Consider the following 57,671-nt stretch of genomic DNA (forward strand, 5'->3'; position numbering starts at 1 on the left):
GCATACGTACGGAAAGAAACTCGCAAATCTTTCACTTCAAGCAAATTGTCTTTGGTGCTCATCATTATTCACCCCTTCTTACTTGCGCATTTTTGGATCCAGCGCATCACGAAGCCCATCGCCGAGCAAATTGAAGCTTAACAAAATTAAGCTGAAAATGATTGTCGGGAAAATGAGGCGATGCGGATATAACCGAATATAGTTGGCGCCGTCAGACAACAAGTTACCCAGTGATGCCAGCGGCGGCTTTACGCCAAGACCGATAAAGCTTAAGAATGCTTCAGTAAAAATCGCTGATGGAACAACGAAAGTAATTTGTACGATGATGATCCCAAGTGCATTCGGAATCAAGCTGCGCAAAATGATTCTCATTGGCGATGCGCCAAGTGTGCGAGAAGCAAGTACGAATTCTTGTTCTTTGAGCGTCAGCATTTGACCGCGTACCAAACGAGCCATAGGAACCCAACCCGTTATTGCCATCGCCAAAATAATAGATGAAATACCTGAACCAATAACCATGATAAGCAGGATCGCAATCAGCAAGAATGGAATCGCATAAACGATTTCAATCGCACGCTGCATCACTTCATCCACTTTCCCGCCGTAATATGCGGAAATACCACCATAGATAACACCGACAACTAAGTCAATCAACGCGGCCACAATCCCGATGAATAACGAGATTCGAGTTCCCCACCATACACGTGTCCACACATCACGGCCAAAGTCGTCTGTACCGAACCAATGTTGGGCGTTTGGCCCGAGATTTTTTATTTTAAGATCTTGCGTCTGATAATCGTAGCTTGAAACAAATGGAACGATAATCGCCAATACGATTAAAGCAACCAATATAATTAAGCCAGCCATAGCCAGTCTATTTTTCTTAAGTCGTCTCCAAGCGTCCTGCCAATAATTAAGCGAAGGTCTTACGATTCTTTCGCCAGTTAATGTTTCTTTTGCAACGGGAGCAAACTTGTAGCTAGTCTCTGTTGCATTATTCGGAGTTTGCATGTATTATTTCCCGCCTTTCCCAAGACGAATTCTAGGGTCTACAAAACCATACACAATGTCGGTGATAAAGATAACCAAAATAAGGATAGCTGAATAGAAAATCGTTAACCCAGAAATCATGGTGTAATCGTTGGAATAAACCGAAGAAACGAAGTGTTTACCCAAACCTGGTACAGAGAAAATTTGTTCAACGACAAGGGTACCTGTAATAACGTTTACAAATATTGGGCCGATAATGGTGATAACCGGTAATATCGCATTTCGAATTGTATGCCTTACAACAACAGTAAAGTTGGATAAACCTTTCGATTTAGCTGTTTTAATGTAATCTTGGTTAAGAACATCTAACATCGAAGTACGCATCAAGCGAGCCAAAATGGCAATGGTTCCGAATGAGAGCGCGATCGCCGGCAAAATACGATAGCTTGGTCCTTTCCACAAACCTGCTGGAAGAATCCCCCATTTAACGCCAACATAATACGAAAGCAATGGACCTAGAACAAAGGATGGGATAGAAACACCCAAAATCGCGATAAACATAGCTGTGTAATCGCCCGCTTTGTTATGTTTAAGCGCCGCAATAATCCCTAGTGTAAGACCAGCAATAATCGCAATAGCGATTGAGATCAAACCAAGTTCCAGTGAAGAAGGGAACGCTTGTTTGATAATATCTGTAACTTTGTGTGCAGGGAATTGAAAGGAAGCTCCTAGATCGCCATGGATGATATTGTTCAAGAAAGTCAAATACTGTTCCCATAACGGCTTATCTAGTCCGTATTGCTTCAGCAGCATATCTCTCGTAGCTTTAGGGATCTTTTCAGCGCCTTCTCCTAGTGGATTCCCTGGTAAGTTTTTCATCAATACGAATGTAAATGATGCGATCAGCCATAACGTGATAAGCGCATATAAGAAACGGCGAAGAATGAACTTGACCATATTGCTCCTCCTTAAATAATTTACAGCTCTAAGAAATTTAGAAGAGGCCGCTCCCACGAGGTGCGAACGGCCCCTTCCTTTGAATCATTACTTATATTTCATTAATTATTTAACAGAAGCCCATTTCAATTCCCACTCTTGACCGAAGGATGGAAGAATCAAACCATCGATATTCGGTTTTTTCAAGTAAGCGCGAGTACGGAAGTAAAGTGGTGCTACACCTTGATCGTCCATGAGGATTTTCTCAGCATCGACTAGATTTTTAGCACGTTTGGACGGATCTACTTCTGCTTGAGCTGCTTTAACTAGTTTGTCATACTCTGGGTTGCTGTAGTCACCTTCGTCAAACTCTCCGCCTGTTACCCACATATCCAAGAATGTCATTGGATCGTTGTAATCTGCGCCCCATAGGGAAAGAACGATGTCGAAGTCATGTTTGGAAGACAATTCGATACGGAGTGCGTGTGGAACCGGGTTCGCTTCTGCTTCGTATCCAAGGTTTTGTTTCCATTGTGCAAGGATGAACTCAAGTGATTTTTTAGCAGTTTCAGTGTCATCTGCATTCACTTTCATTTTTGGAAGAGCTGTCAAGCCAGCTTCTTTCAAACCTTCAGCAAGCAATTCTTTTGCTTTAGCAGCATCGAATTTTGGTTGTGTATCGCCAGCAGACTTACGGAAATCGCCGCCTGCACCGTCGGAAGTACCACCAGGTACAAGACCTGTTGAAGGTACGGAACCATTAGCAAGAACGGTATCAACATAAGCTTGACGATCGATTGCCATTCCTAACGCTTGACGGATCTTTTTGTTAGCCAAGGCTGGAACTTTTTTCGTTTGGTACATCAAGTAGGAGTTAGTCAACTCTGGTTTAGGCAGGTTGTCCGGCTTACCAGCGTACAGTTTCAATTGATCGCGGTTGATTTCAGTCAAATCAGCTGCGTCAGTTTCATACAGGTTAAGACCTGTATTGGAATCTTTTACGATGTTAATTGTTGCTTTTGTAATTTTTACGTTTGCAGCATCCCAGTACTTCTCATTTTTAACAAGTTCAAGCGTTTGGCCATGATCCCATTTGCTAAGAATGAATGGACCTGCACCGATAACTTTATCAGCTTCCGCGCCGTATTTATCGCCAGCTTTTGTTACGAAATCTTCACGTTGTGGCAAGAAAGTTCCGAACGCAAGCATTTGTGTAAAGAAAGTAACTGGTTTCTCAAGCGTGATTTGAAGTTGTTTGTCGCTGATCGCTTTTACACCAAGAGCATCTTGAGCTTTTTTAACTTCTTCAGGCGTTTTAGCTTTAGTAACAGCTTCTCCACCTTTAATCCAAGCTACTACGAAACTATATTGCCCTTTTGTAGCAGGATCTAATGTACGTTTGAAGGAATAAACGAAATCTTGTGCTTTAACAGGTTGACCGTCAGACCAATTCGCGTTGTCACGAATATCGATTGTGTAAGTCAAACCATCAGGGGAGATTTTCGGGAAATCTTTAGCAAGACCAGCAACGGCTTTGCCGTCTTTGTCTGTACGGTAAAGACCTTCGTTAAATGCGCTGATAAAGGTAAATGCGGCATTTGCTGTTGCTTTGGAGCTATCCATAATTGGCGGCTCCGCAGTGAAGTTAATTTTAATTTCTTGCGGTTTGTTGGAAGCTGGTGCTGCAGTACCTTTCGTATCTCCGGATGGGGACGCGGAAGGAGTTCCCTCATTCTTCGCGCAACCAATCGCTACGCTACCCATAAGTGTTAATGCTACTGCTGTTGTAACCCACTTTGTCGCTTTCATAAAACGCCTCCTCTAAAATTATGTATGTCTAGAATATCTATGGTTAGGTGCATTTGATAGTTTTATTAACATCAACCTCACACCTCAGACCCGAAAATAAATGAAACCGCTTCAGACATGTCATAATATCTCACGTGAACCTCTGGTAAAAAAATTTACTAGACTCTACGCAAGGAATTATAACATATAACCAAGCTTTGTCCAGACTTAATTTACCTAAGTAAGAATAAATGTTAGAAACATTGGAATTTATAGTGTCTTCCGGATTCTAATTATACAACCATCGGTCAATAAAATCTACACGATTTTCATTGTTATTTTCTACAAATCTCAAATAAATATTACAAAGAACAGAAGAAAAGTCTCTTTTTTCGTCTAATTTCAACAAAAGAGACTTTGTTTTATGTCGAAAAAATGTAATTTTTGCCAATATGGACGAAAAAAAGCAAAATGTAAAGCATCGAAAGCCCTAAAAAGCTAAGCCTCCAAACCACTCTGCTTACTTTAAGCAAGTCTGTTTTCCCTTTCAAATGCGTTTGATAACCACCAATAATACCAAAAGCAATAAGCAGAACAAGGGCGATCATCCAGAATCCAAAGTTTGTATGAAATAATTGATTCCACATTAGCGAAACCGAACCGAGTAGAAAAAAGGTCGTAACATCCATAGTCAGTCTAGTCGTCATCTTCTTATCACGAAGGAAGTAAAACACTAGAAACCATAATAAAACAAAAGTAATAAACGGTGCAACAGCCAGGACTGCATAAAGTGTGGAAATCCAATTCATCAGTACATCCATCATCTTCAACCACCTAATTTATTCTAGTGCTTTCACTAATCGGTACACCGTACGATGTGCAGGAAGATCGAGGTTCAGTTCTTCGGCCATTTGCAATAGACTTCCGTTTATGCGGTCTATTTCCGTTGTCCTGGACTGTTCGATGTCCTGTAGCATAGATGAATGATTCCTACTTGTAGCCTTACACACAGAAACAATGTTTTGCCATAATTCATCAGGCAGCTTGATCTCTTTGGCCTCAGCCACGAAACAAGCCTCTCGGTAAAGGTCCAGCATTAGTTCCTTTGTCCAAGTTGATTCCAATAACTCCCCATTTTTCACACGCAAAATAGCTGTAAGCGGATTAATCACGGCATTAATAATCAGTTTACTCCAAATTCTTACCTCCATGTTCTTCGACATCTTTGTCCGAAATCCTGCCTCTTCCAGCAAGTTTACTAACAAAAAGTGCGTGGTTTTTTTATGAACAGGATCAGTACGCTTAGACGCACCTAAGTATGTTATGCCATGACCTGTGTGAGAGACCTCGGTCTGACTTTCCCGCCTAGCTCCCTCTGTCGTCACAGCAAGAAGCAGCTTATTTTCTCTGTCATCTTCACTCAGCACATCCTCATGTCCGATTCCGTTCTGGAAACTAACGAGATAAGTAATCTCTGAGCGCCGAGAATCTATATATTGCGCGAGTTCTTTCGTAATTGCAGGTTGCTTGACCATGAGAAATATATAATCATATGGTTGTACAGGACCGGTAGCACGAGTCAAAGAATCCTTGTCGTCTTGGTAATGACTAAATTCTATGAAACCGCCGCGAGTTGTTCTAATTCGCTCGGTCGTTCCGCGTAGCATTATGCCATCTTGAGCAAGCAGGTCGGCTTGTTCTTTTGTTCGTGTAATTACAGTTAACTTTTCACAAAAAGCAGACAATTTTGCAGCAAATAAAAGACCTAACGAGCCTGCTCCAACTATCATCATTCGCATTCCAGTTCCTCCACTCATAGCATTCGTCATCATTATACAACAAAAAAGCCTCAGTCCAAGGATTCACCTTGATCTGAAGCTTTTCTTTGAACTATACAGCAGGTTGGTTTACTCTACTCTCTCTAAATTGCCGTTCGCATCCATCTTGAAACGCGGCTTCTCTTCTTCCTCTTCTTCCACCAAAAAGGCCATCTTCCGCGCACGGTCCATAATTTGAATCAGCGCCTTGTAATCATCATTAACAACCCGATAGTCTGTTTCAACTTCGTTCACTTGTTTATTGAGCTTATTGTTTTCTCTGCCCAATCTATCTAGTTCGTCTTCTTTGTCCTGCAGTTCTTTTTCCAAGTTTTTAATATGACGATTCATTTCTTGATACGTATTTCTCCATTGTCTCAAGAACCTGATCACGGCATCAATAGATAACGTTTCTTCTGTAAAAGCTTCCGTTTTGCCCGTTGACAATTCCGGAGCATCCAATAATCCAATGGAAGATGATCCGGAAATGGATACAGCCGCATGTTTTTTAAGCTGTGTCCTTTTCTGGCGCTGAGCTTTCGCAATTTGGATGGCCGCCTCGTATTTTTTTCTTACAAAACTGTTCCATCGAAATCCGCATGCTGCTGCCGTACGTCCAATTCGCTCCCCAACTTCTTCAAACGCAGATAATTGCGTACTTCCCTCTCTAATGTGACGCAAAGTCACTTCCGCTAAGATCAAATCGTCTTCATCGCTCCAAGCATCTTGTCTTATAGCCGACATAAGGTTAAACCTCCTAACATAATGTACAGATGCAACGAACTGAAAGAGGTGAACCCAAGATTCAGAGGGCCATCTTTCAGTATGAATAAAGAAGAACCAATTCGTGAGTACCCGTGTATAAATTGATTCGTGCCATTATTACTATTTCTATGCCCGTACTAGAGTTCATAGAATCTATTTGATACTAAATGGTATTGCCAAATTTTTTGACACTCATACATGGGATTCCGATAAAAAGACATACTACATCTATATGATGAAATGTTTGCAATTTCGTCACCGTTTGACGGTTTACACTGTTCAGTTCAAAAGGTATAATGTGTTGTAGTTAAAGTGCAACGTGGTACGAGAGGGGGATGTAACGAGAATGGATCGCATGTTTCGGGTTCTAGGTTTTTGGACACTTGTTATCGCACTGATGAGTTTAGCTGGCGATATGATACCTATGTCTCTGATTTTCTTTTTCCAAACAGCTGTATTCGTCATTCTAGGCTATATGCGCTTGTCAGAACGAACTTACATATTGTTGTTCTGGGGATATATGATTATTTCCTTCAGTGGGTTTACGTACTGGTCATTTTTCAAAATGTCCATTTAGTACAAGGACAACAACAAACAAAAAGGTGAGCCGATGGTTGTCCATCGGTTCACCTTTTTTCATTTCGCAGCAATCAGCACCTTGAACAGTTCGCTCATTTGATCACTAAGGAGCAACTGCCTGATGGCCCTGTTGCGCTTAGAAACTTCACTAAAGGGATTGGGATCGTAATGATTTTGCAATTTTTCCAAAATACCACGTTCCACTAGAAAATCTCTCTGTGTCACAAGCCGGCAATTGGCAAAACCACTCTGAAGAGCAGCTGCTTCCACCGCACTAAAGTTTACATGGGAAGTTAGATCCTGTTCACCTTGATAGATCCACGGATTCTCGTGCGCTTGGTGCTTCCGGTAGCACATCAATGTGCCCAAGTGCCTGTGGGCCGCGAACAACTCTTCTTCGGCGTCGCCATAGTCAATTATAAGACAACTGCCGCTAGTCATCCGCTTGGAAATTCGTGATATCCAAGCTCCGCTCTCAAGATTAAGCTCACCGACTTGGCCATCTAACCAATGAACCTTTAGACAGTCTATGGTGTCTAATAGAGGCTTGGACTTAATAGGAAGCCAAATCTCACTAAAAATCCGATCTCGTTCCTGCCACTTGACATAAGATTCCTGATAAATCCCATCTACATATCGGATTCGATGGACCGGAAAAGCATCCAACAGTTCATTTGCCAAAATAAACATATTCGCTTGAGGTTCCTCATCCAACCATTCCTGCTCACTTGTAAACCGAAGAAGCTGCTCGTGCATATGCAAAGCAGTACGCTGAAGTCCACGGTGAAAAGCACTAGTTTCAATTATCGTATAGGTTACTCGTTCGTAAACAGACGGTGCACTTCTTTTCAATTCATCCAAGAGATGTTGGGCCATGCGACCGTTTCCCCCGCCCCACTCAACGAGATGCAGCGGTTCCGAACCGAGAAGTTCCCTTCTCTGAAGCTCATCTCCAATAAAGGTGGCTATCATTTCCCCCATCACAGATCCGATGGAAGAACTGGTATAAAAATCGCCTTCTTTCCCGATTTTGAGGCTATCATTTCGATAATACCCATAAGGTTCGCTATAGAGGCATAGCTCCATATAGTCCCGGAACGAAATCGCCTGTTTTTCTGCGGTATGTATGGCGTGAATGATCGTTGAAACCAATTCCGGATGTCCGAGTTTAATTTCCATTTGAAGCCATCTCCATTTCTTTACTTAAAGACAAAGCAGCAGGAAACCATTATAATGAATAAGGATCATGGAAGGAGAGACAAAACACGCATGTCAAAGAAATGGATAACCCTTACAGCGGTAACAGCCATCAGCTTGCTATCGTTGACAGCTTGTACAGACAATACAAAAGTAAAAGAAGCTTTGGAACAATCTCTCAATAAACAGAAGGAAATGAAATCTTACACCTTTGAAGGTAGCACAACACTCGCCATCAGTGATGCTTTGTTGAAAACATCCAACCCTTTGACGAATAGCCTTTTAACTTTGGTCAAAGACAGCACGATAGATTGGAAAGGAATCAGCAATGTAGAACCGCTCCAATTCCAAACGGATTTGAAAATTACCCCTAAGGGCTCTACGTCCCCTTTCGAGATACCAATTCTCATTAAAGATAACAAAATGTATTTTAATATGCCAGCATTAAATAAGACGGCGGACGAGTATTATGCGATTGATTTGCAGCAAATGAGCCAAACCAGCAAGAGTCCATTAACGTTGGATACGTTGAAAAACACTTCTCAACTTTCCACCTCATTAGGCAATCTAGTATTTAGCGGCATTGATCCAAAATGGTACAAAGAAGCCAAGGAGCCTGTCAAGCTAAAGGACGGATCAACAGCCAAGTCCATCAGTGTTGAGCTTACAAGCAAAAATGAGAAAGACATTAATACCGTATTTCAAACTAAGCTGCCTGAGTTTATCGGAACTCTTCAAAATAACGGCTTTATACCAGCCGACAAAGCGGATCAGCTAAAGAAATCACCGCCTGGTGCCATCCAGCTGAAAGCTCCAAGCAAAATGTTCGTCGCGATTGACGACAGCGGTTTTATCCGAGATCAATCCATCGATGTTGTGTTTCAAATGACCGTGGATGGCAAGGCCCAAGAGAACCATATCGTCCTTCATCAAACGTACGACGCTATCAATCAAGCAACTGCTTTAACGAAGGAAGTACCGAAGAATGTCAAAAGTTTTGATGAGATTCTGAAGCTCATAGCGCCTGTCAAAAAATAAGAAACCTATAGGAAATACTTACTTCGTCCCCCGAGGTAAGTATTTTTTTGTGCTTCAATTAATAGAAATATGATAATCTGTTCATAGGGGGAGAATGCGTTCAATGAGATATAAATTCCTAGCCATGATGTTGTCCATCCTGCTGATGATGCAGCTTACGCTTCCGCTCCATCCTGCTCTAGCTGAAGAGAAACAGCCAGGAGTTGACGAAGCCAAGGAACTCGTCCAGAAAGGACTTACCATTTTTGAAATCGATAAAGAAGTAAACCGGCTTAATGAACAAGACGCCAAAATTGTCCTGCAAATCAAGCAAAATGAACAAGATATCACGAAACAAAACAGTCAAGTTGACAGCACTCGCAAACACGCCGGCAATGTGATGAGGGCATATTACACAGGAGATCGGGATTCGATCTGGATGCTGCTGTTTTCCGTTCGTTCTTTCGCCGATGCTTTGCGCATGTTCGAGTATTTGCAAATGATCATATCCAATGATCACCGCGCGTTAGCAGCTTTTACAGATTCGTTTAATAAATTGAAAAGCTTACAAAAAGAGCTCGAAACATCCCGTGCCGATCTGCAAAAAACGAAAGATAACTATCTTGGGCAGCGGGAAAGGCTCGTCAAACTCCAAGATGAATTGGACAAACAACTCGCAGTCAGCGCTCAAGCCGGGGTCATTCAAGAACAGATAAAGAGTTTAAACGATCAATGGAAATCAGAAGGCGTCCCTTTGTTCCGCGAGTATTTGAAAAATTTGTCCGCGGCATTTCGGGAACTCCCGCAATATGTAACGAAAGAAAATAAATTCATGGACTTATCTTCTATCAAAAATCCGGTCATTACGATCAGCGATACGGATTTCAACGCCTATCTGCACGGCAAAAATGAGTCGCTGCAAAATTTGAATTTTCAATTTACCGACGGTTCCATTATCGCAAAAGGTCAAAAAGATCAAATTCAGATGACAATCGAAGGCCGGTTCTTGTTGAAGGAAAATCCCGACATGAATGAAGTTCGGTTTGCGGTGGATAAGCTTGAATTCAACGGTTTTCAGCTGCCAGATACGACAATTGAAGATTTCTCGAAGGAATTCCAACTAGGCTTCATCCCCCAAAAAATCGTCAGTTACCTGGATGTCGTCAGTGTTGAAACGAAAAACGGCACCGCAGTTGTGAAACTCAAATTATCCCTGTAAACTAGCTATGGATAATTAAATAAAGTGAGGACTTAGCATGGAAGCAAAAATTGGACTTTTAATGGATGTACCTGATGGCAAGCTGGTTGATTTCTATACGCAAATCGAAAAAGCTCTAGCAGGCAAAGCAAACGTCTTCGATCAAGACAACGAAATGATCATAGTCAGCTCGGAAGCCGAGAAATTCGCCGTTATCGAGGTGATGGCGGGACTCAACGTTAATACAGATCAAATGAAATTGCTGCTGCTGCCATCAGATGCTGAGTTAACGGATCTTTTCAGCGATTATGGATTTACTAGCGAAGGTGAGAATAACTACTTGTACGAGAAGCTGGTCGTCTCCTTCCGATTTACAGAAGACAGCAAGCAAGCGGATGTCGATCAAGCCTCGCTGCAAATCGAAGAACATCTTCTTGCCCTTTACAAGGATCATGGCCGTGATATTTATGTTGTCGATCGTCAGCTCGAAGAGCTTATGCAAGGCATCGCCAAAGCTTATCGATGCCGCATCGAAGTGCTCGCATAACACACAAATAAACCCCTCTTTCCCAGATCATCCGGGAGGAGGGGTTTATTCGTACTAGAGTAAATCAGCCGCTAACTGGGCCAAATGGGAACGTTCGCCTCGCTCCAGCGTAATATGACCGCTGATGCCCTCTTGCTTGAACCGTTCGACCACGTAGGTTAATCCGTTGCTGGAAGCATCCAGATAAGGATGATCAATTTGATCTGGATCGCCTAATAGAACGATTTTGCTGCCTTCGCCAACCCGAGATACGATCGTTTTGATCTCGTGTTTGGATAAGTTTTGTGCCTCATCGATAATGATGAACTGTCCTGGGATGGAACGCCCACGAATGTAAGTGAGTGCTTCGACTTGAATGCTGCCGAGACCAGCCAGTACCTTCTCAATATCTCCGGGTTTCTTCGTATCAAACAAATACTCGAGATTATCATAGATCGGCTGCATCCATGGGCGCAGCTTCTCTTCTTTTTCGCCAGGCAGATAACCAATATCCTTGCCCATAGGAACAACTGGTCGAGCAATAAGCAGCTTTTTGTATTTGCGGTCATCTTCAATTTTCATGAGACCCGCAGCAAGCGTTAATAGCGTCTTACCAGTTCCCGCTTTCCCAGTCAGGGTGACGAGCGGGATATCGTCATTGAGCAAAAGCTCAAGAGCCATGCGCTGCTGCGCATTTCGCGCGGCAATTCCCCAGATGGGATCGTTACTCATAAAGAGCGGCTCAAGTTTTTTGGCATCTGTCGTTACTTTCAGCAGAGCGGATTTCGAAGAACCCAGCTCATCCCGTAAGATAACAAATTCATGCGGGTGAAGCATATAACCCAAATTCAATGAAGTCACGGTTAAGAACCGATATGAGTAAAATTCGTCAATCACAGACGGATGAACATATAAGGTGATGCAGCCTGTGTACATATCTGTTTGAGCTACGATGCGATCGGTTAAATAGTCTTGTGCAGGAATGCCCAGCACATCAGCTTTGATCCGTACCAGCGTATCTTTACTAACGATGATAACAGGCCTCGGAATATCATTCGCCTGCTCTTCCAGATGATAGTTGAGCGCCACGGCAAGTATGCGGTTATCATTGGTTAATTCCGAGAAAGTATCCTGCAGCTTCGCAAAACTTCGATGGTTCAGCTCCACTTTAATGCTTCCGCCTCGTTCAAGGCTAATGCCGTCAGACAAGGTACCTTTGGTCCTTAATCCATCAAGTAATCGGGAGACATGTCTCGCATTTCGGCCTATTTCATCCGCATTTCGTTTCTTAGAATCGATTTCCTCCAACACCACGGCGGGTATGACTACTTCATTATCTTCGAACGCGAATAATGCATTAGGGTCCTGAAGCAGTACATTGGTATCTAACACGTAAATTTTTTTCATTGGTGTGTCCCCTCCCAGATTTGGCGTCAGATCATTGGTTATATTTCATACATACAACCTAGCTGTGCAGGACAAACTAAACGCGAGATTCAAGGAAAGGATCGATTCAAGTGAGACTATTGTGCGTATTATCGTTGGTACTGACCCTCGCGGTTGGCTGTAGTCAAGCGCCGAAAAGCGGTGCCCCCTCTCAAGATACAAATCAAAAACAAGTAAAGGTACAACAAATTGCTCCACAAAAGCTGGAGATCAAAGATTCTAAAGCTGTTGCGGAACGTTTGGAAAGCCTAGCCACCAGTATCCCGCAAGTTGAAAGTGCGCATTGTGTTGTATTCGGCAATACCGCTGTCGTTGGCATCAACCTCAGAAAAGATATGGATCGCTCGAGAGTAGGCACCGTCAAATATTCGGTAGCGGAAGCTCTCAAAAAAGATCCCTATGGTGTGAATGCCATCGTAACAGCAGATCTTGATCTAGATCAACGGCTGCGCAACATTCGGGATAACGTAAAAGCAGGAAGGCCGATTACCGGGTTCGCTGAGCAAATGGCGGATATCATGGGTCGGGCTATGCCGCAATTGCCGCGTGATATACGCAATCCCCAAGACAATACAGGACCTAATGACGCGAACCAGGCCGGGAATCCAAATCCATAATTCGCGGAAAGATAACAAAAAGCCTGACTGCACACAGCAGATCTAGGCTTTTTTTATCGCATCAAAAACTTGGCCGGATGGCTTGACAATTACTCGGCACGCAAAAGTTTTCTCATATTCAACTGTTGTCATCATTGGGGCGCGATCAATTAATTGCTCCGGTAAAGCTGTGATGTGTTCAGCCATATCGCTTGCGCCTCCTACTAGGTGGTTGAAAACGCTACTTACACTAACAGTATAGCATAGCTGGTGGCAAGCGTTCCACCATTATGTATCTATTTTCAGGTCATGCGAACACTCCTTTTTAACCCAGATATACCTTATTGTACGTAGGATTAAAAAAGTTATGTCGCCAAAATTCCTGCCTATTGATTATTGTAAATAGGATTGGCATTAATATCATCCAGTAGCTTTTCAGCGGATTCACGATCGAAGCTTTGTCTGCTCTTGATTCCTTCACGTTCATAGGAAATGTGAATTTTCATTGGATCCGTTTCGTCAACGAGTTCAATATGGCTGACGCCATGATCCTCATGCAGCATCATTGCAAAAAAATCAAGTGTTTCTTTGGCAGCCTCGTCACTTGGTCTTGCTTCACTGACGATCTGCATTTGCAGCCAATTGAAAAAAGTATCTTGGAGATTCATTTTAATGCCCATCCTCTCTGAGTAAAATGACATCATAACCCGACTCCAACCAACGAAGCCATTGATTTATCCAATTGCTATGTTCAGAATCCACATCACACTTCAAGGAGGAGACAAGCTCAAGAGCCTCTTTACGTGTAAGCAAACGGTCAAGAAAGGCTTCTGCACAATGCGAGAGATGAAAGGGCTCACCATCAAAGCTGATCGCCTTAAACTGCTCGAGATCCAGCTCTACAAGTTCTGAGCCGCATAACTCCTCGTCGTCGCTTAAGAGCAGGCTGGATTTAAACATCGCAAGCAATCTGGGGTGCTTCCCATTTGCCATTTCTCGGAACGACTCCAACGCTTTCAATGGCGTGCAATTGATACGGTCAGCCCCAAACATTAATGGCGAATTATTCACAATTGGAGTTAGCCAATATCTCGTCATTCCGGGTTACTGCTCCCGCTTCTTTTTTCGATAAAATAACGTACCCGAACTAGAAACATAAGAGAAATGGCTACAGTCAAGCAAAGTACAATCGGCAGTCCTACCAGCTGAAAACCAAGCAGCATGATGGAACCGATGGCCATAAGCAAGTATACAACGGCTGTCTTAAGAACCGGTAATTTGCGAGTCCGAAAAACTTTGTTATACACATAAGACATAAATATGAAGATTAACAAATAAGTGATGTAAATGTGATTTCCAAACCATTCATTCAACGCTGTCAATACCATACACTCCATTTCGCTTCAAAAGTAAAGTCAACTTATTTATTATCGCTTAATTGCACAAATAAATAAAGGGAAATGCAGCCGGAAGGCTGACATTTCCCCTATTTAGAACACTTTGTGAACTAGACGTTAGCTTCAGCCACTTTACGTTGTTTCTCAGCACGTTCACGTTCGCTTTTGTTCAAGATCTTTTTGCGAATACGAACGGATTTTGGCGTAATTTCGCAGTACTCATCATCGTTCAAATACTCAAGAGCTTGCTCCAAAGAGTATACGCGAGGAGTTTTCATTTTCACGGTTTCCTCTTTGTTCGCGGAACGGATGTTGTTTACCGCTTTTTCTTTACAAATGTTCACGATGATATCGTTGTCGCGTGTGTGCTCACCAACGATCATGCCTTCGTAAACTTCCGTTTGTGGGTGAACGAACAGGATACCGCGATCTTCTACGGAAAGAATTCCGTACAGCGTGGAAACGCCTGTTTCGCTGGATACAAGCACGCCTTCATGACGTCCACCAACGTTAGCTCCTTGGTATGGACCATAGCTGTCGAAAGCGTGGTTCATAATTCCATAACCACGAGTCAATGTTAAGAAGTTCGTTCTGTAACCGATCAAACCACGTGCTGGAATCAAGAACTCAAGACGAACGTTGCCGCTGCCGTTGTTGATCATATTGACCATTTCCGCTTTACGTGAGCCTAAGCTCTCCATAACGGAACCCATGCTGTCTTCTGGAACGTCGATGATCAAACGCTCGATCGGCTCCATTTTTTGACCGTCAACTTGACGGATGATAACTTCCGGTTTGGAAACTTGCAATTCAAAGCCTTCACGACGCATGTTTTCGATCAAAATACCTAAGTGAAGCTCACCGCGGCCAGATACGATGAAAGCATCAGGGCTGTCGGTATCTTCAACGCGTAAACTTACGTCTGTTTCAAGTTCTTTGTACAGACGCTCACGAATTTTACGGGAAGTAACCCATTTACCTTCGCGACCTGCGAACGGCGAGTTATTCACGACAAATGTCATTTGCAGTGTAGGCTCATCGATTTTCAATACCGGCAAAGCTTCAGGGTTCGCTGGATCTGCTACCGTTTCACCAATGTTGATATCTTTGATACCGGCAATGGCAATGATGTCCCCTGCAGCCGCTTCTTCAATCTCAATTCGTTTCAAACCATTGAAGCCGAATAGCTTCTCGATTCTCGCTTGCTTTTGACCGCCTTCACGAGTCATAACCGCAACGGTTTGGCCTTGACGGATTTTACCGCGGTTCACACGACCTACGCCGATACGACCAAGGTATTCGTTGTAATCCATCAGTGTAACGAGGAATTGCAGCGGTTGATCCACATCTTCAGTTGGAGAAGGAATGTGTGTAACGATTGTTTCATAGATAGCTTCCATGTTCTGATCTTGTTTATCAGGGTCAAGACTGGAAGTACCTTGTAACGCGGAAGCATAAACCACGTGGAAATCAAGCTGCTCATCCGTAGCACCAAGTTCAATGAACAAGTCTAGCACTTCATCCACAACTTCAGCTGGACGAGCGTTCGGACGGTCAATTTTGTTAACGACAACAACCGGCTTCAAGTTGCTTTCAAGGGCTTTGCGAAGAACGAACTTGGTTTGCGGCATTGTACCTTCGAAGGCATCAACAACGAGCAAAACGCCGTCAACCATCTTCATGATACGTTCTACTTCACCGCCAAAGTCGGCGTGTCCAGGTGTATCTACGATATTAATAAGGTAATCTTTATAATTAATCGCTGTATTTTTTGCAAGAATGGTAATACCGCGTTCTCTTTCGAGATCGTTTGAGTCCATCGCTCTTTCTTGGACAGCTTCATTGTCACGGAATGTACCGGATTGTTGAAGTAATTTATCAACGAGTGTTGTTTTGCCGTGGTCAACGTGAGCGATAATTGCAATATTGCGGATCTTTTCTCTTGCTTGCATGAATGTCAAACCCTCTCTACCCTATAATTTTCGTCTCTGTTCATAAAACAAGCGTCGGACAAAAGCGCCGACGCTTGACATTTATGTTTATTATACGCAGTTTCTCGACATTATGCAAGATAATTAACGAGCAACATAAAACTTTTACATAAAACACATCCGGTTTACCACACATTTTTCCTGCGGAAAATCATAAGAAGCCCCGCTGTAACAAGGATCAAAGCGATTACATATATCCCTAATTTGACAAGCAGCGTGATTCCGAAAAGTACAGCTGAAAGGATACCAAGCACTAGTGCGCCGATCCACACCCCACGGTCGCTTCCACGATCAAACAGATGCAACTCATATAATCCTATGGCTACGCCGAGTATGAATCCTGGCCAGAGATAGCTCATTGAACCCCAACCAAATATATTGCAGAAAAAGAACATCAAACCATATGTCGTCAAAATACCTCCAGGGACAAGCACGCCTGCCGGCCAAGTGCGATTAAAAAACAAAATGTGAAAAAGCAGTCCGGGTGCAAGCAAAACAAGAGGCCAGAAGAAGGAAAAAATAAAGTGAATAACGCCTAATTTCCCAAGAAGCAATAATACGGCCAGGCCAATTAACAGGATACCGATGGAGTAGCTATTTCTAGCCATAACAATTCCCTCCTATTTCACTTGTCAATTCGATGTCACTTTCGACACCATTCAACAAGTAGTTTATCGTACCTTGCTCAAAATTGCTAGCCTGCAAGCTATTTGCGGGTACGCCGTTTTTTGCGTTCAATTACCTTCCTTGGGGCATACTTAAAGGCGTGCTGCCTGATTTCCCTCGATCTAGCAGGTCTGCATACGTTCAACATGGGAGGCCACATGAAATCTTTATCTGAAAATGAAAAGAAAAAACGAAAACCACTCTGGACCAAAGCCTTTCTCGTCACATCATTGTCCAATTTACTGCTCTTTTTTAGCTTTCAAATGCTGATCCCAACCATTCCTACACATATATCGCAGTTAGGGGGGAATGACTTTCAAGTCGGGCTCGTTATCGGTATTTTTACCATTTCCTCACTTCTAACCCGCCCATTTGCCGGCAGAGCGCTTGACCTCCTAGGTAGAAAGCACGTGTTGCTAGTTGGCTTAACGATCTGTGCGCTTACGATAGCCGGCTATTCGTATATGGCTGTCATTACACTCATTCTTGCCGCGCGATTCGTTCACGGGATTGGTTGGGGCATATCTACGACATCCTTAGGAACGGTAATCGCTGATATCATTCCGCCCGAACGGCGCGGGGAAGGTATGGGATATTACGGATTATCCAATACGTTTGCCATGGCGCTTGCTCCTCTTACCGGATTATGGATTATGCAAACCTACAGTTTCCATCGCGTTCTTTTGATTTCTACACTGCTGGCTGTGCTCTCCTTATTTAGTTCACTTTTTATTTCCTACTCCAAACCTTTTCCTGTCGAAAAGTCAGTTCAAAAGCCGAAGCTAATTGATCGCCTATGGGAACGTACGGCTTTGCTCCCCTCCATTTTACTGCTGTGTACGGCCATTTGTTATGGAGGGATCGTGACTTTCATCACTTTGTTCGGCCTTGAAGCCGGTATTTCTAATGTAGGTTGGTTTTTTCTATGCAATGCTTCCATGGTGCTCATTGTACGACCTATAACTGGCGTGCTTTTTGATCGAAAAGGACCTGAATGGGTGCTGCTGCCTGGAGCACTTTTCACGATAACCGGACTGCTTCTGCTTTCATACGCTCACACAGAACTCAGCTTGGCAATTGCGGCACTTTGCTATGGGATCGGCTTTGGTTCCATTCAGCCTGCCTTGCAGGCATGGACGATTGCTCGCGCAGCCCCTAATCGGCGTGGCGCGGCCAACGGAACCTTCTTCTCCGCCAACGACTTAGGCATAGGACTGGGTGCCATGGTTCTTGGCGCTTTGGCGAACTTAAGTGGCAGCTATGCGCTCATGTACCGCTTCTCAAGCGTACTAATCATTGTGTTTCTGCTTATATACGGATGGAGCTTTTGGCACGTTTGGCGCAGCATCCAGCTTCCACAGCGATAAGGAATGTAACGGACTCTGCCGCTACGCTGAGGTTCTCCTGCCAAAAAAAACCGCTTCGCCGGATAAGACCAGCTTGGCGGTTTCTGTTCCCTATTCGTTTCTTGTTTTTAATTGCATCAATCTCAACCATTTCACGGATACCCCAATCACAATGACAAGCGCGGATGCTACAATCGGAATCCAAACATGTAGAAACTCGTAATCGTGAAGGAACCAATCGATCATTTTCTCGTCTTTTACGAACATTTCACCTGCTGTATAGCCAAGAATTCCTGCCCCTAAAAGAACAAGAACCGGATATTTGTGCAGCAAATTCATAACTAGCGTGCTTCCCCAAATGATGATCGGGATACTAAGTCCAATCCCCAATATGATGACCGTATTGTTGCCGTTGCCTTTGGCTGCAATCGCCAGCACGTTGTCAAGACTCATCACGAAATCCGCGACGATAATAGTCCAGATCGCTTTGCCCAGCGTTGAAGCCTCTTTCACATTCGCATGGCTATCATCATCGGTCAGTAGTTTGATGGCAATCCAGAACAATAAGATCGATCCGCCCGCTTGAATATAGGGAATATCGAGAAGGCTTACAGCTACTAATGTCAGCACAAGCCGCAACGCTATGGCTCCGAAAGCCCCCCACCACACGGCCAGCTTACGCTGTTCAACGGGAAGATTTTTACTCGCCAGCGCAATAACAACTGCATTATCGCCGCTAAGCACAATATTTATCAACATAATTTGTAAAAACAATATGAGCGCATCAATCATGCTTTATCTTCCTCCCGGGATGCATGGCAAGCTGGTGAAGAGTGGTGATGAAGTCACCTACTGTTCGGCGCCGTAGAAGCATTTAGAAGAAATGCTGATCGGGCACCTTCTTCATTTGACCATGTACGATTTCAATTGTTTCGGTTTGTTCCACGGCTTTCTGAATTAATTCCGGTAAAAAGTTCATGCCGTTCTCGATTCGCTCGACCATTTGCAGATTCGGATTGGTGCTCGGAGAAGGAGGAAGAAATAAAGAGCAGCAATCTTCATAAGGTAAAATGGAAATCGGGAATGTGCCGATGGTTTCGGCAATTCGAATAATTTCTTGCTTGTCCATCATCATCAGCGGCTGCAAAATCGGCAAGGTAACTACACGGCCGATCACATTCAAGCTTGGCAGCGTTTGACTGGCCACCTGTCCTAAGCTTTCTCCAGTTACCAACGCGCTTAGACCTTCACGATCGGCAATTTGCTCCGCAATGCGATACATAGCTCTTCGGATCAGCGTGACTAATAAGTTATCCTTATATTCACGGTGTATAGACGTCTGCACTTCCGTAAATGGCACGAGGTGCAGCCTGATAGAATCTGTATACCCTGAAAGCTGGTGAGCTAGATCTATCACTTTATCTTTTGCCCGCTCGCTTGTATAAGGATAACTGTGAAAGTGTATCGCTTCGAGAGTCAGCCCTTTTCGCATCCCTAACCACCCTGCTACAGGACTATCAATCCCTCCGGAAAGCATCAGCAGCGCCTTGCCGCTCGTGCCTGCCGGGAATCCGCCCGCTCCCTCGAGAACTTCTGCATACAAAAGGACTTGATCTTCACGAATTTCTACACGAAGTTCGATTTCCGGATGGCGAACATCCACTTGCAAACCAGGGATTGCTTCAAGAATGTAGCCACCGATGAGATAATTCATTTCCTGGGAGTCTAACGGAAAAGATTTATTGACCCTCCGGACATTCACCTTAAAGGTACTTGGAGGTTTAGGAAAATTTTGCATAATGCGCAGTGCAACTTCTTTAATCGCCTCTGGCTCCATAGAAGCATGGTAGGCCGGGCTGAACGATGCCAGTCCAAACACGCGCTGCAAGGCCTCCGAAGCCTCTTCATACGCTGCTCCCCCTAGCTCCACATATACGCGCCCGTACTCCGGAATATACCTCAAATCTGGAAATGCCCCTAAAACTTTACGAATTTGCTTGATGACGCTATGCTCAAAACGCTTACGATTCCTGCCTTTCAGTGTCAATTCACCAAAACGCAAGATTAAACAATCCGGTTTCATTTTTGCTGCCCCTTTCTGGCTGTTGATTTGCTTAACATGGGAGAAAGTTCGTTCACAACTTCCCTAAGTGCTAGCAAAAATTGGTCAATATCCTCTATTTTATGATCATCCGAAAAGCTGACTCTAAGCCCGCTGACCGCTTGCTCACGCGTACACCCTAACGCCAGCATAACTTCACTGGGATCAGTGGCATCTGAAGCACAAGCTGATTTCGTTGAAATATAGATTTGTCTTTGCTCTAACGCATGAACGACAACTTCCGCTTTCATTCCGGTAAAAGCAAAATGGACAATGTGCGGAGCCATCTCCTCATGACGCTCGGCTCCCATTAAGGTTAGCTCCGGAATCGTTAGAATACCGTCTACAAGATGACGTCTTAGACGGTATTTATGCTCCAGCTTCGCTGGCAAGTTTTGCATGGAAAGGCGCAGCGCCTTGGCCATCCCAACGATGAGCGGAACGTTCTCCGTTCCTGAGCGAAGCCCATCTTCTTGGCCCCCGCCAACGAGCTGCGGTCTCAGCTGCACACCCTCTCTGCGGTACAAAAAGCCCACCCCTTTGGGTCCGCGAAACTTGTGCGCAGAAACACTGCATAAATCTATGCCCCATTCTTTTATCGAAAATGGAAGTTTTGCGATGCCTTGCACAGCATCTACATGAAACATCACTTTCGGATACTTGGCAAGTAACTGCCCGATCGCCTGAATCGGCTGAATTGTGCCTACTTCGTTATTGACATACATGACGCTGACCAATATGGTATCTTCACAAAGGGCCTCGCGAAGCGTCTCTACTTCCAGACAGCCGTTCCGGTTAACGGGCAAATAGGTTACGCGAAATCCTTCTCGCTCCAAACTAAGGAAAACTTCCTTCACAGATGGGTGTTCAATTTGTGTAGTGATTAGATGCTTGCCTCGGTTCTGATAGTGGTAGGCAGCACCTCGTATGGCTAGATTATTACTCTCCGTTCCTCCGGACGTGCAGATAATACTAGCTGGCACTACGCCTAAAGCTCCCGCAATCACTTCTTTAGCGCTCTGCAGCAGCTTCTCTGCTTGGACACCTAATCCATGAATGGAGGATGGGTTTCCATAATGCAATTTCATAACTTCTGCTATCGTATCGACGACTTCGTTATATGGCGGTGTGGTTGCCGCGTTATCCAAATATAGCATGTTCTTGCTGATTCCCCTTTTTCCATGCCCTGCAGTTGCGCAATCAAAATAATTTCCTTTCATCATTAAAGCTTAAAACTGCTCATAACTCAAGCATACCGAAGAACACAAAAAGCCGATCTCCGCATGATTCATGCGAAAATCAGCTTTTTGAAATTGCCGCTTAGAGTGAAAATTTCATCTTATGCCCTAATACCTGAGAAACATATGCTTGCGTTTCCTTCGGTAATTGGTGCAATTTATTAGATAAGTCCTCGTCATTCTTAATACCTAAGCGATCCACACGACCTGGACCGGCATTATACGCAGCAAGAGCAACTCCTTCATTGCCATTGTACTTTTGGATCAGATTGCTCAAGAAATGCGTACCTGCATCCACGTTCTGCTTAGGATCAAACGGATTCGTCACGCCATAGCCGCGTCCGGTGCCGTCCATTAGCTGCATTAAACCTTTAGCGCCAGCCGGGGAAACCGCCTGATGATTGAAATCAGATTCCTGCTGAATGACTGCTTTCACAAGTGATTCATCAACGCCATATTTCGCACTGGCCTCTTTAATCAAATCATCAAACTGTGAAGTAGAAGTCGTGCGGCTCCAACTTTGGTGAGGGGTGTAGGCTTTATTCAAAGCGCCCAAGGAACCAGGTACGTTATTCGCTGTCATCGGATTGTGCAAGGATTGACCGTCAAGACCAGAACCGGAAGCTTGTCCCATTAACGTATTCAGCAGCGTGCTGAAGTCACTGGAATCATCCGTACTGGATGTGTCGGTATCCCCGGATAACAAATTAATTCTCCCCATCACCTGAAGCTGCAGCAGCTCTTTCAGAACTCTTGGATCAATACTGTTCGTGCTGTTCATCCGTCAGACCTCGTTTCGTATATCATTCGTTGTTTTTATTGTACACGTTTTGTGCCCTTCCGACTATCCTAAAATTTCCGCTTCCTCCCTGCGAGCCCCGCAAAATAAAAAAAAGGACAGTCATTCGACTGTCCCTCTATCCGTTCAAGAGATGTTCTGTTGTAGAAACTCATCTTGCTCCGTCATTTTTCTAACAATTAATCTTGAAATTCGCAAATGATCCGTTTCTTCCACGATGAACAAGAATTCATCGTTATAGGTCACTTGTTGATTCTTGCTAGGCGGAATCTCTGTCTGTGAGTAGATCCAACCGCCAATAGTATCATAATCGTCGGACTCGATATCAAGCCCGAAGTAATCATTCACTTCATCGATCAAGAGCAGACCGTCAATAGAAAACGTGTTCTCATCTTTGATTTCGATCGTTGGACGTTCCTCGTCAAACTCATCCTGAATTTCACCAACGATTTCTTCCATGATGTCTTCCAGTGTGACAAGTCCTGATGTTCCGCCGTATTCATCAATAAGCAGCGCCATCTGGCTCTTTCTTTTTTGCATCATTTTCAGCAAGTCACTGATATGAATGGAGTCCGGCACCGTCGTAATCGGGCGGATAATTTTCTTGATGCCTTTCAAGTTAGCATCCGGCTTGAGCAAATCCTTGATGTGAACGAAGCCGATAATGTTGTCTTTGTCCGGATCACATACCGGATAGCGTGTGCGCATTTCCTTAATCGCTATCGCTAGATTCTCCGAATAAGAAAGCCCTGCATACAAACATTCCATCTCAGTTCTTGGAATCATAATTTCTCTGGCTGTTGTCTCGGCGAATCCGAATATATTATCAACAAGCGTAAGCTCTGTATTATCTATAAGTCCATTTTTGTGGCTTTCTTTCATGAGGACGCGAATTTCATCCTCCGTATGCGCCGATTCATGTTCCGTTGTCGGTTCAATGCCGGCGCGGCGAAGCATCCAGTTGGAGATCCCGTTAAGCAACCAAATAAATGGATACATGATTTTGTAAAATAAGACCATCGGTCCCGAGGAAAGCAACGTGATCTGTTCAGCTTTACGAATTGCATAGGTTTTGGGGAATTGCTCGCCCAGTGTAATATGCAAAGTAGTCATCAATGAAAAGGCAATAATAAAGGTAATCGTGTGGAACACCGAATCTGGTAAATTCAGCGGAGCGAATAATGGTTCCAAAATTTTTGCAAAGGTCGGCTCCCCGACATAACCAAGTCCCAACGAAGTAAGTGTAATCCCGAGCTGACAAGCACCTAAGTACGCATCGAGATTGTTCATAATTCCTTGCGCAAATTTCGCATTACGGCGACCTTCATCTACAAGGGAATCAATTCGACTACCTCTTACTTTCACCATCGCGAATTCAGCTGCGACAAAAAAACCATTCAGTAACACCAGTCCAAACATTAATAAGAAGCTAATTAACGTTTCGGGCAAAGGATCTTCCAATACCTTACCTATCCCCTGTCAAGCGCGGTTAGACGCACCAAGGAGAGTAGGTACACCTCCCTTAATTTTAATTTAAAGTTGAATTATCACTTTTCATTATATAATAATACTGTAATCATTCAAAGGTGCGAATATGACTCTTGAAGCCAAATAGTACGAGCAAACGGGAGTATAGGGTTTAAAATGATGCCATAATGAGTCTTAACCCGCTAATTATCCCTCTAAAACACGAAAATACCTGATTTTCTTTCTAAAAAAGAAAAACAAGCCGATATCTCGGCTTGCTTTTCCACCATGTTTGTCCAACACTAAGAGTAAAAAGGAAACAGTAAAAAATAGGCAGCAACAGCTATAAAACCAAGCACAACTGACCAGGTACCGATTCCCTTATTACCCATCAGGAATGCAATAACCCCTAACACAATGCCCGATACGCCAAGCAGTACAGGCCATACAAAGAGTGAAGCCAACGCGACGAACAAAGCGATGTATCCTACGGCTTTATTGCGCGTAACAGCTTCAACTAAATCGTCGATTTCCTCATCGGAAACATCCGACTTCTGAACCTCTGCATGTTTTGCTTGATAAGGCTCGGCATAATGAATTCTCCGCGAGGGTTCTGTTATCTCGGCTGCATATTCTTCCTGGTTGTTCAAACCACTTTCAGTCCTAAGCTGCTCCCTCTGGAACCGCTCCTTGGTGGTTTTATCCAAATTGCCTCCATGCTGGCGCATGATTACTGCTTCTTCTTTGCTTGAAAGGTGTGGCAGCAAGTGTTCGCGGCTTTGCTCGCTGCATCTTGATGATCGGTATCGAATGATTCCCCTGCAAATTCTTCATTGTAACTGGCGTTGGCATGCTGATCTACTTCAATCATGATGGTTCCTGCGTTGCAGTTGTTACCTTGCGTCCAATATTCGCAGTTGGCAACTGAACATTTTACATCTGGCATAGTCATCACCCCACTAACAATTTGCCCGCTATTAGGGCGAGCTATGCTCAGGCAAGACTGTCAGATAGCACCAAGAACATCGCGTGAGACCATAGCAGCGGCAGCGCGGGTTCCCCCCATTTGCCCAACCACTCCGAATACGCAGAAGACTCTCTTAGTTGATCAGGGACTTGTTCAGGAAGGCGTCCAAGGTCATCAGCTTTGCTTATGATCCATTCCAGACAGCGCTGCGCCTCTTCACGGTTTCCGAGTTCTACTTGATACAACCCATACCAGGCCGTAAGCAGAAGCCATTCACCGCCGCCATAGTAACGGTCTTCGACATAGCGCTGAATACCCTCGTGTTTCAGTTCTCTCTCAATCATTTGTACCGTTTTCCGCATAATAGGCTCGTCTGCTTCGCATACGCCAAATGGAACGGCAAGCCACAGCAGACTTGCATCTACGCCCGTTAAGGCCGGTTTCCATATTTCATCCAGACAGTGAACAGACTTCACAAATCGGCCCTCGTAGACGCAATTGCTAAGGATGAAGCTCTTAACCATAGACGCCTTCTCCAACAGCTGAGGACGCTGCTCTAATTCTCCCAGTGCCTTCAAACCGCCATACACACAGGCCAGTGTTGCAGGATGAACATAATCTGGAAACTCTTCCCAACAATCAAAGTTCGGGTAATGCCAGAACGTCATCAAATAATCAACTGTAATCTCAATACTTTCCCGGAGTTCATTCAGCATCTCTTTATTCCCGGTCGTTTTCACATGTTCCGTAAGTCCCCACAGCCAAGCCCCATAACCATCCAATTGAAAGTGGCCCCATTCCGAAACATCGTCTCGGCCATCCAGATGATAACGTGTCCCCAAAAACTCGGAACGGTCGATCCACTCTTTGTTATTGTGTTTATGTATAAGCGCATCAACATGCGAACGTTTGTTCCTTAACACTCCAGCAACCCATCTATGGAAAAGCGCTGAGCTGTCTGTCTCTCCCACACAATCCATTGCATTTGCTATAAATGTTCCGTCTCGCAGCCAACTGTATGCATAAGGTGGGAAAAGTGGAGATGCGATGTACCCTCCGCGAGGATGCTGATTGCTTTTAATAATCGAGATCGAGTGGTTGATTAACTGTTCACGCTGCATGCACCATGTCCCCTTTTAAAAGAAAAGAGATGCGCTACTAGCCGCATCCCTTATATCTTTTGTAATTTTACATCACAATTATACTTTTTCACCTTGCATACGGCGCTGCGTGATGTAATCTGTCTCATAATAAGCCAGATCTTCGCGAAGCTCTTCGAATACTTTAGACAATTCAATGGTTAAATCTCTCACATCACGGGAAGGCTTTTTGCGGAAACGAATAGCATCTTGTCCGGTATAAGCATAACGCCCATCCTCGGAGTAGCATTCATTCTTAGGATAGAAAAATGTATTCACGCAAGTATGATATACCTCATACAATACTTTTTCCGAAAAATCAACATTAAAAGTTGGTCGTCTCAAGCTTACGCCCAATTTCTCATAGGCCACTTCACAGAAAACTAATAGATGACGCGTATCTTGGAGATAACCACGATAAAATTCATCCATAGCGGGATCATTCTCTACATTGAGTTGTGAAAGCGAATGTTGATTCAGAAACAGCTCCATTTTAGCGGTTGTTTCTTTTAACTTCGTACGTGTTGAATCACAAATATTTTTGACATTAAAAACAGCCATTTATGAAGACCTCCTCTAATTGCGCTATTCCTATCCTACCATAAATTAACCTGAAAAGGTATATGTAAAACTCCCGATTCCATGCATAAAAGACTCCCTCGAACCTCACTCTAATCAAAGACACTGCATTTGCTGACAGAAGCGGAGAAACGAGTTCAGAAGGAGGACTATCGATGTGGCGTTATCTATCTTCTATTTGTCTAGTTCTTGGATTAGGTTTCGTTCTATTTCCCCACCACTCGAATAACGAGAATACACCTGGTCCTGAGGTTTACAGCGCGAAGTATGAGACGGATCAGAAGCTTTCCTTACTACAGCAAGATGTGAAGTTAACTGATGATTTATGCCGCTCCCAGTGCTCCATTGATTACACCAAGATGATTTCGCGAATTGAATCAGGTGAGTCCGCAGCCAAAGTGCTTGGGGATATGAAGACACAGCATGAAAAAATGGATGTTCTGATTTGGTCAAAAAACAAACAAGCTTTGGATCAAGGGATAAAAGTTGGAGAAATTCCTGCATCCTACAAAGATCAAGCAAGTAAGTATTTAGCGGAAGCCAAAGCAGCTACAGAGTCAGGCAAGCATTATCAGTCACCGAAATTTGGGGCCGCGCAGCAGGTGTTTTTTGTCCAGGGGACTCCATCTACAGACGGTAACTCTTCGCTCATAGGCGTTATTCATCAGGACATTCTTCATCAAGTAACTGACCATCAGATGAAAAATTTACGTCTGGAGCCTTATCCAAACGAAAATCGTTGGAAAGTCGAGTCGGTAGATACAGATACTTTAAAAGACAAAGTGGTGGATCATCCGGAAGATAATCAAGGCACGAGCCACTATCATCAAAACGAAGTTGTCGTTAAGTTCAAGAAAGACCCTACCGAAGCTCAATTATCTCAAATTAAGTCGGAAATCAAATCCAATTCGATGCAAAAGCTGGGCTACACATATGTTTTCCGCACGGAAGGCATGGAAGCTAAAGCTTTAATGGCCTATTTTAAAAAATGGGATGTCGCTTATGTTGAGCCTCATTTCTTATATTTGACCAATGATTATTATGATGATCAAGAAGCTTCCGATGCAAAGGATTCAAGCGACTATGCCGATAGCACTGACAGCACAACAAGCCCTGACGAAACAACGAGCATTGCTCCGAATTTCAAGCCTAATGACAATTTGTACAGCAGGTATCAATGGAATCTACCACTGATTGAAACTGAACAAGGTTGGCAGGTAAACCGAGGCACTAAAGATGTCATTGTGGCTGTTGTAGACACAGGAGTGGACTTGCAGCATCCAGATTTAAAAGATAAGCTTCTGCCTGGTTATAATGTGATCAGCAGCGCTGATCAACCGCAGGATGATGTTGGGCACGGAACTCACGTAACAGGAGTCATTGCAGCTCTGGTTAACAATAATTTAGGAGTAGCAGGAATCAGTTGGTATAACAAAGTACTGCCGGTTAAAGTCTTGGATCAAACCGGCGCAGGCAGCACTTATTCCGTGGCTCAAGGCATTATCTGGGCTACTGATCATGGTGCCAAAGTGATGAATTTAAGTTTAGGCAACTATGCGGATTCCGGATTTCTGCATGATGCTATTAAATATGCCTACGACAAAGACGTGGCATTAATCGCGGCAAGCGGAAATGACAATACGGAACGGCCAGGCTTCCCGGCCGCTTATCCTGAGGTGTTCGCTGTCGCAGCCAGCGATGCAGAGAACAACAAAGCTCCTTTTTCCAATTACGGAGACTATATTGATGTAACGGCGCCGGGTGTGAGTATCGCAAGTACGTATCCTAACAATCAATATGCCGCATTGTCAGGCACTTCCATGGCGAGCCCGCATGTGACAGCATTAGCAGCTTTGATCCGCTCTACAAACCCTAATTTGAAGAATACGGAAGTTTATCAAATAATGAGAGACACTGCACAAGATATTGGCACCCCGGGTCATGATAAATACTTCGGGTATGGTCTGATCGACGTCGTCAAAGCCGTTCAAAAAGCGGAAGAACAACCGAATATCGGATTCGACTGGCCTTCCCGCTGGTTTCGGCAGATGAATCTTGTTTCCAAGAAATATGCAGGAGTTGCCTTGTACAAATAAAAAAAGGCTGCCCTATGGTTTCGATTTATTCGAAACCTAGGGTGGCCTTTTTGCTTGCAAAAAATGAAATACCCGCAAAGCCGAAGCCTTGCGGGTAACCGACAGTATGGAAAGTTTGCCGTAAGCCGGGTTCTGTACTTCCGGTGGTCATAACGGGCGTCTGTCCCCTGCCACCATTGAAGCGACAATCATCTATCTAGGCCATACATTGCTGCACAGCTCAAGCGACCAACCCGAACGCGTCTCAGGCGAAGACTGCTGTCTCGAAGACAGCTAGCGTTCCTCTAGGTCTTGCTCCAAGTGGGGTTTACCAGGATCTATGTCACCATAGAACCTCGTGGTCTCTTACACCACGGTTCCACCCTTGCCTGATCTCATCCGAAGATGAGCCATCGGCGGTCCATTTCTGTGGCCCTATCCTTCAACTCGCGCTGACTGGACGTTATCCAGCACCCTGCCTTATGGAGCCCGGACTTTCCTCTCGCTGTGGCTTACCCACAGCCAGCGATTGTCTGTCAAACTTTCCGACGCATTTGCTAGTATACTAGGAATGTCTCCGAAATACAACTGTTGTTCGTTTCCTCGCCTGCCATTAGCAATTCTAAAGGAGTAGCCTACAGGAACTGGAATGGTTCCGTGTTCACTTCGGAGGCCAACACTTGCGTATCCGTTTTGGTTAATTGCGCGGCGAGATAGTCCGCTACGCCGCGCTTCATGATCTTCTCGACGTTATGCCCAACGTCGATCAAAGTCAGCCCTGCCGCGAGCGCATCGTGCGCGGTATGGTAGTCAATGTCGCCGGTGACCAGCACATCGGCGCCGGCAAACATGGCGTGCCGCATATAGCGGCCGCCGGAACCTCCGAGCACGGCCACCTTGCGGATAGGCCGTGATAGATCACCTACGACGCGCACCATCGGCACGTCGAAAGCCGTCTTCGCGAGCTCCGTCAGCTCGCGAAGCGTCATCGGCGCGGGCAGCTTGCCCACGCGCCCGAGACCGAACACTCTACCCTTGAGGTCCATCGGGTAGAGGTCATAGGCCACCTCCTCGTAGGGGTGGGCCTTCAACATCGCTTGTACCGCCTTGCGCTGGACGCTGGCGGTTACGATCGTCTCGACGCGTACTTCCTGTACGCGTTCAAGCTTTCCTGCTTCCCCGATATACGGGTGAGTCCCTTCCTGTGGAAGGAACGTCCCCGTTCCGGGGATGTTGAAGCTGCAGTGGCTGTACTGCCCGATCCACCCCGCTCCCGCGGTGAAGAGGGCATCCAGCACTGCCTGGTGATGCGTCTCAGGCACGAAGACGACTAGCTTTTGCAGCTTCTCTGTATGCACATCCTCGAGATGCGTGAGCTCTTTGAGGCCGAGTTTATCCGCCATCATATCATTGACTCCGCCTTCGGCCACATCCAGATTCGTATGTGCGATATAGACGGCAATGTCGTTTTTGATTAATTTTTCATAGAGTCTGCCTGCTGGCGTATCCGTCTGAAGATGGGCAAGCGGCCTGAAAATGATCGCATGATGAGCAATAATAAGATTAGCGCCTAGTCGAATCGCTTCGTCCACCACTTCATCATTAACATCCAGGGCAACGAGCACCTTCTGAATCTCCTTTTGCAAAGAGCCCAACTGTAAGCCAATTTTATCATCAGGCATCGCATAATGCTTGGGTGCCAGCTGTTCAAACAGCTGAATTACGGTTTGACCTTTTGCAAACAAGCGAGTACCTCCTTTATATCCTTGATTTCTTGCGCGATTTGCTCAGCTTTCACGGCTGATGCTTCCGCTGTTGAAAGCTTCAATTGACCTTCAATCATCGCCAATTTCTTCAATTCGCTATCCCACTTGCTGAACCATACCTCAGGAGCTTCTTCTAATAAATAAGGTCCCATTTGAAGCAGCCGCTCTTTGCTCACAACGATCCCGCCAGACAACGTACGTTCGGCATAAAGAGCTTCCTGAGAGTTCTTGTCCTGAGCACTTCCTGCTGTTGCCGTCAAAATCTCATAGATCTTCCCGTCTTCTTCCAAGATGGCTTCTGCAACCAAATTCCAGCCTTCTGCAAGCAGCCATTTGCGAACCTGATCTTCGCCGACATTCGGCTGTAAAATCAAATGCGTAACACCTTCGAGCTTTTGCTTGCCTGCTTCTAAAATACTCGCCATTAAACTGCCGCCCATACCGGCAATCGTGATGACATTCACTTCACCTGGTTCAATGACCGCCAGACCGTCACCGGATCTTACGCTTATTTTTTTAGACAAACCGCTCTCAAGCACTTGACGTGTCGCCGCCTCGAAAGGACCAGGATTAACTTCACCTGCTACGGCAAACACAATCATGCCTTGTTGAGCCAAAAAGGTCGGCAGCAAAGCATGGTCGGAACCAATGTCCGCCACCTTAGAACCTACTGGCACACGATCTGCAATCATTTGCAATCTCTTCGATAATTTTACCATCACTTAAACGACCCACTCTACCCATTTTTTACGCAGCAAGAAAAATGCCGCGCCCGCAGAAACCAACTTCCCTGTAAACGATAATTGAATGACGCGGGAACTCATATCAACATCTGTCAGAAACGTCATCGCTTCAGGGATAAACCAAACCAAAACGCCGACAACTAGAAGCACACTTGCTGCTTGCTTATTGGTATGATGCGCAAGCCAAGCAATCCATATAAGTACAATACTAACCGGAATCCAACTAATTTCAAGTGAGAACCAACCTGGATTGCTCAGTTTTTGCAAAAGCAACCAACCGTAAGTTCCTACCAGCCCTAACCAACCGCAGAATTGGAAAATCCCCATTTTCCCTATGACGCCGTTGATTAACCACACGACACTGCAAAACGCCAAATAACCAATATACGTATAAGGAGAATTCACCTGATACATATCCATTAAATATAGTCCCAGCAGCAGTAAAGCTATTGAAGAAACACCGCAAAGAAGATAAGAAATCACGGGGGATTTAGGAAATTGACGATACGCAAACGCATAACAAACGATGACAAAAAGTGCGGAAATTCCAATTTGCATTGGCATTCCAAAAGAGTTAAAATTAAGAGCAGATAAGGCCAGAGCGGCTATGACCGCCATTATGCCTAACCATATTTTCCAAGAACTGTTTGCAATCGAAGAGGCAGAAACCCCCATGATGGATGCTTGTTTCGGAGTTGTTTCATCCATGTACAAATTCAACAGAAAATCACAATAGTGTTCAGGAAGCAGTTTGCTTCTCCGCCAGTGATCGATTTCTTTAACTATTACTTTTCTTTTCTCTGTATCCATATCATCGCTCACCTTCCTACTACTTTATCGGTGATTTCATGCTTAGGTTTTAGTAGTACTTTTGCAATAAAAAAAGACCCCGCCGAAACTGGCAGGGCCCTCTCACAGCGATTTATTCCAAGAAATCCTTCAAACGTTTACTACGGCTAGGATGTCTCAATTTACGCAAAGCTTTTGCTTCAATTTGACGAATCCGTTCACGTGTAACACCGAACACTTTACCTACTTCTTCCAATGTGCGTGTACGGCCATCATCCAGACCGAAACGTAAGCGAAGCACATTCTCTTCTCTCTCAGTCAACGTATCCAATACGTCCTCTAGTTGCTCTTTCAGAAGTTCATAAGCAGCAGCATCTGCCGGCGCTAACGCTTCTTGGTCTTCAATGAAATCTCCCAAATGCGAGTCATCTTCTTCACCAATTGGTGTTTCCAATGATACAGGCTCTTGTGCAATTTTCATGATTTCACGTACTTTATCCGTACTCAGATCCATCTCTTTTGCAATTTCTTCAGGAGTGGGTTCGCGCCCAAGCTCTTGCAGCAATTGACGGGAAACACGAATCAATTTGTTGATGGTTTCGACCATATGTACAGGAATACGAATCGTTCTCGCTTGGTCTGCAATTGCGCGGGTGATGGCTTGACGAATCCACCAAGTTGCATACGTAGAGAACTTGTAACCTTTCGTGTGGTCAAACTTCTCAACCGCTTTAATAAGCCCCATATTCCCTTCTTGGATCAAGTCCAAGAACAACATGCCACGGCCTACATATCTTTTGGCGATACTTACAACGAGTCTTAGGTTCGCTTCTGCCAGGCGCCGCTTCGCCTCTTCGTCCCCGTTCTCAATCCGTTTGGCTAAACCCACTTCATCTTCCGCAGAAAGAAGCGGTACACGACCAATTTCTTTCAAATACATCCGAACTGGATCATTAATCTTAATCCCTGGCGGCAATGCCAGATCATCATCGAAGTTAAATTCATCGCGATCATTTTCTTCAGGATTCATGGAATCGTCATCCGATTCATTCCCAACATCGATACCTTGCTCCGATAGCTGCTCAAAAAACTCATCGATTTGCTCAGGATCCTGATCGAAGGGAGCTAATTTTTCCATAATATCCTTGTAAGTTAGTGAGGACCGCTTTTTCCCTTGCTCGATAAGCTGGTCTTTCACCTGGTCCAAGGTCAACTCTGTCTCTAGTTCTGTACGCTGATCATTCGCCATAGTACGGACTCCCTCCTCCCTAGTCAATTCAGTAGTTCTACGTTGACTTCAATCGTTTTTCTAGGGCGATAATTTCAATTGCAATTTGTGCTGCTCGAAGATGGTCGCCCTCGCGCTCGGCGCGAACACGTTCTTCTTTCTTGCGTTCAATTTCTTCTTGCATTGGAACTTTACGAATTTGGCGAATATAGTCGTCAATCACTTGTTCGTTCATTCCATGACCCGCTCCCATCATAACGATGGAACTGGCCAAGCTCTCCAGCTGTTCGTCTTGCAGCATGGCAATGTATCGGCTTGCATCCGGCTCAGCATTCTGAGCGTAGTAAGCATATAAATAAGCAGCTAAGACTGCGTGAGCTTCAACATTGAATTGATCTCCCAGCTGTTCTTCCACGTGCGCGCAAACATCGCGATCATGCATCATAACAGCCAAAATCAATCGTTCAGCATTGTGATAAGCTGGCAAAAGCGAAGGCGTTTTCTTGCGTGTTCGTTCCGCTGTTCTCCCATTATTCATAACATTATTCCACAGAATTGGTTTATTATCCCCATCCGGTCGGTTTTTTTCCGATTGCAGCAAGATTTCGTGAAGGTCTAACTTCATCGCCTCATAAGAGGAATCCGGGAATTCAGAAGCCAACTGCTTCAAGTAATGTTCTCTTTCCATCGGAGAATGTAGTTCACTAATTAACTTCACAGCGGATTGCAGATAACGAAGTCGGTCACCGTCCTCATGCAACTTAAAATTTTTGCGGATGTACAAAAGCTTATATTTCATCGACGGTACGGCAGGTTCAATAATCTCCCGTACGAATCGGTCAAAACCATATTGTTTTACATAATCATCGGGGTCCTTGCCATCCGGCAGCATCGCTACGGTAACTCGGCTTCCCGTCTCTTCCAGGATCGGAATGCTTTTGAAAGCAGCCGATTGTCCGGCATTATCCCCGTCGTAACATACGACGATTTGGTCGGCGTTACGGTTCAGCAGCGCCGCGTGTTCTTTCGTCAGTGCAGTTCCCATCGTGGCGACACCATTGCTAATACCTGCTTCCCAAGCTTTGATCACATCTACATAGCCTTCAAAAAGGACTGCTTGCTGCAGTTTTCGCATATTAGGTCTAGCCAAGTGAAGATTATACATGGTCCTGCTTTTATTAAAAAGAGCAGACTCGGGACTATTTAGATACTTGGGCTGAGCATCCCCCATTGACCTTCCGCCAAACGCAATGACCTTACCGGCAGCATCGCAAATGGGGAACATAATACGCTCCCTGAATTTATCCACGTAGCCAGTTCCTTCGTGTTTGGCTGAAATTAATCCGCCCTTCTCCATCAGGGAGAGATCGAACTCACGCTTCACTAGTTGCTGGACTAACGTATCCCACATTGCAGGGGCATAACCGATTTGAAACGTATCGATCAGCTTATCCGAAATACCTCTTGAAGCCAAGTACCCTTTTGCCACTTTGCCTTGCTCTGTATTGCCTAAAATATAATGATAAAGTTTAGCAGCAAAGTCATAGGCTTTCAGCAGGGCTGCTTTCTCTTGCTGTTGCTCGGTCTGCTCCTCGGACGCTTCCTCCCAAGTAATCGGGATATCCGCTTCTTCCGCCAGCTTCGTAATGGCTTCTGAGAAACTTAGGCCTTCTATTTCCATAACGAAACGAATTAAATTCCCGCCTACATTGCACCCGAAGCAACGATAAATTTGTTTTTCCGGCGTAACAGTGAAGGAAGGGCTCTTTTCTGAATGGAAAGGACATAGCCCTTTCATATAATGCCCTTGTTTGCTCAAATGTACGTGTCTGCCAATCACATCAACGATGTCATGGCGCTTCAGTACAGCCTCAATGACCTCTTCAGGTATGCGTCCGTACCTCATGTTATTTCCACCCACAATTCAGGTCGCTTTTCCGACTAAGTACTATTCGCTACTCTTTCTCGATTTCCTGCAATTTTTTTAAAAGTTTTGTCAAACCGTGTAGAAAATATTTACGATCCTCATCCGTAAAGGGTTTTGGCCCCTTTGAATGTTTGCCCGCTCTTCGCATCTTTGCTGAAGTATGACGGCGATCCAACAAGAAATCAATCGAGCTGTCCGTATATTCCTGACCCCGATTCGTCAAACAATACGAGCCTTTCGCTAACCCAAGCGCTGCGAGACCGAAATCCTGCGTCACCAAAATATCACCAGACTTAATTTGATTGGCGATATACAAATCAACGGATTGATCGGAGCGATCCACTTGTACGACCCTAACACCAGGGTTCATCTTCATCCGATGATCAAACGAAGCAACTAGAACAACTTGTACACCGAACTGCCTGCCTGCTTCTTCTATTTCGGACTTCACGGGACAAGCATCGGCATCAACGATTATACTTCTCGCACCCATACGGTTCAGCCCACGCCCTTTTTTGACGAAATCTCACCGTACTATTATATACGATGAACTTCTAAAAAATCCTGCAAGTAGAAACATAAAACCTTACTGGACATGTTCAATATGATCCATAACCAGACTTGCCGTTTCCTCTACGGCGCGATTCGAGACATCAAAAATGACACAACCGATTTTGCTCATAATTTTGTCAGCAAAAGCCAGTTCTATTTTAATACGTTCCACATTCGCATAGGTTGCATTTTCTGCAAGTCCGAGTGTGCGAAGCCGCTCTTGGCGAATCACATTCAGCTTATCCGGATCAATCCGGAGGCCAATAATTTTATCCTTTGAAACCGTATAGATAGCAGCAGGAGGCTGCATTTCAGGCACTAAGGGTACGTTTGCCACTTTAAATCTTTTGTGTGCTAAATACATGGATAAAGGCGTTTTGGACGTGCGGGACACGCCGAGAAGGATGATATCTGCTTTTTGAATACCGCTAAAATCTCGGCCATCATCATATTTAACAGCAAACTCAACTGCTTCAACCTTTTTAAAATAGTCCTCATCGAGCGGGTGAATCATACCTGGCTGTCTACGCGGCTCTTGGCGCAGGGCCTGCTCTAAGGTGTTCACCACGGGTCCAAGCAGATCGATATGCGGGATGCCGTGCTCTTTTGCTTTGGCAATCAGATCGTCACGAAGTTCCGGTATGACCAAGGTAAAAACAACAATACCGCCATGAATTCGAATCGCATTAATCACTTTATCGATGCCTTCGATATCATGAATAAACGGCGCCCTAACAATCTCCACAGGAACGGGATGAAATTGCATGGCAGCTGCGCGTACAACAGACTCCCCTGTTTCCCCGACAGAGTCAGAAACGACATAAACTCGAGTAGGTAATGGATGATCCATTTTCCTATAGCCCCTTTCAACCATATCAGCAGGGACCAGGCCCTACATTAGCATTTGTATGTGAAGTAGTTTCGAACAGAACGTAAGCATAAAAAAACTCACCGATATGCGGACAGCACAAAGGCGAGGTGTTTTCCACCACATCATATCAAAGCGAACAACACATGTCAAATAAGACCAAGTTTATATATTGTATTTTTCCATTTGTTCGATAAAGTCTCTTGATTTCCATTTCACACCGATATGTATATCCATATAAGTTCTCATGCATATCTTAAGCTGTGCCTTCGTTTCATCCTTGACCTGCACGGCGCCAAGTCTGCGCATATCCATGCGCGGGAATAATTTAAGCAGCTTGAGCGCGCCTTCCCCAACACGAATGGCAACAGTATCTTTATAACGGCATCTACTGCACAATGTACCGCCCATGGAAGGGCTAAAGTGGGTGATGTCTGAGGTTTCACCGCAAGAAACACACGCGTCAGTGACAGGCAAATAACCGGCCAACTCAAACATTTTCATTTCATAGAGGTGAACAACGATTTGCATATCCTTGCCCTCTTCGATCGCCATTAACCCCGCTTTCAGCTGCTCAAACAGATAAGTACTGCCTTCTTCATCGCCAAGCATACGATCCGTCATTTCAGCCAAATAAGAGGCATGTGCAGACATGTGCAAATCTTCTCGCAAAGCATGATGCGCTTCAATGATTTCCGCAGAATTCAATGATCCCATTTGGCCGCGCGTTTTAAAAAAAACAAAATCGCCGTACGTAAAAAGCTGCGTAACGGCGGCATGTCTACTTTTCACTTTCTTCGCACCCCGAGCCATGACTCCAACCTTACCTAGCTCGGGGGTGAACAGACTAATGATCTTGTTCCCCTCTCCATAGTCCATACTACGGAGTACGATCCCCTGTACACTACGCAGCAAATGATTTCCCCCATGTTCGCCGCTCTGAGTTTACGAATCGTTCACCTACAAATTCAGACCTTCAAGCGGCTCTTCATTACTTTGATCCTCTTCCTGTACATCCGTGTCCATGCCGGGTTGCCCGGTAACTTGTTTGTACAAAAGATAGGCATCTACATCACCGGTCTTTGAAAAATACGTCCACGAAAAATCTTTCATGTTCAGCATCCTCCCCATCGAACGTGATGTTCATAGGATGTGCAGAGAAAGCTTCTCTATGCGGACAAATAACTGGAACTCATAGGTAATTGACAATTAATCGTGGCGGAAACCGAGATCCTTCAGCACCCTGTCTTGGTTTCTCCAGTCTTTCTTGACTTTTACCCAAAGCTCTAAAAAGGTTTTGGAGCCAAGCAGCGTTTCGATATCTCTACGGGCTTGCCGGCCGATTTCTTTGAGTAAGCTGCCTTGTTTACCGATAACGATACCTTTCTGGGAATCGCGTTCGACAAAGATAACCGCGGAAATATGCACAACACCGTTGGATTCCACACGCATATCCTCGATTTGGACAGCAATGGAATGCGGAATCTCTTCGCGGGTCAAATGCAGTATTTTCTCGCGAACAAGCTCTGCGCACACGAACTGCTCCGGATGATCAGTGATCTGATCAGCTGGGTAGTATTGTGGCCCTTCCGGTAAATATTTAATAATTTGCTCTAAAAGCGTCGTTACGTTATTGCCTTTGAGCGCCGAAACCGGCACAATTTCTGCAAAGTTATACAGATCTTTGTACTGTGTGATGATGGCAAGCAACGCTTCCGGTTGCACAAGATCAATTTTGTTTAAGACCAAAATAACCGGCGTTTCAACATGCTTTAACTGTTCAATAATATATCTGTCTCCGCCGCCAATACCGTCAACGACATCAACAAGGAAAAGAACGGCATCTACCTCTCCTAGGGTGCCATGAGCAACTTTACTCATATAATCACCTAATTTGGAAGTCGGCTTATGAATACCTGGAGTATCCAAGAAGACAATCTGTCCATTTGCTGACGTATATACACCATGGATCTTGTTTCTTGTTGTTTGAGGCTTGTCTGACATGATAGCGATTTTTTGTCCGATGATTTGATTCATCAACGTTGATTTCCCAACGTTCGGACGTCCGATGATTGCGACAAAGCCTGATTTAAATTCTTTTTTAGCCACTTCTAATTATCCTCCATTTGAATGCAAATCTTTCGTTGTAAAAGCGCCCGGCAATAAAGCGGAAACCGTTGTTTCAGCAAAATCCCCTTTGAGATTACCAAGATAAACGGGCATATCCGGCCCACATAGCTCAACTAGTACCTGTCGGCAAACGCCACAAGGTGAAATTGGTTCTTCCGTATCTCCCATGACAGCAATGGCCCGAAAGGAGCCTGCTTTGTGCCCATCTGCAATTGCGCGGAAAAGCGCAGTCCGCTCAGCGCAGTTCGTAGGCCCGTATGCGGCATTCTCTACATTACAGCCGTAATGAACATGGCCCTCCGCATCCAGAAGAGCCGCGCCTACGTTAAAATGAGAATATGGCGTGTAAGCTCTCTTCATCGCTTCTTTAGCGTGTTGAATGAGTTCTTGTTGATTCATGGCCATCATCCTTCTTTCTGTATTAGTAACGTTATAACATGTTTAGGCAAGATAAAGCTAGGATTGTGACAACTGTACCAATAAGCGCTCCTAGAAAAAGCGCAGGAAATGGACGTGTCTTTTTGTCGTATAGCATAATAAATATAAGTGCAGCGAGCGTATACGCAAGCAGCGCAACAATCGTCTGTGAGACGAATATGGCAATAACCGTGGAGATCGAGAAAGCAATTGCCGTCAATAAACTGGGACGGACTAACTTCCCTTTGTCCGAGAAACGCGTTTCGATGACAATAACGGTCAGAATGACCAAGGCGATGAGTACCCAAATCGTCCCTGCGGATATCTGCGTATCCTGTGTTCTGGATGCACGCAGAAGCTGATCAATCGGTTCATAGAAAACAATCATCCCAACGATGACTGCAAAACCGGCAGACACCAAGACGGACGCCGCGGCGACGTCCTTTGCGATTTTGGCTAACGGATGGCGCTCCGGCATCGCCAGATCCACCGTCTTTTCCACAGCCGTATTAATCAGTTCTGTTACAATCATTAAGGTTACGGCTAGTAAGATAAACAGAATATCCGTTTTGGGCAATCGTGCAAACAAAGCAGCCAACAAAACAAGAAAAGCAACGCAAAAATGGAATTTCATATTGCGTTGCGTATCTAAGGCATATTTGATTCCTTCATAGGCATACCGGAAGCTTCTGCGCCATTTACGGAAGCCGTCTGACATTAGCGGGTTAAACCTGCTTTCTGCAAAATGTCCTCCTGCTTAGCAAACATAATCTTCTCTTCCTCTTCACTTTGGTGATCGTAGCCGATTAAATGCAAGAATCCGTGAACAAACAAGAAGCCAAGTTCGCGTTCTACAGAATGTCCATAATCTTCCGCTTGAGCAATTGCGCGCGGAACCGAAATAATAATATCCCCTAGCGGTTCAATGAATGCTTCGGACACCGTCTCATCATCTTCGAGTCCTTCTCCGCTATACTGCTCATTATCTTCATAGTTAATCTGAATCTCATCTTCGCCGAACTCGCTCATCGCAAAAGACAGCACATCGGTAGGCTTATCCAGATCGCGATACTGTTTATTTAGCTCTTGGATCGCTTCATCATCGACGAACGTAAGGGCAACTTCACCAGCTGTAACGCCTTCAAGCTCACCAGCTAAACGCAGCAATTCCTCGATTTTCTCTATAAAAGCCGGCGTGATCTCTTTCTCTTCCTGCTCACTGCTCCACTCTAGCGTTAAATCCATGCTTGCCATGTGCGGCCCCCTCCTGTCAGTTGGTTATGTCCCTGTTTTCTTAGGCGACAGTTCGTTTGGATACTCAATCCTCGCATGGAAAATGCCCAGCAAGGTCTCGTTCAATGTTTTGGCGATTTTGTCCAGTTCCTTAAGCGTGATGTCACATTCATTGAATTGACCATCATCTAATCTGGATTTGATGATTTTGTGCACCATGGAATCGATTTGCTCCAATGTTGGATTGCGCAATGAACGAACGGCTGCCTCAACACTGTCAGCAATTCCCACAATAGCGGCTTCTTTAGACTGTGCTTTAGGCCCCGTGTAACGGAAATCCTCTTCGCGGATCTCCTTCTCGCTGCCTTCTTCTTCGGCCTGCTTTACCGCTTTGTGATAGAAAAAATGCAGCAGCGTTGTACCATGATGCTGTTCGGCAATATCTCTGATCGCTTTGGGCATTTTGTAATCCTTCAGCATCTCCACGCCATCACGAGGATGAGCGATAATGATGGATTTGCTTAAATTCGGATCGATGCGGTCATGCGGGTTCTCAATATTGGTTTGATTTTCGATGAAATAACTCGGTCTTTTCGTCTTTCCGATATCGTGATAATAAGAGCCGACTCTGCAGAGAAGTCCGTCTGCGCCGATGGACTCAGCAGCCGCCTCAGATAAATTACCGACCATGACACTGTGATGGTATGTTCCTGGTGTCTCCGTAAGCAGCTTTCGCAGCAAGGGATGATTCGGGTTCGAAAGCTCCACCAGTTTAAGCGGTGAAAGAATGCCGAAGGCAACCTCGAAGAACGGCAGCAAGCCAATAACGAAAACAACCGTTAATAATCCACCGGCAGCGGCGAAGGAAAGCGACATGATCGCTTCGCGCTGCTGGAAATGATCTTCCATAAGCAGCATGGATGTGATCGTAAGCATTGCGAAAAACGCAATCATCAGGCCCGCTTTCAAGATTGTAGCGCGCTGGCTAGCTCGTTGAATCGTAAATACCGCACTGTAACAAATAACCAGGGACACTAACCCGTACCGGAAGTCAAAAAGAAGCGTATGCTCCGTATTAAAAATAATACTTGCCATTAAAGAGAATAAGACCGATGAAATAAAAGCCAGCGGAGAATCCAATAAAATGGCAATCAGAATACTTCCTAATGCAGTCGGTGCCAGGTAGCCGATAAACGGATAGTCCAAGTTTTGGACAAGTGAGATGATTTTCATACACGTGATATTGATTAAAAAAATCAAAATCAGCATCAGAAGCTGAGAGTTATTGTATTTAATAGCAAGCTGGCTCTGCCGAACGAACATAGAAATAACAAAAGACAATAAAGCGGAGAGCATCGCTAAACCAATTTGAGGCAAGTGATTCGCTTTGCTTTTGAGCAATTCCAGTTTGTCCAATCTTGCATAAATCTCTTCGGTGATGACATCTCCGACCTTCACGAGCACATCATTTTTGTTGATGTACACCGGTTTAACATTCTCTCTAGCTTGTCCTTTGGCATCATCAGTACCCTTTTGATCAAAGAACTTATTCGGCGTGATGACGGCCCGAGCAATCTCTGTAACCATTTCACGCATCGTATTTTTCGCCAGGTTCGACGTATTCACCATCTCGGCCACTTTAGCTCTTGCCGTCTGAGCGTCAAGAATTTGATCGTTCATCAACTTCGTAACGATATCCTTGGTTACAGGGCGCATGGCCGTCAAGTCATCCTTGGTCAAGCGAGGAAGCTTGAAATAAGACTCCTCAGGCAGCGGATACTGCTGCTCGGCTAAACCTTGTTGGATCTGCTCAATCAGCGTTTCATTATACTGAGCGCTTGTGCTGAGCGATTTGATCGACTGATTCTCCAAGTCACTGATCAACTGAGGAATTACACGACGGAAAATGCTGACTTTGTCATCGAATTTCACTTCTTCATCGGCATTAATTTGTAATAATTTATCATAAATGGCGTCAATCATCGTATCATTTTTGAGATTTACAATGCGGTAAACAGGCTGAACCCGCTTCGCCGCATCTTCTTTCGCTTGTTCCGTCGCTATCGCGTTCTCAATTTGTCTTGGCGCATAAATCGTTGTTTCACTGGTTGTTCCTAGCTCAATGTCATAAACCTGAGGAACGAGCTTTGCATAAAGAGATATATAGAAAACTAAAGCCAGCAAGAGAAACAACAGTATCCGAATACCCGTACTGTATTTCCATCCGTTCAGCTGGTAATGAAATTTACCTTTCATTTGCACTTCATTTTTCATCACGGAAGGTCATTCCTCTCTACCTGACAAACCAGCACAGTTACTTATCCTTCTCAGCATTGTAGGCCACAATGATCTTCTGAACGAGTGAATGTCTCACAACGTCCTGCTCATCAAAGTAAATAAAGCCAAGCTCCTCAATCCCATCAAGAATTCGAGCAGCTTCTACAAGTCCTGATGACTTGCCGCGCGGCAAATCGATTTGCGTCACGTCACCGGTAATGACCATTTTGGATCCAAAACCGAGCCGTGTTAGAAACATTTTCATTTGTTCAGGTGTCGTATTTTGGGCTTCATCTAGAATAATAAATGAATCGTCCAAGGTTCTCCCGCGCATATACGCTAGCGGAGCAATCTCGATCAGACCGCGCTCTAAAGACTTCGCTACCTGATCAGGTCCCAAGACATCATTAAGAGCATCATACAATGGGCGCAAATAGGGGTCAACTTTTTCCTGTAGATCGCCGGGTAAAAAGCCCAGACTTTCCCCTGCTTCAACCGCCGGCCGCGTTAAAATAATTCTTTTGACAGCGCCTTCTTTCAGACGCGTAACGGCGAGTACGACAGCCAAATAGGTTTTGCCTGTACCGGCAGGTCCAATTCCAAAAACGATATCTTTCTTCTTGATCGTCTCTACGTATTTCCGCTGTCCAATCGTTTTGACGCGAATTGGTTTACCGCGGTGCGTTGTCGTAATCTCTCCTTTGAACAAATCCAGCAATTGATCCGCTTTCATCTGCTTAGCGAGCTCAACGGCATACAGCACATCCCGCTCTGTCAACGTGTAGTTATTGCGGATGAGCTGCAGAAGAACTTCAAAAAGCTGCTGAAGCGAATTCACTTCCGCAGCCGGACCTTGAATCGTTATTTCGGCTTCACGCGTAAAAATTTGCGCGTTAATCTCTCTTTCAATTACATGCAGAAATTTGTCCTGGGGACCAAACAATGCCAGCCCTTCGGTCGGGTTTTTCAATGTTAGTTTTACGGATTGTGCGTTTTCTACCAACAGGTCTCATTCTCCTCGTATGACAATTGGTTGTTCTTCGGCGATATTCTCTTCGACTTCAAAATGCACGTCTATATAAATTTTACCATTCTCTGATTTTTCATGCAAAATTTTTTCACCTACGAGTCTAGCATCTGGCCCTGTAGCGCTGAGCAACTTCGCTCTAGCCTGCTCCAGGCCTGTCTTTTTAGCGATTGCGGGATCAATGGGCTCTTGTACGACTTCAACCTCCATGACCTTTTCATGCAACCAACCGATAGGCAATGTAAAAGAGCGCCAGGCCAATGTTTTGCGTTCCGGAATCGTTTCAAAATGCTCATAACCCAAATTTCCATAGCCGCTAACTTGTAAAGCTCTTGTACCGAATACGAGATAATTGCGAGTAGTTGCCTCTCCTGTATATGCTTTATAAGTTTTCGTAAGCGGGGACTCAATTCGGGAGGTATACCAAACGATACCTCTTACCTTGCCGCTAGCAACGACCACTTGGCTATTCTGCTCATCTCCAATCGTGCCCGAAATAAGCACGTCCCCTTTTTTCACATACGTATTGGGCTTTACCATTGGTTTGCCTTTCTCCGATAAAATCTCTGTCACAAGCGCGTTTTTAGCGGCAACGAGATTGCGTGGATTCTTAAGATCCTGCTTTTCAGGTATCGTTGCTTCCACCACTTTAATCGTGATATGCGTCCCACGTATTTCTACGCCAACCCATGCCGTTCCAGGCAGCATACCCTGTATCTCTCGCGACAAATCCTCCGCCTTTTTCAGCCGGAATTTCCACTGATACATATGTATGCCTTGTTTGGAGGCTGCCTGTAGAATTTCCGCTTCCGAGATGCGGTCATTGCCCTCCACGGTGATTTGCCAGACAAGCGAGGTTAATACGTATAACCCGATAATAAATGCAGCTATCCCGCCCAGAAAGACCTTTCTGCGCCCCAATCTCTCCATAAAAAAAGGAAGCCCGTACCGCTCTAGGACATGCACCCGGCAGCCTGTCCGTTTGAGAAGCGGCTTAAGCTTGAAGAAATCTTTAATCAGGATATTAAGCTCGAGCTTGCCATCTTCGGCAGCTTTAATATCCCATATGGAGAACGCCTTCTCCATCATGGGATTAATCAGCTTTTCACATCCATTTCCCCGAATTTGAATGCGCACATACCCGCGCAAACGGGCAATGAACATTGATTGTTTCATAACCCAGCACCCCTTCCCCGTCTTTCATCTATGGCATGTATCTGACATCGTCGATCAAGCCTTCAATAAAAACTTCCTCCGAGAGAATCGCTCGAATGACCAAGTTTTTACCGAACACTTCAAGCGTCCCTTTCGTTAACTCAAGCTTTAAGTTTTCACTGGAAAAATGGAGTACGCCCCGGTGATTCTCCACATAAAGCTGCACGTTGCCGATCATCGTGATTCGCGGCAAGTCCTGCACCACATCCTGGGGAAGATCCAGAATTTTGGCCGTGAACTGGTTCCATTTGCGGCTCAAGCGACGCATAGCTGGGCACTACCCCCTCTAACTGGATGATCATAACGACAGAAAAGTCGCATAGCTTTCTACCAAATTATGCGGTTTGCACCGGATTTATGTGAAAAAACTGGAAAACAAAAAGCACCTTTCCCGATTGTTCGAGAGAGGTGCCTGCTTCTTTGGCTGCTATCTTCGATAAGACTTTTTCGACCGTGGAGGACCCAGAATTTCAGCCCACACAACACCTTGCAGAAGCTGATCTTGATTAGGTGACTCTGGAAATGGAGTTGGCGCTGTAAGATCGCCTTCATAAACGGACGAGCCCCCTAAATCCGATTGCTTAGGGGAACTAAAAGGAGAAACTTTCGTCTTCGGATTAGATGCTGCGTTATGCGACGCGCTAGGACGACGGAGTTCGTCTCGTAAGCCTCCCGGAGGCTCAGTTGGAGCATTAACTTTCCGCTCCAGTTCCCTGGCCTCAGAACGCCGCCGAGCTTGACCAGGGGACTCCCCAAATGTCGGCATGCCCATTCTCTGCCCTTTTTGACTCGCTCGGCGCCCTTTGTTCTGTAGTTGATACAAGAAGGTAATCGCAATAATAACCAAATACCAATGTTTAAATAGAAATTCAATGAGCTGTTCCACGCAATCACCTCATGCCTAGGAGTCTTTCTCGCTCTTACCGTCGTTAATTTTACCGAGTGTTGAGCGCATTTGAGTGTCTGCGTCAATATTTTTGAGATTCATATAGTCCATTACGCCGAGTTTGCCGCTGCGCAGTGCTTCTGACATCGCAAGAGGCACCTGCGACTCCGATTCGACTACTTTTGCACGCATCTCTACGACCTTAGCTTTCATCTCCTGCTCAGCCGCAACCGCCATGGCCCGTCTTTCCTCGGCTTTCGCTTGAGCGATACGCTTGTCAGCTTCCGCTTGTTCCGTTTGCAGATGTGCACCGATGTTTTTCCCGACATCTACGTCTGCAATATCGATAGACAAAATTTCAAAAGCCGTTCCGGCATCCAACCCTTTGCCAAGAACCGTTCGGGAAATGAGATCCGGATTCTCGAGAACGTCTTTATGTGAATCGCTGGAACCAACCGTGGTGACAATCCCCTCGCCGACGCGGGCAATGATGGTTTCTTCCCCGGCGCCACCGACTAAACGCTCGATATTAGCGCGTACCGTCACTCTGGCAATAACCTTGACTTCAATCCCGTTCTTGGCAACAGCTGAAACGTTCGGAGTTTCAATGACACGCGGATTGACACTCATCTGTACGGCTTGCAGCACATCGCGGCCTGCCAAATCGATTGCTGCCGCACGTTCAAATTCCAAATGGATTTTGGCCCTGTGGGCGGCAATCAGGGCGTTCACGACTCTGTCGACATTACCGCCGGCAAGGAAGTGACTCTCCAACTGATTGATGCTTAAATCAAGACCGGCTTTGGTCGCTTTAATCATCGGGTTCACGATTCTGCTTGGTGTAACTCGACGCAGTCTCATAGCAATTAAAGTAATAATGCTAATCCGCACTCCTGATGCTAGGGCTGAAATCCACAACATGACCGGAACAACACTGAGCAGTATCGAAAGCGCAATAATGATGATAGCCGCGAGCAGTACTAAATATAACCCTGGTTCAATATTCATTCATTTTTCCTCCTAAAGATGATTAGCCTGCTTAGTTTCAATCTCTTTCACAACAACACGAGCCCCTTCAACGTCTACAACGATAATTTCCTTGGCATTCGAAATAAAGCTCCCGTCCGTCACGACATCAACGCGTTCTCCCTGAATGATCGCTGTGCCAGCCGGCCGCAATGGCGTTACCGATTGCCCTGTAAGCCCTATTAAATGCGTTCTGTCCGAGCTGGACGTAAAGCCCTTGTCCGTTGTCAGCTGCTCCTTCAAAATAAATCGATTCCACACCCCGCGGTGTTTAAAAGTTTTAATGGCATAGGCAATGACAACAATGGCTACCAATAACGCGATTCCCAGCATGACCGCGGCATCCATAGGGTTCGAAGAAGCGAGCAGCACTCCGCCAAATAGGCATATGGCACCCAGCACACTAAGAATCCCGAAACTTGGAACGACCAGTTCCAAAATAAGAAGCACTAAGCCAATGCCAAACACGGCCAAGTCACCGAACCCGGCAAATCCCGCCAAATAAAACCCAAGAAAATAAAGAGCAAAACCAGCTACGCCCGCTAACGCAAGCAAACCGCTGCTGAAAAAAAGAAGCTCTAAAGCGATTCCAATAATACCGACCATCAATAACACGGTCGCAGTAATGGGATGGGTCAGAAAGGCCGATAAGTTTTCTGCAAACATCATCTTCCACTCCTTTCCTGATTGTTCCTTATCATTAATATGTACGTCTTACCCAACAAACTGTTTCATTTTGCAGGAAAATAAAAAGACCGAGAGGATATTATATCCGCTCGGTCTTGTCATTCAAACATAATTAAGTATTATCCCAATAATTGTTGGACCAACTGATTTATAAGTTTACCATCAGCGCGCCCTTTAACCTGTGGCATCAATGCCGTCATCACTTTGCCCATATCCGCTTTGGAAGAAGCACCAATTTGCTGGATGGTCTGCTGTACAATGGCTTTCACTTCTTCCTCAGAAAGCTGTTGCGGCATGTACTCAGCTAGAATGACAAGTTCCGCCTGCAGGTTCTCGGCCAGATCATCTCTGCCGGCCTTCGTAAATTCTTGGAGGGAATCCTTACGCTGCTTGATTTCACGAGTTAGTACGTCAAGCACTTCATTGTCATCTAAGGATCTTTTCAGATCAATCTCAGAATTCTTAATTGTTGATCTAACCATTCGAATTACAGAGAGTTTGAACTTGTCCTGACTCTTCATCGCTTGCTTCATATCTTCGTTCAATCGATCGCTTAAGCTCATATTGCCTCCTAGAACTTTCTCTTGCGAGCAGCCTCAGATTTAAGCTTACGCTTAACGCTAGGCTTGTCATAATGTTTACGTTTCTTAACTTCTGCTAGAATGCCATCCTTAGCGATGGAACGCTTAAAGCGACGAAGTGCAGCATCTATAGTTTCGTTCTTACGAACTCGAGTTTCTGACAACAGATTTCCCTCCCTCCGAACAGACCATCTAGGATCAAACGGTTCATCAAATCTCATTATAGGTGATAGTAATTAGGGTGTCAATCGAATAGTTAGGTTTCCAAAAAGTTGATCCTAATTATGAACTCCCAGAGGAGCTAAACGCGCCCCGCCCATCAAGTGATAATGGATATGGTGAACAATTTGTCCCGCATTTGCACCGACATTTGTGATGACTCGATAACCTGACTCTTCAACGTCTAGTTCTCTAGCAACTTGCGCTGCGGCCGCTTGCATTTGCCCAATAGTAGACCAGTCTTCCGCTTGGGCATCCGCTAGTGAGGCGATGTGTTTCTTAGGAATAATAAGCACATGGATCGGGGCGGCAGGTTGAATGTCATGAAATGCTAGAATATCCTCATTCTCAAATACCTTTTTTGAGGGTAGTTCCCCCGCAACAATTTTGCAAAAAATACAATCACTCATAAATGGGCTAGTCCCTCCACTTTCTTAAACATCTATACGTTTAATTTTATCGGAAACGCGTGAAAAAATCCAACCCATTCCGTCCTATTACAAGGAACAATAGCAAAAAAAAGAAACCCCGCAGCTGCAAGACGAGATTTCTCGATAAAATTTGGATTTCTATTAGTAATATGGAAGTAGTGATAAAGCTAGTAAGCCGGCTAATGGCAGTACTTGCCTTGCAAATCTCCGGCGTCCAAATCCATATCCGTAACCAGGGTACGGGTAGCCATAATACGGAAACGGATAACCTCCGTAAGGCAGGAACGCTCTCATTTGTTCATGATCCATACCGCCGATTGGCACAGCTAAGTATAAATTGTCATCATCCACATTTTCGACAATGCCATCATAAACAGCACCGTTCGTCATCGTTACACTGACATAACGGTACATATGTTTTTTGCAAATCTCATGAATTTCAGGATGTTTCATGGGCTCATGCCTCCTTTTTTCTACAGCATATTCAGCTCTAGGCAAAAGGCTACTTTGCTCACATGAAGGATTTGCAAAAACATCTTAGCGGTTGATCTGGCTTTTTAAAGACTGATGGATCTTCTTCCATTTCGCTTTCTCAGCTGCTTGAAGACCTTTATCTTCTTTGCGCGCCAAATAAGCGAGCTCCTTCTGCAATTTTACATAGTTAGAAAATCGTTCTTGCGGAAGTGTGCCATCCTCCAAAGCGCCTTTCACAGCACATTTGGGTTCATTCTCATGTCTGCAATCTTGGAAGTAACACTGCTCTGCCAGCTCTTCAATGTCTTGAAAGGAAGTGCTCAAACCCTCGGACGCATCCCAAAGCTGCAACTCACGCATGCCGGGCGTGTCGATAAGGATTCCTCCCCCAGGCAGCGTTATCAATTCACGGTGAGTCGTCGTATGCTTCCCTTTGTCATCGCCTTCACGAATATCTCCGGTTTCTAAAATTTCTTTGCCGTAAATACGGTTCACTAAGGTAGATTTGCCTACACCTGAAGATCCGAGCAGCGCGACTGTTTGACCGAGTGTTACATAAGCAGCCAATTCTTCAAGTCCTCTGTTTTCAGCAGAACTGATGATATGAATAGGTACGCCTACCGCAACTGCCGCTACCTCTGCCGCCAATGCTTCCGGATCTTCGCATAAGTCCGCTTTACTAAGGACAATAACGGGATTAGCCCCGCTTTCCCAGGCGAGCACTAAATACCGCTCTATACGCCGAACATTAAAATCAAGATTTAACGCAGTAACCAGAAATACAGTATCTATGTTAGTAGCGACAATTTGCTCCTCCGTGACTTGACCGGCAACTTTCCGGGAAAACTTACTCTTACGCGGCAGAACAGCATGGATGGTTGCTCGTTGTTCCTCTTCACGCACAGAGACAACAACCCAATCGCCTACAGCGGGGTAGTCTTCTCGGCGAACGGCGAGATGGCGCATCTTCCCTGAAACCTCTGCCAGTGCTTCACCGGATTCCGTTTGAACGCGGTACATATGTTTATGTTCCAAGGATACACGTCCTGCTTGGTATCCTTCTTCCAGATAAGGTTCGAATGCTTTTTCAAAAAATAAATTCCAGCCTAATTCTTCTTTCATCAAGTGTTAAATTCATCCTCTCATGTCGTTCTAATAAGAAGTATAGACTACGGATATCACCATCACACGGTAAACAATCATTTAGATTATTTTTTCCTACAAACAATTTATACATCGGTCAATTCACTTGTAGACTATCGGTCTAATTTTGCATATAATAGGAATAAATCGATAGTTGGAATGGAGTGAGCGGATGAGCCAATTCATGAGGGCAACCACCCGCAAAAAGCGTGATGTCATGATGGACGTCGCCTTATCGATGTTTATGGAAAAAGGTTACGAGAACGTGTCTGTTGATGACATTATCGCAGCAACCGGAACGTCCAAAGGCACTTTTTACCATTATTTTAAAAGTAAAGACGCCATCATCGCTGACCTTTACAGCAAACAAATCCAACTGATTCAGGAATGGGTGAAAATGACTCCTTCCAAGGTGCAGTCGCTTGAAGGGCATATCAACCGCCTATTTTTAGACTTAGCGTCTAATATTCGCGTTTCACCACTTCTCATCCGTAGTTTACAAGCCTTATCCTTACAAAATGAAACCGTAAAAACGGAGGAACAGCGTCAGCTGAATGTACTCTCTGAGAGCTTGCTGCATTGGCTGCCTGAACCAAAAAAAGTAGAACTGCTCGTGTGCATGTATAACGGCACAATTCGAACTTGGTGCAACCAGGAGCATTCTGATTTAGTCGATATGATGAAAAACAACTTAGCTTGGATGTGGGTGGGCATTCGTGTAAGCGAGCCTAACGCACCGCTGCAGCTAGAACCAGTCCCCAAGGAGGAACACAAAATGAAAGTAGCTATTATTGGTGGAGGCCTAGCCGGATTAACCGCGGCCGCTTATTTATCGGAGAATCCGCATATTGAAGGTATCCTTTTTGAGCGCAGTCCGCAGCTTGGCGGTCGTGCATTTACTTATGAAAAAGCAGGATTCACACTTAACTACGGCGCGCATGCCATTTATGGAATAGATCGTCATACCATCACGAACATGGAGCGAGAATTGGGTTTGTCTTTCTCATCCAAGCAAGTTGATAAACGAAAGGTCGTTTATGCGAAGCATAATCAACTGACTACCGCTCCGCTAGATGCCATCAACCTCCTCAAAACGGATTTGCTTAGCACAGCGCAAAAAGTCCGATTCGTCGGTGAAATTGCCGCCATTATTGCAAACATCCATAATCTGAAGAATTATGCTACTTTAGCTGATTATCTGGCAGAATCCAATGCGGACGAGGATGTCAAAGAACTGTGGGAACATCTCGTTTGCTCCAACTTCTTCATCACCCCTGAAGATGCGCGCAATGTATCCGGCGCAGTGATCAGCGAGTACTACCACAACCTGTTCCTTTCTTCAAAACCGGTTAACTATATACTTGGAAGCTGGGCCGTCATCACCAACCAACTTAAGCAAAAGCTCACTACTTCAGGCAGATGGGAAATCGCCATTCAAGAAGGCGTGGAAAGCTTGCGTTATGCAGATCGGAAATTCGTTCTTCAAACGAAAAACCGCGAAGAAGCTTTTGATAAAGTGATTTTCGCCATGCCGGTACAGCAAGTCGTTAAGTTGTTGAAAGGTACCGCTTGGGAACCATTCTTGGCGCCATATGAGTCCAATACGGCAACTGAAGTTATGGTATACGACGTAGGACTTAGCAAGGTGGTTGCAAGACCGTTCAGCTATATTAGCGACATGGACAACAAGCTCTTTATCAGCGATGTTTCCGCAACGGATCACACGTTAGTGCCGGAAGGCGGACAATTGCTGCAGGGTATCGCCTACTTGAGCGATCAATTCGAAAGTGACGAACAACGCAAATCCTATCTCGACAATAAAAATACGCAGATGGAAGCTTTGTTCGATAAGCATTACCCGGGCTGGCGCGATTTCACCGCGGTGAAAAGGGTGTCCAAGAAAGCGATGGTATCCAGCGTGAAAAACATTTCAACGAACCATCTCCTCCCTATTCGGGTGGAAAATGTACCTTTCTACTTCTGCGGAGACGGTTGTACGGGCAAAGGGGAACTCGCAGAACGCGCATTCTCAAGCGCACGCACAGCTGCCCTAGCGGTTGTTCAAGAAGTAGAGCAAGCTCTTCAAAGTGTATAAGACTTGATATGAAAAACGGCTCCAGCACTGACGTTAAGTCAAAGCTGGAGCCGTTTTTGTTACTGGATTCTATTTGGTTGAAATCGTAACGGTTCGACTGCTTCCATCCCAAGCCACTTTGCCGCCAAATGTTTCTCCCACGAATCTGGCTGGAGCAAGTGTATAGCCGTTTACAAGCCGCGCGGGCTCTTCCAGCTGAACGGCTTTACCGTTCACATATACCGTTTTCTGATCCAGCGTTAAGCGTACAGTTGTGTTTCCTTTTTTGGCGTTCACTGTTCTTGTCGCCGCTTCGTACTCCACTTTCGCACCCATGGCTTCAAAGATGGCGCGAAGAGGTGTTAGCGTAGATCCATTTACGATGGCAGGAGCCTGCTCAAAAACCTGATCTTTTCCGTCAATTTCGACAGACACCTGAGACGATATGCCAAAAGTACGCAGGGAGACTTGCTTACCTGCTTTGTTCAACACACGGATTTGAAGAACAGAACCTTCAGGAACTTCTCCAGCACGCATTTCCAATCCATAGGGCAGTTCAGTCTGAGCAGCAATGACTCGTCCATTGAGGATATATTCGACTTTCCCGATGTAAACCTCGGGTATCTTGATAAAAGGTACGAATTTGTTTTTCTTCGTAAAGGACTGATGATCCGCATCGACCGGTACATACCCAACCCCATCTGCTGGCTGAGCGGAATCGCTCACTTTCGAGAGCAAATAGGGATTTGCAATCAGTTTGGAATAGTAATTTTGAACATCTGAGGAACTGGACAGGGAGTAATCGTTTTTGGCATTATTCATTCCCTGATTCACATTAAAGTAAGTAATTGCTTTTAACCTTGGATATTTGTAGGGCATAATTTCATATAGCCGCTGTAAATTCAGCTTCGCCCATTCCGTAAAATCTTCTCCAGCCGTGTGCTGGTAGTGCGGAACTCCCGTTTCACTAAGCATTAACGGCTTGCGATCAGAGTACGTATTGTAGAGCCTTGTCAGTCTCTCTACATTGCTTGTAGCTAACATGGAAGGCAGCGACGGGTCCCCGTTTTCGTAAGGCTCAATATATAAACTGACGCCCACCCAGTCGACATAGTCGTCGCCCGGATAATAGGGATCGATATCATTCGCAGGAACGTCCCCAGGGCTCCATACCATCGCCACATTCGGCGCCTCAGCCGCAAATACATCATGCAGCATGCGGAATTTCGCTATATATTGAGCGGGGTTCCCGTGCCATTTGACCCAAGCGCCATTCATTTCGCCCGCAAAACGCAAAAAGATCGGGATACCCGCGGCTTTCGCATCCTGCGCCCATTTGCGCAGATACGCGCCATCCGCTACCGGGTCCAAACCATCATCAGGCTCCCAAGCGATCTGCAGCGCGCCGCCTGCATCCTTGGCTCTTTTCGCGTACATAGCCGGAAAGTTTTGCCCCCAATGCGCATAGGCCAAATAAATTGCGTGCTTTTTACCGTATACAGATTCCGTCTTCGAAAAGGTGTTGCCCACTTTGGGATCCTGTTCCGCATACATCCCCAGATATGTACCGAAGGCAGGTTCAAACTTGGCCAATTTGCCGTTTGGAGGTACTGTTAGCTCCCGAATAGCGGACTGATCGCGCTCCTGTCTATATAGCTCAACAGTTGTCCGAATTTGATCCGCACGCTGCAGCTTAACGGCTCCCCAATCTCGGCCCGCTTTGACCCAATACTCATTTTCCAGCTCGTAATCAGGAATGGCTTGTTCATAATCTCCGGTGACATCGAAATAGGAAGCTAATTTCCCGTAAAAAAGCGCTGCATTCTCCCATTCACCGGAGCTCGCGTAGTGATCCGCAAGAAACTGCCAGTGCGTGACAGCCTCCGCCTCATTGCCGCCGGCAACCAGCGCTTCCGCTTTCTGCCAGTGATCCCATACGATATCTGCATGCACAGGCGCAGGCGAGCTAGCCAAACTGGCAGCCAATACGCCAACAACGAGCGACATGATGCTGATTCTTTTATATAATTTTTTCAAGAAAAAATGACTCCCTTCAGCCTTCTGGTAAATGTCATGCCTATACTTCATACGTACACATGACCGGAAAGTAGCACTATCAGAAAAAAAAGAACCGGAAAGGACTTGCATCCTTTCCAGCTCTGTCTTACTTCGAAATAGCGCGCACAGCGCGAATACGTTTGCGTTGTCCTACAGAAAGAGGCTTCACGAGAGTACGACTTCCTCGAGCCGCATGTCCTCTAATTACGCCTGCTTTGAATGTGCCTTTGGCCGCAGGAACAGCCGTCCTCACCCCATAGCGGGACATGACGACATCGATCGGGTTACTAATGGAAAGCATGCCATTATCACTCCCGGCGAAATTAAGCCCCGCAGCAAAGTTGTCACTGGAACGCAGCCATACCGATCCGGAATCCCCCGGAAGGGAAACTGGTCCTCTAGTACCGCGAATGACCAATTGATTACGGAATGTCAGAACGCCAAGTGTCCCTCCATAAGTCACGCGCACGTCAGCATGATTAGCTTCAATCGTTCCTCTGACAAATCCGCTTGTACGGCCTGACTTCATCAATTGCAACCCGACGGGGTAAGTGTTCACATGACCTGGCACTGTAATCAGCCGACCGGATGCACGGATTAAATATCTTGGATTCAGCAAGCTGTTCGAAGTTGGTTTTGCAAGCGCAGAATCCTGGAAATTGACACCGTTAGGGATTAATTTGGTGAACTCAAAAAGCCTTCCAAGCGTATCTGCTGGCGCTTGACCGCCGTCCGCGGGACCAGGTTGTACGGTTGTGACTGACGCTGATGTGTTATTTTTGACCAGTACATGGTTATTGCTCAAAATATACAGCTGATTGTTCTTCGTTACGATAAGGCCGCCTGTTCCTGTAGAATCCGGATCCACTTTCCCCAAGCTTACACCACCGGGAACAGGACGATGTTTACCTTGATAGCCGCCTATTTTCGCTGCTTTCGGTTTTGGAGCTGCTACATGCCGTTTGAATTCGCCAGCAGAAACAAAACGAATAGGTACTGACGAACCCGCTTTGGCAAGCGTGCCTTTGAGGCTGTTCATACTAGAGGGAACGATTTTCTTCTGGGTGTACACGATGACACCTGAACCTAGCGCAGGCTTGCTTGGGTCCATATAACCAACGCCAACTGCAACAACTTCCGCACGCTTCAACAAAACAGGTGAAATTCTATTCTTATGTTTCAAAGCCTCATGAAAAGTAGCCATTCACCATTCTCCTCTTCGTAAAAGATGTAGCAGTGTATGCCAACTTGTACGAATCGGCTTGATGATTTTACCTACGGTATAGGAAAGGAGGCTAAAAAAGGCATATCGTGAAAGCTTGTGCGCTATTGCTCCTCAAGCACAATACGGCTTCCACGCCCGGACGGCTCCGCCGGTTGAACAATTAATTTGCGGGCTAGACGAGCTCGCAGCTCCGGCACGTGAGAAATGACGCCAACCGCCAAGCTGTCCATATGAAGTTTTTCCAAAGCGCCAATGACCATATCCAGCAATTCCTGATCCAAAGTACCGAAGCCTTCGTCAAGGAAGAAGAATTCCAACGGATATTCGCCTTTGAGCTGAATTTGCGCAGAGAGCGCAAGCGCCAGGGCTAACGAAGTCAGGAAGGTTTCGCCGCCAGACAGTGTGCTAACCGGGCGCTTGACACCTCCATTGGCATCATCACGGATGACAAACCCGCCGCCTGAGTCGACTTCAATCGCATACCGTCGTCGCGTCAATTCACCCAGCCGCTCAGAAGCAGCGCGGCTGACCTGCATCAGCTGCTCTTCGGCCAAATACTCGACGAAGGCGTTCGCCTTCAGCACGGCTTGCAGCTTGCCAAGCCGTTCCAGCTGCTTCGCCTGCTCCGCGCGCTGCGCTTCGAGCTCGCACCAACGCGCGTGCCGCGCCGCTAGCTCGCTGGCGCCTTGGACCGCCTTGGCCCGCGACTCCAGCGCAGCCTCCGCAGCGGCCTTCGCGGCGCTCAGCAGCGCCTGCGTCTGCGCCCACGCGTCCACGCTCAGCGAGCGGCCCTGCAGCTTCGCTGCCAGCTGCGCCAGCTGGGCGCGCAGCGCCTGCTCGCGCTCGCGGTGCTCCGCCGCGAGCTGCGCCCACTGGCGGCGCTGCTCAGGCGCCAGCGCCGCAGCTTCGGCGGCTTCGCGCGACGCGAAGCCGTTCTCCGCGAGCGCGCCGCTCAGCGCGCGCTCCGCCTGTGCCAGCTGCCGCGCGGCAGCGGCAGCGGCTTCGGCGGCGGCGCTGTAGCGCTGCGCCGCCAGGGACTGCTCGCGCTGAGCGGCAGCGTGCGCGAGCTTGGTTTGCTGCGCGGCGAGGCGCAGCTGCTCCAACGCGGAGGTCGCCTCCGCGATGAGCTGCGGCACAGCCGCGCCGGGCGCGCGCTGCGCGAGCTGCCGCGACTTGTCGGCGGCGAGCTGCGCAAGGCCCTGCAGGCGCTCGTGCAGCTGCAGGGCGGTCCGATCCTGCTCAACGACGGCACGCTGAAGCTCCTCAATCTTCACGATCAGCTCATCCAGAAAGGGGACGCTTTTCTCGATGCGTGCGCGAAGCTCCTCAGCTAGCCTTTCTTTGGCCAGCAGTTGTTCCAGTTGCCGGTCAATCTCTTCCCAAGAAAGCTCAGAATATCTAACCTGCCACTGCTTCAATTGTTCGTTCATTGTGGTTTGGACAGCAGTCAGTCTAGTTTCCGCTTCAGTTAATAGACTCGCAGCTGCTTGCTGCTGCGCGGCGGTTTGCACAGTCTGTTGTTCTAGCGCACTATACTCTTTGGATAAAACTTGAAGCGACTTTTCGAGTTCATCGGCACGGGAGATAATCGCTTCCCATTCTTTTTCCATTTCCATCCATCGATGTTCCAAGCCAGGGAGTCCAGTTCCTTCATGTGACTCAGCCACACGGAGAGAGACAGCTCCTTCCAGAGCTGCCGCCGCTTCCTTCCATACTTGCCCAACTTCGTGGTCAGCCAGCGGAGATCGTGATGGTTGCGACGCCAATTCAACAGCTTGCTGCATAACAGCTGTCATTCGATTCAAACGCTGCTCATGGGTATATAATCGCTCCTTAACCCGTTGAAGCAGCGCTTCCCCTTGTTGAAGCTGCAACTCGATGTCTTCTCCATTTTCCGTTTCTGCCGATGGTATGTGCTTGGAAGGATGCTCGGTTGCTCCGCACACAGGACAATGTTCTCCATCCGTTAGCTCACCTGCCAATATAGCCGCCAGCGCATGACGTTCTTGCCTTTTCCAACGCTGCTTCATCTGCACCAGCTCGTCTTGCAAAACAGGAATAAAGGCATGAGAAGA

Annotated in this window: 59 protein-coding genes, 1 other RNA gene and 1 pseudogene (2 of these 61 running past the window's edge); 8 read left to right on the top strand and 53 right to left on the bottom strand. The window is 45.7% G+C overall.

The window, feature by feature from the left end; genetic code table 11:
- From RQP52_RS11040 to RQP52_RS11070, 7 genes are all read right to left on the bottom strand, one after another.
- On the bottom strand, positions 1–62 hold the 5' portion of the coding sequence (locus tag RQP52_RS11040; protein WP_246239275.1) for an ABC transporter ATP-binding protein. 973 nt of this gene lie to the left of the window's left edge; 62 of the gene's 1,035 nt are visible here — the first part of the coding sequence; the start codon lies at positions 60–62; its stop codon lies off the left edge, out of view.
- Positions 63–78: 16 nt separating this feature from the next.
- Positions 79–1,011: an ABC transporter permease gene (locus RQP52_RS11045; protein ID WP_315951399.1), complete on the bottom strand. Its 933-nt coding sequence runs from the start codon at positions 1,009–1,011 to the stop codon at positions 79–81.
- A gap of 3 nt (positions 1,012–1,014) precedes the next feature.
- Positions 1,015–1,947 carry an ABC transporter permease gene (locus RQP52_RS11050; protein WP_315951400.1) on the bottom strand — a complete coding sequence of 311 codons (933 nt, stop codon included), beginning with the start codon at positions 1,945–1,947 and terminating at the stop codon, positions 1,015–1,017.
- A 105-nt stretch (positions 1,948–2,052) separates the two neighbouring features.
- Entirely contained in the window at positions 2,053–3,735 is a 1,683-nt protein-coding gene (locus RQP52_RS11055; RefSeq protein WP_315951401.1) for a peptide ABC transporter substrate-binding protein, read from the bottom strand.
- A 401-nt stretch (positions 3,736–4,136) separates the two neighbouring features.
- Positions 4,137–4,538: a DUF3397 domain-containing protein gene (locus RQP52_RS11060; protein WP_315951403.1), complete on the bottom strand. Its 402-nt coding sequence runs from the start codon at positions 4,536–4,538 to the stop codon at positions 4,137–4,139.
- 15 nt (positions 4,539–4,553) lie between these two features.
- A complete protein-coding gene (locus RQP52_RS11065) occupies positions 4,554–5,513 on the bottom strand; it encodes a ketopantoate reductase family protein (RefSeq protein WP_315951404.1) in 960 nt (319 codons plus the stop codon).
- 108 nt (positions 5,514–5,621) lie between these two features.
- Positions 5,622–6,275: an RsfA family transcriptional regulator gene (locus RQP52_RS11070; protein WP_315951405.1), complete on the bottom strand. Its 654-nt coding sequence runs from the start codon at positions 6,273–6,275 to the stop codon at positions 5,622–5,624.
- A 367-nt stretch (positions 6,276–6,642) separates the two neighbouring features.
- On the opposite strand from RQP52_RS11070, the gene RQP52_RS11075 reads away from it, so the two are divergent.
- Positions 6,643–6,873, top strand: coding sequence for a DUF2626 domain-containing protein (locus RQP52_RS11075; protein WP_028558057.1), 231 nt, complete (start codon positions 6,643–6,645; stop codon positions 6,871–6,873).
- A gap of 59 nt (positions 6,874–6,932) precedes the next feature.
- Here RQP52_RS11075 and RQP52_RS11080 read toward each other — a convergent pair whose 3' ends face one another.
- Positions 6,933–8,054, bottom strand: a complete 1,122-nt coding sequence (locus tag RQP52_RS11080) for a class I SAM-dependent methyltransferase (protein WP_315951409.1) — start codon at positions 8,052–8,054, stop codon at positions 6,933–6,935.
- Between the two features lie 90 nt (positions 8,055–8,144).
- Between RQP52_RS11080 and RQP52_RS11085 the strand changes: the two genes are divergently transcribed.
- The 3 genes from RQP52_RS11085 (at position 8,145) to RQP52_RS11095 (ending at position 10,834) form a co-directional block, all read left to right on the top strand.
- Entirely contained in the window at positions 8,145–9,110 is a 966-nt protein-coding gene (locus tag RQP52_RS11085) for a hypothetical protein (RefSeq protein ID WP_315951411.1), read from the top strand.
- Between the two features lie 103 nt (positions 9,111–9,213).
- Positions 9,214–10,308: a coiled-coil domain-containing protein gene (locus tag RQP52_RS11090; protein ID WP_315951413.1), complete on the top strand. Its 1,095-nt coding sequence runs from the start codon at positions 9,214–9,216 to the stop codon at positions 10,306–10,308.
- Positions 10,309–10,345: 37 nt separating this feature from the next.
- Positions 10,346–10,834 carry a hypothetical protein gene (locus RQP52_RS11095; RefSeq protein ID WP_315951415.1) on the top strand — a complete coding sequence of 163 codons (489 nt, stop codon included), beginning with the start codon at positions 10,346–10,348 and terminating at the stop codon, positions 10,832–10,834.
- 54 nt (positions 10,835–10,888) lie between these two features.
- Here RQP52_RS11095 and RQP52_RS11100 read toward each other — a convergent pair whose 3' ends face one another.
- Positions 10,889–12,220 carry a PhoH family protein gene (locus RQP52_RS11100; protein ID WP_127451916.1) on the bottom strand — a complete coding sequence of 444 codons (1,332 nt, stop codon included), beginning with the start codon at positions 12,218–12,220 and terminating at the stop codon, positions 10,889–10,891.
- A 110-nt stretch (positions 12,221–12,330) separates the two neighbouring features.
- On the opposite strand from RQP52_RS11100, the gene RQP52_RS11105 reads away from it, so the two are divergent.
- Positions 12,331–12,876 carry a YhcN/YlaJ family sporulation lipoprotein gene (locus RQP52_RS11105; RefSeq protein ID WP_315951419.1) on the top strand — a complete coding sequence of 182 codons (546 nt, stop codon included), beginning with the start codon at positions 12,331–12,333 and terminating at the stop codon, positions 12,874–12,876.
- A gap of 42 nt (positions 12,877–12,918) precedes the next feature.
- Here RQP52_RS11105 and RQP52_RS11110 read toward each other — a convergent pair whose 3' ends face one another.
- The 6 genes from RQP52_RS11110 to RQP52_RS11135 all read right to left on the bottom strand — a co-directional run bounded on the left by RQP52_RS11110 (position 12,919) and on the right by RQP52_RS11135 (position 16,851).
- The gene (locus RQP52_RS11110) at positions 12,919–13,062 is read right to left on the bottom strand and encodes a hypothetical protein (protein ID WP_315951421.1); all 144 of its coding nucleotides are present in this window, start codon (positions 13,060–13,062) and stop codon (positions 12,919–12,921) included.
- Between the two features lie 179 nt (positions 13,063–13,241).
- Positions 13,242–13,523: a hypothetical protein gene (locus RQP52_RS11115; protein WP_315951422.1), complete on the bottom strand. Its 282-nt coding sequence runs from the start codon at positions 13,521–13,523 to the stop codon at positions 13,242–13,244.
- 1 nt (position 13,524) lies between these two features.
- Positions 13,525–13,953 (bottom strand): hypothetical protein, encoded by a 429-nt coding sequence (locus RQP52_RS11120; protein ID WP_315951423.1) that lies wholly within the window; start codon positions 13,951–13,953, stop codon positions 13,525–13,527.
- On the bottom strand, positions 13,950–14,237 hold the full coding sequence (locus RQP52_RS11125; RefSeq protein ID WP_315951425.1) for a YlaH-like family protein: 288 nt from the start codon (positions 14,235–14,237) through the stop codon (positions 13,950–13,952). The genes RQP52_RS11120 and RQP52_RS11125 overlap by 4 nt, the downstream gene beginning before the upstream one ends.
- A 125-nt stretch (positions 14,238–14,362) precedes the next feature.
- On the bottom strand, positions 14,363–16,204 hold the full coding sequence (gene typA, locus RQP52_RS11130) for a translational GTPase TypA (protein WP_315951427.1): 1,842 nt from the start codon (positions 16,202–16,204) through the stop codon (positions 14,363–14,365).
- 164 nt (positions 16,205–16,368) lie between these two features.
- Positions 16,369–16,851 (bottom strand): LiaI-LiaF-like domain-containing protein, encoded by a 483-nt coding sequence (locus tag RQP52_RS11135; RefSeq protein ID WP_315951428.1) that lies wholly within the window; start codon positions 16,849–16,851, stop codon positions 16,369–16,371.
- 216 nt (positions 16,852–17,067) lie between these two features.
- Between RQP52_RS11135 and RQP52_RS11140 the strand changes: the two genes are divergently transcribed.
- Positions 17,068–18,276, top strand: coding sequence for an MFS transporter (locus tag RQP52_RS11140; protein WP_315951429.1), 1,209 nt, complete (start codon positions 17,068–17,070; stop codon positions 18,274–18,276).
- Positions 18,277–18,366: 90 nt separating this feature from the next.
- On the opposite strand, the gene RQP52_RS11145 is transcribed toward RQP52_RS11140, so the two are convergent.
- The 9 genes from RQP52_RS11145 to RQP52_RS11185 all read right to left on the bottom strand — a co-directional run bounded on the left by RQP52_RS11145 (position 18,367) and on the right by RQP52_RS11185 (position 26,527).
- The gene (locus tag RQP52_RS11145; RefSeq protein ID WP_315951430.1) at positions 18,367–19,047 is read right to left on the bottom strand and encodes a TerC family protein; all 681 of its coding nucleotides are present in this window, start codon (positions 19,045–19,047) and stop codon (positions 18,367–18,369) included.
- 82 nt (positions 19,048–19,129) lie between these two features.
- Entirely contained in the window at positions 19,130–20,338 is a 1,209-nt protein-coding gene (thiI, locus tag RQP52_RS11150) for a tRNA uracil 4-sulfurtransferase ThiI (RefSeq protein ID WP_315951431.1), read from the bottom strand.
- The gene (locus tag RQP52_RS11155) at positions 20,335–21,513 is read right to left on the bottom strand and encodes a cysteine desulfurase family protein (RefSeq protein WP_315951432.1); all 1,179 of its coding nucleotides are present in this window, start codon (positions 21,511–21,513) and stop codon (positions 20,335–20,337) included. The genes thiI and RQP52_RS11155 overlap by 4 nt, the downstream gene beginning before the upstream one ends.
- Positions 21,514–21,676: 163 nt before the next feature.
- A complete protein-coding gene (locus tag RQP52_RS11160) occupies positions 21,677–22,375 on the bottom strand; it encodes a lytic transglycosylase domain-containing protein (protein ID WP_315951433.1) in 699 nt (232 codons plus the stop codon).
- A 144-nt stretch (positions 22,376–22,519) separates the two neighbouring features.
- Positions 22,520–23,812 (bottom strand): hemolysin family protein, encoded by a 1,293-nt coding sequence (locus RQP52_RS11165; protein ID WP_157322301.1) that lies wholly within the window; start codon positions 23,810–23,812, stop codon positions 22,520–22,522.
- Positions 23,813–24,162: 350 nt separating this feature from the next.
- Positions 24,163–24,510, bottom strand: a complete 348-nt coding sequence (locus RQP52_RS11170; RefSeq protein WP_315951434.1) for a hypothetical protein — start codon at positions 24,508–24,510, stop codon at positions 24,163–24,165.
- A gap of 80 nt (positions 24,511–24,590) precedes the next feature.
- Positions 24,591–24,806 carry a DUF1540 domain-containing protein gene (locus tag RQP52_RS11175; RefSeq protein WP_274469359.1) on the bottom strand — a complete coding sequence of 72 codons (216 nt, stop codon included), beginning with the start codon at positions 24,804–24,806 and terminating at the stop codon, positions 24,591–24,593.
- A 47-nt stretch (positions 24,807–24,853) separates the two neighbouring features.
- On the bottom strand, positions 24,854–25,948 hold the full coding sequence (locus RQP52_RS11180; protein WP_315951435.1) for a glycoside hydrolase family 15 protein: 1,095 nt from the start codon (positions 25,946–25,948) through the stop codon (positions 24,854–24,856).
- Positions 25,949–26,026: 78 nt separating this feature from the next.
- The gene (locus RQP52_RS11185) at positions 26,027–26,527 is read right to left on the bottom strand and encodes a YpuI family protein (RefSeq protein ID WP_127451891.1); all 501 of its coding nucleotides are present in this window, start codon (positions 26,525–26,527) and stop codon (positions 26,027–26,029) included.
- Positions 26,528–26,700: 173 nt separating this feature from the next.
- Here RQP52_RS11185 and RQP52_RS11190 point away from each other — a divergent pair, with 173 nt between their 5' ends.
- Positions 26,701–28,641 (top strand): S8 family peptidase, encoded by a 1,941-nt coding sequence (locus RQP52_RS11190; RefSeq protein ID WP_315951437.1) that lies wholly within the window; start codon positions 26,701–26,703, stop codon positions 28,639–28,641.
- A 106-nt stretch (positions 28,642–28,747) separates the two neighbouring features.
- Here RQP52_RS11190 and rnpB read toward each other — a convergent pair.
- The 26 genes and pseudogenes from rnpB to rsgA form a co-directional block, all read right to left on the bottom strand.
- Positions 28,748–29,165: RNase P RNA component class A (gene rnpB, locus RQP52_RS11195), an RNA gene on the bottom strand.
- 90 nt (positions 29,166–29,255) lie between these two features.
- On the bottom strand, positions 29,256–30,365 hold the full coding sequence (locus RQP52_RS11200; RefSeq protein WP_315951438.1) for a Nif3-like dinuclear metal center hexameric protein: 1,110 nt from the start codon (positions 30,363–30,365) through the stop codon (positions 29,256–29,258).
- Complete coding sequence (locus RQP52_RS11205; protein ID WP_315951515.1) at positions 30,341–31,105, bottom strand: tRNA (adenine(22)-N(1))-methyltransferase; 765 nt, start codon at positions 31,103–31,105, stop codon at positions 30,341–30,343. The genes RQP52_RS11200 and RQP52_RS11205 overlap by 25 nt, the downstream gene beginning before the upstream one ends.
- A 3-nt stretch (positions 31,106–31,108) precedes the next feature.
- Positions 31,109–31,939 (bottom strand): hypothetical protein, encoded by an 831-nt coding sequence (locus RQP52_RS11210; protein WP_315951439.1) that lies wholly within the window; start codon positions 31,937–31,939, stop codon positions 31,109–31,111.
- A 112-nt stretch (positions 31,940–32,051) separates the two neighbouring features.
- Positions 32,052–33,167, bottom strand: a complete 1,116-nt coding sequence (gene rpoD / locus RQP52_RS11215; RefSeq protein ID WP_127451881.1) for an RNA polymerase sigma factor RpoD — start codon at positions 33,165–33,167, stop codon at positions 32,052–32,054.
- A gap of 37 nt (positions 33,168–33,204) precedes the next feature.
- Entirely contained in the window at positions 33,205–35,052 is a 1,848-nt protein-coding gene (gene dnaG, locus RQP52_RS11220; protein WP_315951441.1) for a DNA primase, read from the bottom strand.
- Positions 35,053–35,101: 49 nt separating this feature from the next.
- Positions 35,102–35,566, bottom strand: a complete 465-nt coding sequence (locus RQP52_RS11225) for a YaiI/YqxD family protein (RefSeq protein ID WP_315951443.1) — start codon at positions 35,564–35,566, stop codon at positions 35,102–35,104.
- A gap of 93 nt (positions 35,567–35,659) precedes the next feature.
- Positions 35,660–36,475: a pyruvate, water dikinase regulatory protein gene (locus RQP52_RS11230; protein WP_315951445.1), complete on the bottom strand. Its 816-nt coding sequence runs from the start codon at positions 36,473–36,475 to the stop codon at positions 35,660–35,662.
- 183 nt (positions 36,476–36,658) lie between these two features.
- A complete protein-coding gene (recO, locus tag RQP52_RS11235) occupies positions 36,659–37,408 on the bottom strand; it encodes a DNA repair protein RecO (RefSeq protein ID WP_315951447.1) in 750 nt (249 codons plus the stop codon).
- 45 nt (positions 37,409–37,453) lie between these two features.
- Positions 37,454–37,606 (bottom strand): YqzL family protein, encoded by a 153-nt coding sequence (locus RQP52_RS11240; RefSeq protein ID WP_127451872.1) that lies wholly within the window; start codon positions 37,604–37,606, stop codon positions 37,454–37,456.
- 96 nt (positions 37,607–37,702) lie between these two features.
- A complete protein-coding gene (gene era / locus RQP52_RS11245) occupies positions 37,703–38,602 on the bottom strand; it encodes a GTPase Era (protein WP_315951450.1) in 900 nt (299 codons plus the stop codon).
- A 6-nt stretch (positions 38,603–38,608) separates the two neighbouring features.
- Positions 38,609–39,037: pseudogene (locus RQP52_RS11250) on the bottom strand (cytidine deaminase); the annotation flags it as partial.
- 16 nt (positions 39,038–39,053) lie between these two features.
- Positions 39,054–39,758: a diacylglycerol kinase family protein gene (locus RQP52_RS11255; RefSeq protein ID WP_315951452.1), complete on the bottom strand. Its 705-nt coding sequence runs from the start codon at positions 39,756–39,758 to the stop codon at positions 39,054–39,056.
- The gene (gene ybeY, locus RQP52_RS11260) at positions 39,758–40,285 is read right to left on the bottom strand and encodes an rRNA maturation RNase YbeY (RefSeq protein WP_315951517.1); all 528 of its coding nucleotides are present in this window, start codon (positions 40,283–40,285) and stop codon (positions 39,758–39,760) included. The genes RQP52_RS11255 and ybeY overlap by 1 nt, the downstream gene beginning before the upstream one ends.
- A 33-nt stretch (positions 40,286–40,318) precedes the next feature.
- Entirely contained in the window at positions 40,319–42,547 is a 2,229-nt protein-coding gene (locus tag RQP52_RS11265) for an HD family phosphohydrolase (protein WP_315951519.1), read from the bottom strand.
- 40 nt (positions 42,548–42,587) lie between these two features.
- A complete protein-coding gene (locus tag RQP52_RS11270; RefSeq protein WP_315951453.1) occupies positions 42,588–43,553 on the bottom strand; it encodes a PhoH family protein in 966 nt (321 codons plus the stop codon).
- A gap of 6 nt (positions 43,554–43,559) precedes the next feature.
- A complete protein-coding gene (gene yqfD / locus RQP52_RS11275; protein WP_315951454.1) occupies positions 43,560–44,753 on the bottom strand; it encodes a sporulation protein YqfD in 1,194 nt (397 codons plus the stop codon).
- 28 nt (positions 44,754–44,781) lie between these two features.
- Positions 44,782–45,060: a sporulation protein YqfC gene (yqfC, locus tag RQP52_RS11280; protein ID WP_157321660.1), complete on the bottom strand. Its 279-nt coding sequence runs from the start codon at positions 45,058–45,060 to the stop codon at positions 44,782–44,784.
- A gap of 159 nt (positions 45,061–45,219) precedes the next feature.
- Complete coding sequence (locus tag RQP52_RS11285) at positions 45,220–45,678, bottom strand: hypothetical protein (protein ID WP_315951455.1); 459 nt, start codon at positions 45,676–45,678, stop codon at positions 45,220–45,222.
- A 15-nt stretch (positions 45,679–45,693) separates the two neighbouring features.
- A complete protein-coding gene (gene floA / locus RQP52_RS11290; protein ID WP_157321664.1) occupies positions 45,694–46,686 on the bottom strand; it encodes a flotillin-like protein FloA in 993 nt (330 codons plus the stop codon).
- Positions 46,687–46,698: 12 nt separating this feature from the next.
- Positions 46,699–47,370, bottom strand: a complete 672-nt coding sequence (locus RQP52_RS11295; protein ID WP_315951456.1) for an NfeD family protein — start codon at positions 47,368–47,370, stop codon at positions 46,699–46,701.
- 140 nt (positions 47,371–47,510) lie between these two features.
- Complete coding sequence (locus RQP52_RS11300; RefSeq protein ID WP_127451853.1) at positions 47,511–47,954, bottom strand: GatB/YqeY domain-containing protein; 444 nt, start codon at positions 47,952–47,954, stop codon at positions 47,511–47,513.
- 8 nt (positions 47,955–47,962) lie between these two features.
- Entirely contained in the window at positions 47,963–48,136 is a 174-nt protein-coding gene (gene rpsU / locus RQP52_RS11305) for a 30S ribosomal protein S21 (RefSeq protein ID WP_029195880.1), read from the bottom strand.
- A gap of 114 nt (positions 48,137–48,250) precedes the next feature.
- Positions 48,251–48,601 (bottom strand): histidine triad nucleotide-binding protein, encoded by a 351-nt coding sequence (locus tag RQP52_RS11310; protein ID WP_315951460.1) that lies wholly within the window; start codon positions 48,599–48,601, stop codon positions 48,251–48,253.
- 162 nt (positions 48,602–48,763) lie between these two features.
- A complete protein-coding gene (locus RQP52_RS11315) occupies positions 48,764–49,075 on the bottom strand; it encodes a hypothetical protein (RefSeq protein WP_157321668.1) in 312 nt (103 codons plus the stop codon).
- A gap of 84 nt (positions 49,076–49,159) precedes the next feature.
- The gene (rsgA, locus tag RQP52_RS11320) at positions 49,160–50,218 is read right to left on the bottom strand and encodes a ribosome small subunit-dependent GTPase A (RefSeq protein ID WP_315951461.1); all 1,059 of its coding nucleotides are present in this window, start codon (positions 50,216–50,218) and stop codon (positions 49,160–49,162) included.
- Positions 50,219–50,411: 193 nt separating this feature from the next.
- On the opposite strand from rsgA, the gene RQP52_RS11325 reads away from it, so the two are divergent.
- Complete coding sequence (locus tag RQP52_RS11325; protein ID WP_315951462.1) at positions 50,412–52,334, top strand: FAD-dependent oxidoreductase; 1,923 nt, start codon at positions 50,412–50,414, stop codon at positions 52,332–52,334.
- 69 nt (positions 52,335–52,403) lie between these two features.
- Here RQP52_RS11325 and RQP52_RS11330 read toward each other — a convergent pair whose 3' ends face one another.
- The 3 genes from RQP52_RS11330 to RQP52_RS11340 all read right to left on the bottom strand — a co-directional run.
- Positions 52,404–54,350: a stalk domain-containing protein gene (locus RQP52_RS11330; protein WP_315951463.1), complete on the bottom strand. Its 1,947-nt coding sequence runs from the start codon at positions 54,348–54,350 to the stop codon at positions 52,404–52,406.
- Positions 54,351–54,477: 127 nt separating this feature from the next.
- Positions 54,478–55,575: a chymotrypsin family serine protease gene (locus tag RQP52_RS11335; RefSeq protein WP_315951464.1), complete on the bottom strand. Its 1,098-nt coding sequence runs from the start codon at positions 55,573–55,575 to the stop codon at positions 54,478–54,480.
- A 122-nt stretch (positions 55,576–55,697) separates the two neighbouring features.
- On the bottom strand, positions 55,698–57,671 hold the 3' portion of the coding sequence (locus tag RQP52_RS11340; protein ID WP_315951465.1) for an SMC family ATPase. It continues 1,491 nt past the right edge of the window; only the last 1,974 of its 3,465 coding nucleotides appear in the window; the start codon falls outside the window, past its right edge — the gene reads right to left on this strand; its stop codon occupies positions 55,698–55,700.

Source organism: Paenibacillus violae, from assembly GCF_032461945.1.
GTDB lineage: Bacteria > Bacillota > Bacilli > Paenibacillales > NBRC-103111 > Paenibacillus_E > Paenibacillus_E violae.

What these genes read in the sequence shown, in the direction of transcription:
- RQP52_RS11180 (WP_315951435.1), bottom strand. Translation starts at nt 25,948, where the DNA reads ATGCAGCGTGAACAGTTAATCAACCACTCGATCTCGATTATTAAAAGC.
- RQP52_RS11090 (WP_315951413.1), top strand. Translation starts at nt 9,214, where the DNA reads ATGAGATATAAATTCCTAGCCATGATGTTGTCCATCCTGCTGATGATG.
- RQP52_RS11050 (WP_315951400.1), bottom strand. Translation starts at nt 1,947, where the DNA reads ATGGTCAAGTTCATTCTTCGCCGTTTCTTATATGCGCTTATCACGTTA.
- yqfD (WP_315951454.1), bottom strand. Translation starts at nt 44,753, where the DNA reads ATGAAACAATCAATGTTCATTGCCCGTTTGCGCGGGTATGTGCGCATT.
- RQP52_RS11325 (WP_315951462.1), top strand. Translation starts at nt 50,412, where the DNA reads ATGAGCCAATTCATGAGGGCAACCACCCGCAAAAAGCGTGATGTCATG.
- RQP52_RS11300 (WP_127451853.1), bottom strand. Translation starts at nt 47,954, where the DNA reads ATGAGCTTAAGCGATCGATTGAACGAAGATATGAAGCAAGCGATGAAG.
- typA (WP_315951427.1), bottom strand. Translation starts at nt 16,204, where the DNA reads ATGCAAGCAAGAGAAAAGATCCGCAATATTGCAATTATCGCTCACGTT.
- RQP52_RS11160 (WP_315951433.1), bottom strand. Translation starts at nt 22,375, where the DNA reads ATGAACAGCACGAACAGTATTGATCCAAGAGTTCTGAAAGAGCTGCTG.
- dnaG (WP_315951441.1), bottom strand. Translation starts at nt 35,052, where the DNA reads ATGAGGTACGGACGCATACCTGAAGAGGTCATTGAGGCTGTACTGAAG.
- RQP52_RS11190 (WP_315951437.1), top strand. Translation starts at nt 26,701, where the DNA reads ATGTGGCGTTATCTATCTTCTATTTGTCTAGTTCTTGGATTAGGTTTC.
- RQP52_RS11060 (WP_315951403.1), bottom strand. Translation starts at nt 4,538, where the DNA reads ATGATGGATGTACTGATGAATTGGATTTCCACACTTTATGCAGTCCTG.
- RQP52_RS11145 (WP_315951430.1), bottom strand. Translation starts at nt 19,047, where the DNA reads ATGATTGATGCGCTCATATTGTTTTTACAAATTATGTTGATAAATATT.
- RQP52_RS11055 (WP_315951401.1), bottom strand. Translation starts at nt 3,735, where the DNA reads ATGAAAGCGACAAAGTGGGTTACAACAGCAGTAGCATTAACACTTATG.
- floA (WP_157321664.1), bottom strand. Translation starts at nt 46,686, where the DNA reads ATGAATATTGAACCAGGGTTATATTTAGTACTGCTCGCGGCTATCATC.
- RQP52_RS11175 (WP_274469359.1), bottom strand. Translation starts at nt 24,806, where the DNA reads ATGCCAGATGTAAAATGTTCAGTTGCCAACTGCGAATATTGGACGCAA.
- RQP52_RS11240 (WP_127451872.1), bottom strand. Translation starts at nt 37,606, where the DNA reads ATGAAAGATTTTTCGTGGACGTATTTTTCAAAGACCGGTGATGTAGAT.
- RQP52_RS11080 (WP_315951409.1), bottom strand. Translation starts at nt 8,054, where the DNA reads ATGGAAATTAAACTCGGACATCCGGAATTGGTTTCAACGATCATTCAC.
- RQP52_RS11120 (WP_315951423.1), bottom strand. Translation starts at nt 13,953, where the DNA reads ATGACGAGATATTGGCTAACTCCAATTGTGAATAATTCGCCATTAATG.
- RQP52_RS11110 (WP_315951421.1), bottom strand. Translation starts at nt 13,062, where the DNA reads ATGGCTGAACACATCACAGCTTTACCGGAGCAATTAATTGATCGCGCC.
- ybeY (WP_315951517.1), bottom strand. Translation starts at nt 40,285, where the DNA reads ATGGATTTAACGCTAGAGTGGAGCAGTGAGCAGGAAGAGAAAGAGATC.
- RQP52_RS11230 (WP_315951445.1), bottom strand. Translation starts at nt 36,475, where the DNA reads ATGGATCATCCATTACCTACTCGAGTTTATGTCGTTTCTGACTCTGTC.
- RQP52_RS11075 (WP_028558057.1), top strand. Translation starts at nt 6,643, where the DNA reads ATGGATCGCATGTTTCGGGTTCTAGGTTTTTGGACACTTGTTATCGCA.
- RQP52_RS11225 (WP_315951443.1), bottom strand. Translation starts at nt 35,566, where the DNA reads ATGGGTGCGAGAAGTATAATCGTTGATGCCGATGCTTGTCCCGTGAAG.
- RQP52_RS11115 (WP_315951422.1), bottom strand. Translation starts at nt 13,523, where the DNA reads ATGAATCTCCAAGATACTTTTTTCAATTGGCTGCAAATGCAGATCGTC.
- RQP52_RS11185 (WP_127451891.1), bottom strand. Translation starts at nt 26,527, where the DNA reads ATGGCTGTTTTTAATGTCAAAAATATTTGTGATTCAACACGTACGAAG.
- rsgA (WP_315951461.1), bottom strand. Translation starts at nt 50,218, where the DNA reads ATGAAAGAAGAATTAGGCTGGAATTTATTTTTTGAAAAAGCATTCGAA.
- RQP52_RS11095 (WP_315951415.1), top strand. Translation starts at nt 10,346, where the DNA reads ATGGAAGCAAAAATTGGACTTTTAATGGATGTACCTGATGGCAAGCTG.
- RQP52_RS11065 (WP_315951404.1), bottom strand. Translation starts at nt 5,513, where the DNA reads ATGCGAATGATGATAGTTGGAGCAGGCTCGTTAGGTCTTTTATTTGCT.
- RQP52_RS11255 (WP_315951452.1), bottom strand. Translation starts at nt 39,758, where the DNA reads ATGTCAGACGGCTTCCGTAAATGGCGCAGAAGCTTCCGGTATGCCTAT.
- RQP52_RS11295 (WP_315951456.1), bottom strand. Translation starts at nt 47,370, where the DNA reads ATGTTTGCAGAAAACTTATCGGCCTTTCTGACCCATCCCATTACTGCG.
- yqfC (WP_157321660.1), bottom strand. Translation starts at nt 45,060, where the DNA reads ATGCGTCGCTTGAGCCGCAAATGGAACCAGTTCACGGCCAAAATTCTG.
- RQP52_RS11155 (WP_315951432.1), bottom strand. Translation starts at nt 21,513, where the DNA reads ATGCTATATTTGGATAACGCGGCAACCACACCGCCATATAACGAAGTC.
- RQP52_RS11335 (WP_315951464.1), bottom strand. Translation starts at nt 55,575, where the DNA reads ATGGCTACTTTTCATGAGGCTTTGAAACATAAGAATAGAATTTCACCT.
- RQP52_RS11310 (WP_315951460.1), bottom strand. Translation starts at nt 48,601, where the DNA reads ATGAGTGATTGTATTTTTTGCAAAATTGTTGCGGGGGAACTACCCTCA.
- RQP52_RS11135 (WP_315951428.1), bottom strand. Translation starts at nt 16,851, where the DNA reads ATGGCTAGAAATAGCTACTCCATCGGTATCCTGTTAATTGGCCTGGCC.
- RQP52_RS11045 (WP_315951399.1), bottom strand. Translation starts at nt 1,011, where the DNA reads ATGCAAACTCCGAATAATGCAACAGAGACTAGCTACAAGTTTGCTCCC.
- RQP52_RS11315 (WP_157321668.1), bottom strand. Translation starts at nt 49,075, where the DNA reads ATGAAACATCCTGAAATTCATGAGATTTGCAAAAAACATATGTACCGT.
- RQP52_RS11210 (WP_315951439.1), bottom strand. Translation starts at nt 31,939, where the DNA reads ATGGATACAGAGAAAAGAAAAGTAATAGTTAAAGAAATCGATCACTGG.
- RQP52_RS11265 (WP_315951519.1), bottom strand. Translation starts at nt 42,547, where the DNA reads ATGAAAAATGAAGTGCAAATGAAAGGTAAATTTCATTACCAGCTGAAC.
- RQP52_RS11100 (WP_127451916.1), bottom strand. Translation starts at nt 12,220, where the DNA reads ATGAAAAAAATTTACGTGTTAGATACCAATGTACTGCTTCAGGACCCT.
- RQP52_RS11085 (WP_315951411.1), top strand. Translation starts at nt 8,145, where the DNA reads ATGTCAAAGAAATGGATAACCCTTACAGCGGTAACAGCCATCAGCTTG.
- rpoD (WP_127451881.1), bottom strand. Translation starts at nt 33,167, where the DNA reads ATGGCGAATGATCAGCGTACAGAACTAGAGACAGAGTTGACCTTGGAC.
- RQP52_RS11140 (WP_315951429.1), top strand. Translation starts at nt 17,068, where the DNA reads ATGAAATCTTTATCTGAAAATGAAAAGAAAAAACGAAAACCACTCTGG.
- thiI (WP_315951431.1), bottom strand. Translation starts at nt 20,338, where the DNA reads ATGAAACCGGATTGTTTAATCTTGCGTTTTGGTGAATTGACACTGAAA.
- RQP52_RS11070 (WP_315951405.1), bottom strand. Translation starts at nt 6,275, where the DNA reads ATGTCGGCTATAAGACAAGATGCTTGGAGCGATGAAGACGATTTGATC.
- RQP52_RS11165 (WP_157322301.1), bottom strand. Translation starts at nt 23,812, where the DNA reads ATGTTTGGACTGGTGTTACTGAATGGTTTTTTTGTCGCAGCTGAATTC.
- RQP52_RS11205 (WP_315951515.1), bottom strand. Translation starts at nt 31,105, where the DNA reads ATGGTAAAATTATCGAAGAGATTGCAAATGATTGCAGATCGTGTGCCA.